The organism is Gymnodinialimonas mytili (assembly GCF_037544085.1).
Lineage (GTDB): Bacteria > Pseudomonadota > Alphaproteobacteria > Rhodobacterales > Rhodobacteraceae > Gymnodinialimonas > Gymnodinialimonas mytili.
Genome location: NZ_JBBIFW010000006.1, coordinates 221,390 through 273,497 on the forward strand (window position 1 = coordinate 221,390; position 52,108 = coordinate 273,497).

Below are 52,108 nucleotides of genomic sequence, written 5' to 3' on the forward strand. Positions count from 1 at the left end.
GCACGGTGGACTAAGGGTTCTGATCTGGCAATCACATCCAGTTCGGACTGGGCCTCGCGGCGGACCGCTATATGATGCTGCATATTCTGCAAGGTCACCCCCGCCGCGGTTCCTGCCGCAGCCCCGCCCCGGCGCAGCAATTGACCCGCTGCCTCCCCCACGGTGAACAGGCCACGCAACACAAAACGGTAGAAGGCACGCATGTTGTCTCGGTCAAAGCCAAGCGCGATCCGCAGCACAAACAATGTCCCGATCAATGTCCCAAGCGCTGCGATCTTGATCGCAACGGCAGGCGCCAGCGGCATCACGTTGATCAGAAAGCCCAGGCCGATATCACCGAAATGTCCACCGCTGCCATAAAGGTCGGACCAACTGGCAGGCGGTGGATAGCTGGAGGCGAAAAACGCCGCCAAAACCACGCCGATGGGCAAGAATAGCGCCGACCAGACGCGGTTTGATCCGCGATGGGTCAGAAACCGCACACCCCAGACAAACGCCGCCAATGGCAAAACCCAGGCGCCCAGACCCACCATCATCATCAAGACAATGGCGATCGTCGCCCCGGTCCGGCCCAACAGGTTTTGCGGCGCAACATCTGTCGCGGCGAGAAAATTCGGATCCTCGGGTACAAAGCTGTAAAGGATCGCCGCCAACGCCACTGCCACACCCAACAGGGCAATCCCGATCACCTCTCGGCTCCGGCGCAACAGGGCGTTGCGCATCCGTTGGTCCAAAAGCGGCTCACGCCCGCGGGTCTGATACGCCATCCCTTACCTCCTCACACGTCATAGAGCGCCCGGCGGAGCGTCATAAGCCCGCGGCGCATCTCTTGTTGTTCTGCCACCATGGCCACGCGAATGCGGTCGTGGCCGGGGGTCACCCCATCGACCTCGCGCGCCAGATAAGCGCCGGGCAGGACCCGCACACCCGTTTCGCGCCACAGCTTCAAGGTGGCGGCTTCGCCATCCGGCACCGGCAGCCATAGGAAAAACCCAGCCTCCGGCCCAGCATATCCAGAAACATCGGCAAAAATTTGATCTGCAATCTCGTACTTTGCTCGATAAAGATCTCGGTTTTCGACGACGTGGTCCTCGTCCGCCCAAACACGTTCGGCCACCGCTTGCAGCGGCATCGGCAACGGAGATCCGGAATAGGCGCGAAGTTGCTTCATCCGTGCGATGCTCTCCGGTCCACCGGCACAGAAACCCGACCGCAAGCCCGGCAGATTCGACCGCTTGCTGAGGGAATGAAACACCATCACCCGTTCCGGATCGGCGCCCAGACGATGCGCCACCTGCAAAGCGCCCGGCGGCGGCGCGTCGCGATAGATCTCGCAATAGCATTCATCGGCGAAGATCTTGAAATCATGCTGCTCGGCCAGGGTGATCAACGTCTCCCAGTAGGCTTCGGAGGCGACAGCGCCCTGCGGATTGGCGGGAGAGCAGATATAGGCAATCGCGGTCCGATCCAGGATCGCTGGATCAATGGCGGTAAAATCAGGCAATTCACCTGTCTCGGCGGTTGCAGGCAGATAGACCGCCTCCGCCCCCACCGACAGAGCAGCCACCGCATAGACCTGATAGAAGGGATTGGGCGTCAAAACGATGGGCTGCTGACCGTTCTTGCGCTCAGGGCATAAGGCCATGCACGCATTGTAGAGTCCTTCCCGCGTCCCATTTAGCGCTAGAATATTGCGATCAGGCGCCAGAGACACACCGTAGCGCCGCGCCAGCCAGTCGGCCTGGGCGGTTAGAAGGCTCAGCTTACCGTCATTTTCGGGGTATTTCCCAAAGCCAGAGAGGTTTTCTGCGATCATGTCCCCGATCCAATCGGGAAAGGCATGGCGGGGTTCGCCGATGGTCATCGCAATGGGATCGCCGCCGGGCTCATGAACGTCCAGCAGCTTCCGCAAACGCGGAAATGCGTAATCAGGGAGGTTCGAAAACCGCTCCGGAAAGGTCATTGACCTGCTCTTTTTCTGCCTCAAGGTAAGGGTCGTATCGCCCTTCTTGCGGAAGAGTCTAACGAAGCCCGTTCGCGGGGTCCAGAAAAAGGCGGCAGCGCAGGGCCGGGTGTGGCCGATGAGTCGCCGCGCGCACTATCCCAAAGTGCGTTCGGCGGCGGCGGCCAAGCGCAATAGGCGCAGATCTTCGCCGGGAGCACCCATCATCATGATCCCACAAGACGGCGTACCTGTTGGCAAGGTGATCGCACAAAGGCCCATCAGATTGCCGACCCGGGTGTTGCGCAGGGTCAACAAGTTCTCGGTGACGAAATAATCATCATCGCTGTCCAGCCGCGCCACGTTCGGCGGAAGGTTTGCCGCACTCGGGATCAACACCGCGTCATAACCCGCGATTTGCGCGTAGAACTGAACCCGCAACGCGCGCAACCGACGCCAGAGCGCGACGAATTCAGCAGCTTTCACATCAGCGCCTTGGCGGAAACGATCCCGAATGCGATGGAACATCTTGTCAGGCGCAGCCTCAATCTCCTTACCCCACGTCCCGTAGGCCTCTGCAGTATAAAGCGACAGGGTCGTTTCCATCGCCTCGTTGGCGGCGGCGCTGTCGGCGCGATCTATCTGCGCACGGGCCTCTCCAAACTTTTTGACAGCGCCTTCAAAAGCTGCGCCGGGCCCTTCACGCACATCGCTGGAGTAGGGCTCCAGCACCAAAAACCGTGCCCCGGTCAGGCGCGCGGCAGAAAGGTCAGGGGCCTTTGTGTGGCCCATCACGGCAAACAGTTCTGCGCAATCTTCAACTGTCCGACAAAGTGGGCCGACCGTATCGAAGCTTTCCACCAGGGGCACAACACCCTTAAGCGACAGGGCATTGTGGGTTGGCTTGAAGCCCACTAAATCATTCCAAGCCGACGGCAGACGCACCGACCCGCCCGTGTCTGACCCGATCGCCGCCGCCGCCAAGCCAAAGCCGACGGAGGTCGCCGCCCCAGAGGACGAGCCTCCGGGCGCCAATTCCGGATCATTGGTGTTCGGTGGCGTCGCGGTGGATGGATTCACACCAAGGCCAGAAAAGGCCAGTTCAGTCATGTGGGTCTTACCCAAGCAGACCAATCCGGCCTGCGTTGCTTGGGCCAAAACCTCGGCATCCCGCTGGGGCACACGACCATCCAACAGTTTTGAGCCGGCCTCGGTCGCGATATGCGCCGTATCAAACAGATCCTTCCACGAGATTGGGACGCCGTCCAGCAAACCGCGACGAACGCCTTGGCGGGTGCGATCGTGGGCGGCGATGGCCTCCCCCAATGCTCGGTCCCGTGTCGTGCGCGCATAGATCCGCGCGCCATGTTCATGGGCGGCAATGGCATCCAAATAAGCCTCGGTCAGTTCGACCGGATCCACCTTACCTGCCGCGATCCCGCGCCCGATATCGCTGGCGCTTTTCCACATCCATTCCATGAACCTGCCCCTGTTTGTCGCAGGATGACGCTAACGACGACAGGTCCCATGGACAATCCTTCATCCTGCGCCATAGTCACAGACATGGACCACATCGATGCGGATATTGTCATTGTTGGCGGGGGGTTAAATGGCCCTTGCCTGGCGCTGGCCTGCGCTCAAGCAGGGCTAAGCAGTATCGTGTTGGACGCGCTGCCCGCGGAAATACGGGCCGAGGCGAGCTTTGACGGACGCGCCTATGCGCTGGCCCTGGCATCTGTACGGATGCTCGATGCATTGGGGATCTGGGACGCGGTCGCAGATAACGCCCAACCGATGCTTGAGATCAAAGCCTCGGACGGGCGTGCGGGCGAAGGGGCAGCTCCTTTTTTCCTGCATTTCGACCATGCCGAAATCGAAGAAGGCCCGATGGGTCACATGCTGGAAGATCGCTATTTGCGCCGCGCGCTCCTGTCCGCGATGGAAGCCGACCCGCATATCACGCATCGGCCCGGCGCTCGGGTGATTTCGCAAGACACCGATGATTTGGCGCGCGTTACCTTGGATGACGGCGCGACTATAACAGGGCGCCTCCTAATTGGGGCCGACGGCCGACGGTCCGGCGTGGCTGAGCGTGCGGGCATAAAACGAACCGGGTGGAGCTATGGTCAAACCGCGCTGGTCTGTGCCGTTGCCCATGAGAAACCGCATAACGGTATCGCCCATCAATTCTTCATGCCCGGTGGACCTTTGGCGATCTTGCCGCTGCCTGGGAATCGATCCTCGATTGTATGGTCAGAAGCCGAACCGCGGGCCAGTGCGCTCGTGGCATTGGACGATGGCGCATTCCTCGACGCCCTGCGCCCTGCCTTTGGCAGCTTTCTCGGCGAAATTTCGCTTGCCGGCGGACGGCACAATTATCCGCTGAGCCTGTCCTTGGCCAATGCATTCATCGCGAACCGATTGGCATTGATTGGCGATGCGGCCCATGGCGTGCACCCGATTGCAGGGCAAGGATTGAACCTGGGACTACGCGATGTCAGCGCGCTTGCCGAGGTTCTGGCAGAAGCCAAACGACGGGGGGAGGATATCGCCGCGGCAGACGTTTTGGCACGATATCAGCAATGGCGGCGCTTCGATACGGCCGGATTGGCATTGGCGACAGACACATTCAACCGCATGTTCTCGAACGACAATCCCGCCCTTCGCGCTGCGCGCCAGGTGGGAATGGGTGTCATCGGCGCCATGCCAGGTTTACGGCGCGCCTTCATCCGCCAAGCCGCCGGTTTGACCGGAGATCTACCGCGCCTGTTGAAAGGCCACCCGCTCTAGTTCACGTGTGACAGATTAATTCATCTTAGTACGGGTCCGACGTAGGGCAGGTCCAACCTACTCCCGCGAAACCACGGCAATTGGAGACACATCCGGCTTCAAAAACGTGAGAATTCACCTTGCTGGTTTCCCAGACTTGGCGGACGACCATTTGCAGGTACACTCACCGTGTTCTGAGTACATCGTAAAGGGTCGTGTTATGACCGGACCGAAGTTCATCGCGCTTGTTCTGTTTCCCATCCTAAGTTTGGCAAGCGTCGGATTTCTGGCCGCGGGAATGCTGGGCATAACCGCCGGCCTGGGTCTGGGAATTGCGGCCGCAGTTGCAGTGGGCATCTGGGTGAGCCTCGCGCAGACAAACAAAGGGGCATTTAAACGGGGATGCCTCAGCCTCGGCGCCGTCCTGCTGGGTATCCCATTGGTAATGCTAGCATTGCTTGGACCCGACCTCTTTTCAGCGCTCACGCCGACCAGTCAAGACGGCGATTATGCAGATCTGACAGTGGCGATCGCCGTTTTCATGATCGGATCAATCGTCCTGGCGATGCTGGTCGGGGTCTTCTTGGTGGTGATCGGCGCTTTGCTACGGAGGAGCCAAGCGCAGAACGCACCCTACGATCCGTGATGCCCCCGGCAGAATGCATCAGTCGATCTTGCGCGCTTCTTCCTCCAACATGATCGGGATGCCACCGCGGATCGGGTAGGCCAAGTGCGCGGCTTTCGAGATCAGCTCTTGCGCCTCGGCATCGTAGCTCAGAGGTGCCTGCGTCACGGGACAAACCAACGCCTCTAACATACGGCGATCGACCGGGCCCGGCTCAGGCGCATCCGTGTCAGTCATTGCAGACGTTCCTCATCCGATGTGCCAGCGCGCATCGCAAATTCCAAAAGGGTGACCAGCGTTTCACGACGGGTGGTCAGCGAAGGCGCCTCAAGCAAAGCCTGCTTTTCTTCTGGATCGAAGGGGCACAGCATCGATAAAGAGTTAATCAACAACTCATCGTCCGCCTCTTTCAAGCTTTCCCAATCGGTCGACAAAGACATCGCATCAAAATAGCGACCGAGCGAATTCAGAAAAGTTTCGCGATCAAAGCTTTTGTCTTCCTCGGTCGGGCCCAGATCCGCATCGAAGCCATCCCAGTTCACATCGCAACGGCGATAGGGGGTGAATCCCTGCACCTCTTGCGTAACACGGAACCGGGACATCCCCGACAGTGTGATCATATAGCGACCATCTTCCGTTTCCGAGAACTGTGTCACACGACCTGCGCATCCAATTGTGTGCAAACGCTTTTCCTGGCTGCCCGGCACTTCATAAGGTTGGATCATCCCGATCAGCCTGTGCGACGATTTCAACGTGTCGTCCAGCATCTGAAGATAGCGCGGCTCGAACAGGTGCAGGGGTAGCCGGGCGCGGGGCAACAAGAGCGCCCCGGGCAATGGAAATACGGGTATGGTTCCCGGCAGGTCGGCTTTGTGAAGCATGATACGCTAGCTAGCCTGATCCGAGGATCAGGCAAATATCATCGAGCTAAGTTTCCGACGCCCGTTCAACGCCACCGGATCCTGCGGGGTCAGTGCTTCGAAAATCGTGAATAGCTGTGCCTTCGCGGCGGCATCGTTCCACTCTCGGTCGCGGCGGAACAGTTCCAGTAGATGATCGACGGCGTCCTGCACATCGCCATTTGCATGCAGCGCCTGGGCAAGGTCAAAGCGCGCCTGGTGATCATCGGGATTGGCCTCAACCTGGGCCGTCAGATCAGCGACAGGCCCAGCATTGGCGGCCTGACGCGCCAATTCGATCTGGGCCCGCACGGCCTCAATTTCCGGAGCGTCGGAGATAGACGCAGGCGCGCCATTTATAACCGCCTCGGCCTGATCAGGCTCATCCAGGGCTAGATGAGATCGCGCAAGGCCCGCAAAAGCGGCGGCATTTTCAGGCTCCTCGCCAAGAATTGCCGCAAAGGTCTGCGCGGCATCGGCAACGGCGCCTTGGGTCAACATCTCTTCTGCCGCTTCCAACGCAGCACCCAAACCGCCATCATCACCTGACAGATCTGTCAGCTTCTTGATGAAATCCTTGATCTGGCTCTCCGGAACCGCGCCTTGGAACATGTCCACGGGACGTCCCTGAAAGAATGCGACCACAGTCGGGATCGATTGCAGCGGCAGACCTTGTTGTGCCAAGGCACCGGCAAGACGTTGCTCGGCATCGACGTCAATCTTGACCATTTTGACCTTGCCCTTGGCCTCGGTCACCGCCTTTTCCAGCATTGGACCCAAGGTTTTGCACGGTCCGCACCAAGTCGCCCAGAAATCGACGATCACTGGCACTTCGGCACTGGCCTCAACAACATCAGCCATAAAGCTGGCCTCGGTCCCGTCTTTGATCAGATCAGCGGCGGGTTGGGCATCGGTTCCGAATTCAAGCATGGCGGAGGCCTCCTGGCGGTGTGCGTCGCGCTGTATATGCGGGCCTCCGGCCGGTTCGCCAAGGGCTATAGGTCAAATGTTGCAAAAACGGGCGCATGGTCGGATGGTTTTTCCCAACCGCGCACATCACGCAACACGCGCGATGCATGTGCGGCGTTCGAAATGTCAGGCGTCGCCCAAATATGGTCAAGCCTGCGGCCCTTATCGGCGACATCCCAATTGGGCGACCGATAGGACCACCAGCTATAAAGATTGCCTTCGGGAATATCCTGACGCGTGATGTCGACCCATTTACCTGCATCCTGAGCCTCGGCCAGATGCTCGACTTCAATCGGCGTGTGGGACACTACTTTCAGAAGCTGCTTGTGGGACCACACATCATCTTCACGTGGCGCGATATTTAGGTCGCCGACCAGGATGGATTTCTTCGGAGCATCCACTTTGGCCCAATCCCGCATATCCGTCAGGTAGTCGAGCTTTTGCCCGAATTTGATATTCGCCTCTCGGTCGGGCACGTCACCCCCGGCAGGCACGTAGAAATTGTGGATCGTCACGCCGTTTTCCAGCCGCCCGGCAATGTGACGGGCATGGTCGAGCCCAGCAAATTCATGCGCGCCGGCCTCTTCCATCGGCAGTTTGGAAAAGATCGCGACGCCGTTATACCCCTTCTGGCCGCGCGCAACCATGTGAGTGTAGCCAAGAGTGTGAAAGACCTCGACCGGGATCTTGTCGACCGGCGATTTACATTCCTGCAGGCACAGCACATCCGGCGCTTCCTCCTGCATTAGCCGCGAGACGATGTCCTGGCGAAGCCGGACAGAATTGATGTTCCAAGTGGCAAGGGTGAAGGGCATGAACAGCTCCGCGGCGATGTGATCAGAGGGGGAGGATACGGGCTTGGTCAAGAAGGTCCAGAGCCTTCCATTCCGGTTTGCACACCGAGTTTGCCAATCGGCAAGCGCCTTGCCCACATCTTGCGCCATTCGCCACGGGGCACAGTTAGCACAGCGACCCCGCACCGATGCGCGCAGCGCGAGGTGCCGGGTCCGCCGACGCGTTTGGCATTGCCAAACAAGAAGGCGGAGACGCGGAATCGACCGTTGCAGCGCGAACCGGCATCTGTGCATCCTTCCTCCAAAGGAGCCACCCAATGCCCGCATTGATCCGTGAAAACCGCAATTTCCGCTTGCTGATCTCCGGCGCAGGTCTGTCGAACCTGTCCGACGGCATCGGCGTGTTGGCCTTCCCGTGGCTCGCCACATTGATCACCACCGATCCCCGCGCTCTGGCGCTCGTGGCCTTTGCGACGCGGGTTCCATGGCTGCTGTGGTCACTACCCGTGGGCGTCATCACTGATCGGGCGGATCGGCAACAATTAATGGTGCGCGCCGATATCGCGCGCATGGCTTTGGCGACGGCCGTGGTGGCCCTGATCGTCGCCGGACCGCGGGAGGCCAGCGGAGCCGAGGTCATCTGGATGATCGGCGCGCTCTCGGCTCTGGCGTTTCTGATGGGTACGGCGGAAGTCTTTCGCGACAATGCCGCCCAAACCGCCCTGCCCTCAGTGGTCGATAAGACCCGGCTGGAGGAAGCCAATGGTCAGATCTGGTCCGTTGAACAGGTGATGGGTCAGTTTATCGGGCCACCGCTGGCGGGCCTCTTGATCGCACTGGCGGTCCCGGCCCCCTTCGTATTCGAGGCGCTTGGATTTGCCCTGGCCGCCTGGGCTGTCTGGGCGATTGCGTTCCCAGCGCGACAGATTGCGGCACAGCGCGCAGGGTTCTGGCGCGAAATGCGTGAAGGGTGGAATTGGTTGCGTGATCACCGGGTGATCCTGCAATTGGCGCTGATGCTTGGCGGGCTTAACGCGGCCCACATGGCGGGCTTTACGTTGTTGGTTCTTTACAGCCAGGAAATCCTCGGCCTCGACGCATTCGGATATGGTCTTCTCCTGACCGCCGGTGCGGCGGGCGGTGTGTTGGGCGGCCTTGCCAATCCATGGATCGCCGCGCGTCTCGGCGCATCGCGTAGCCTATGGATCGCACTCGCCTTAATGCCACTTCCTTTCGTTGGATTGTACATGACAAGCTCGATCTGGGTCGCGGCACCACTTCTATTCCTAGAAACATTTGTGGCCGTGCTCTGGAATGTCGTCACCGTCTCTTATCGACAGCGCATGATCCCCGATGGCCTGTTGGGCCGTGTGAACTCGATCTACCGCTTCTTCGGCTGGGGGATGATCCCCCTGGGTGCTTTGGCAGGCGGCTGGATCATGGCCCTGGCCGAACCCAGTTTGGGTCGTGAGGCGGCTTTGCGCTTGGTCTTCCTTGTCAGCGCGGGGGCATTCACCGCGCTTTTCATCTATGGCGCGGCACGACTGCGATTGCCCAAATCGGCCTGACGCTTGGTAGGACGCCAAGATATGCGTGACGCAGATCTTAAAAAGAAACCCGGCTTTCGCCGGGCAAGTCCAACAGGGAGGTATGCTCCAATAAATACTTCGCGGCCTCAAATTCCGACTTGATCCATGTCAAAGTTTTTATAGCAGAATAAAAAAGACCCGGGCGCGATGCCCGGGCCAAGTCCAACAGGGAGGTGATGCCATAACCCGGGCATCGTCGGGATCATGTCAGGCGACCAAGCGATAGCCGCCGGATTCAGTCACTAAAAGTCGTGCATTCGAGGGATCAGGCTCGATCTTTTGGCGCAGTCGGTAAATATGTGTTTCAAGCGTATGGGTGGTTACACCAGCATTATAGCCCCAAACCTCGTGTAGAAGAACATCGCGGGCCACGACGCTATCCTGCGCGCGGTAAAGGAATTTGAGGATGTTGGTTTCTTTCTCCGTTAGACGGATCTTCTTGTCGTCATCAGTCACGAGCATCTTGACGGACGGCTTGAAGGTATAGGGCCCAAGCTGGAATACGGCATCTTCGCTTTGCTCGTGCTGACGCAACTGCGCACGGATCCTGGCGAGCAGGACGGGAAAGCGGAAGGGTTTGGTTACGTAATCGTTGGCGCCTGCATCAAGGCCTAGGATCGTATCGGCATCGCTGTCATGGCCCGTCAGCATCAAGACTGGGCATTTCACCCCCTGCTTGCGCATCAGGCGGCACAGCTCGCGCCCATCGGTATCGGGCAGGCCAACATCCAGGATCACGAGATCGTAGATGCTTTCCTTGGCACGCTCCATGGCTTCAGCCCCATTAGCGGCCTCAAACACATCGAAATCTTCGGTCATGACAAGCTGTTCGCTCAGCGCCTCGCGCAGATCGTCTTCATCGTCGACCAGCAGGATTCTCTTCAGGTTTGCCATGTCTGTCACCCTCGTTTCGTGTCTCGTTATGGTGACATGACCCGCAGATGCCCGCTTTGGCAACGGGTGTAACCAAGGTTCACGGGTGTGTGTCAGCCTGTGAGGGATTGTTTCAATTCCGCCGTGGAAGACGATAAGGATAGCTGATGAGCCTCTTGCCATCCCTTCGTGAGATCGTGGCCCGCGCACGCAGCGACCTGCGTGTTGGTCTGCCTGTTGTCTTGCAGGATGATGATACCGCTTTGCTGGTGATGGCTGCGGAAACCACGCGGGAGGCACGGCTTGCAGCGATGCGCGCAGCCGGATCCGTCGCAATAGCAATTACGGGTTGGCGGGCGGCAACACTCAAAATACGTGTGTATGACGGAGATATTGCCCGGATTACCCTACCGGCTGATGTCGGTGCGACTTGGGTGCAAGATCTGGCCGATCCGGCCAGGGATCTGAGCGCGCCCATGAAAGGCCCGTTTCAAGAAGTCCGAGACGACGCAGCAGGATTGCATCGATTGGCCTTGGATTTAGTCAAATCGGCACAATTGCTACCCGCAGTTTTGACGGTTCCTGTGCAAGATTGGCCGGACGACCTGACGGCGTTGCCAGCCAAAGGCACTGCAACGGATCTCGCCACAGCGCGCGATCTGAGCAATATCGCCGCCGCGCGATTGCCGATGGATGCTGCAGAAGCAGGCCGCCTGCACATCTTCCGGCCCGACAATGGCGAGATCGAGCATTATGCGGTCGAGATCGGTCGCCCGGATCGCGGGAGACCGGTCTTGGCGCGCCTGCATTCCGCCTGTTTCACCGGCGATGTGCTGGGCTCGTTGAAATGTGATTGTGGTCCACAGCTCAGAAGCGCTTTGGCCGAGATGGGCAAAGCTGGCGACGGCATTCTGCTCTATCTCAACCAAGAAGGGCGTGGCATCGGGTTGGCCAACAAGATGCGCGCTTACGCGTTGCAGGACCAGGGATTCGATACGGTCGAGGCCAATCATCGCTTGGGGTTTGAAGATGATGAACGGGATTTCCGCGTCGGTGCGGATATCCTGCGGCGCATGGGCTTTGGCTCTGTTCGGCTGATGACGAACAACCCGCGAAAAGTAACCCAGATGGAAGCGAGCGGGATCGAAGTGGCAGAACGTGTTCCGCTGGTGGTCGGCAGCAACCGGTTCAATTCTGCCTATCTGGACGTGAAACAGCGCAAATCCGGGCATCTGTTGTGATCGGACCTGAAGATCTGATTCTGACGCCATCTGGCCTGCGCTTCTGGGGCGCGCGATTGCCCTTCGTGGTCGGCCGCGGCGGTATCGTCTGTAACAAGCGTGAAGGGGATGGCGGGACACCTGTTGGGACACACCGTATCGTTGGGTGCCTCTATCGCGCGGATCGATTGGCGCCACCCTGCGATTGGGCGGTGCCGATTGGGCCTGGCGATCTTTGGTCGGATGCCGCCGATGATGCCCATTACAACCATATGGTGCGCGCGCCGTATGGACCATCGGCGGAGCGGCTGGCCCGTGGGGATCATTTATACGATATCGTGCTGGTGACCGACTGGAACTGGCCTCAGGCCGTGCCCGGGCGGGGATCGGCAATCTTCATCCATCAATGGCGTGGCCCTGGACGACCGACGGAAGGGTGTGTGGGTCTTGATCCCGTACATCTCCGTTGGATTGTGCCGCAGATCAGCTACGCGAGCCGATTAGTGGTCCCGGAGCGTTTGGGATCTTAACCGTAGTCGCGCGCGCCGAAAATAGCTGAGCCAACGCGAATATGCGTGGCCCCGAGCGCAATTGCTGTCTCAAAATCCGAAGACATACCCATCGACAGACCGGTTAGTCCGTTGCGCTCTGCGATCTTCGCCAACAATGCAAAATGCAAGCTTGGCTCCTCATCCACCGGTGGAATGCACATCAGGCCTTTCAGCGGTAAGTCGAGTCCGCGGATCTCAGACACGAAAGCGTCGGTTTCCGAGGGGAGACATCCGGCCTTTTGAGGCTCTTCCCCGGTATTGACCTGAACAAAGACATCCGGGCTCTCCCCCCGTTCCTGCGCCAGATCAGCGAGGCGTTTGCCGAGCTTTGGTCGATCCAACGTGTGGATTGTGCCAAACATCTCGACGGCGGTTCGTGCTTTGTTGGTCTGAAGCGGGCCGATCAAATGAAGGTGGAGACCGTCGTATTGGATCTGAAAGTCAGGCCAGCGGCCCTGCGCCTCCTGAACGCGATTCTCGCCGAATATGCGGTGACCCTGCTCGAGTACGGCTTGAACACGCTCCGCAGGCTGAACCTTGGAAACGGCAATTAGCGTGATGTCGTCAGATTTGCGGCCCTTGGCTTGGGCAACGGCGGCGATACGGGCGTTGATTTCTGATAGGGACATACCTCGTTCCACCAAAAGAAAAGAGCGGGCGCAAGGCCCGCTCTTCCCAATTCACTCTAATCCAAGATGGATTAGAAGGACATTGCCAGACCCAGCGAGAAGGTGTTCGAGTCGCCTTCAGCTGTGGTCGATGCGTTGGAAGCAGTCACGTCCGACCAGCCATAGCCGAGGTGTGCGGACAGACCGCCGCCCAGGTCGTAAGCAGCTGCCAGACCGAAACCTTCGGAGTCAGCAACAGTCGCGGTCGCATCCCAGTCAAACTGACCGTAGTTGGCGTGCACTGTGATCATGTCGAAGGTGTAGCTTGCACCAATCGCCATGTGCTCACCGTCGCCAAACTGGTCGGTTTCCAGCTGCGAGTAGTTCACAGCGGCCGAGAAGCCTGCATCCAACTCAACACCAGCCGACAGGCCAATGATGCTGCCTTCGTCGTCACCGGTGACTGCATCAGCAATCGTAGTGTCGTTTGCATACTGGTAACCAGCACCGATCACGACCGAACCGCCGGAGAAACCGAAGCTGTAGTTCGCGCCCAGAGCAATGACGTAATCGCCTTCGAGGCCATCATCGTCGTCAACTTCGGCCGACAATGCGACGCCGAAATCGCCGATCGAGTAATCGTAGCGCAGGACTTGACCGTCGAAATCGCCGAAGCCGTCGCCGAAGCTGTTACCGAAGTAACCAGCGTGCGCGGTTTCGTCATCGTTGATCGAGCCGGGGCTGCCCAGGTTAACTTCCTGCAGGGCCCAGTCGAGAGCGCCATCGGTGTCACCCATGGTCAACGTGCCGAAGTCACCCGAAATGAAGACGGTGAAGTCAGCGAAATCGCCTTGAACGTCCACTGGGTCAGCGCCTGTGTCGACCAGGTCGTCCAGGTCAATCTGAGCGCCAAACTGCAGGCCGCCATCGGCTTCACCCGACATGGTGAAACGAACGTCGACGGACTGGTGGAAGGTCGTGTTGACCTCGCTACCACCTGCAACACCCATTTCGGCGCCACCGGTGATCGCAACGTCTGCTGCTGCTACGCCTGCGGTCGCAACGAGCGCGGTTGTAGCGAAGAGAACCTTTTTCATGGTTTATCCCTCGTGTTTACTTAGAAGGTGCACCCCAAAACGGAACACCCGAATTGAGTATGCAACGTTCATCGCGCCAGACCCCTTAACATGCAAGGAACAGCGGGGGTGTGTAGCGATCTTGGTCCGGGGCTGGTGCAGACATGCCACACCGCAGCAAGGTGGGGTGCATTTGCCGGTCCATACGGTCAAAGCTTCGCCAGGTTGCCCTGTTCTTCAAGAACCGATAGGACGGCCTCGGCTATGTATTAAGGTGTTAAACACGATGATGGTTCCTGCTCGTTTCGCCCCTAAGCGCACCATGTCCCTGGTGATCGCACTAGGTATGAGCCTGACTTTGGCAGCGTGCGGCGGCACCGGTGAAGGCCGGTTTGCGAATGATCGCGAGGCATCGAATGAACGGCTGCGTGAAGAAGGCCTGTTGCGCGACCCGAATCGCGAAAGCATCTTCGACCTTTTTGGAGGTGGGGCCGATCCGTCGGTCACCGTCGAGGTAAATCGCTATCTTTGGCGCGCCTCGCTGGAGATCCTGGACTTCATGCCGTTGGAAGCAGCCGATCCCTTCACCGGAATCATGGCCTTTGGATTCGGCACCCCGCCGGGCGGCAGCCGCGCCTACCGCGCCACCGTCCAAATCACGGACCCCGCGCTTGAGGCGCGCAGCCTGCGCATTGCCTTGCAGGGCCGCAATGGTGCTGCCGTGAGCCGCGAGACCGCCCGTCAGGTGGAAGACGCCATCCTGACTCGTGCCCGCCAGCTAAGGGTCGCGGACGGGCGGCTATAGACCAGCCGCATTCGTCCGCTTAAACACTCCGCCGGGCCCTTTGCCCGGCGTTTTCATGTCCGCCTATTCAAGGAATTGACCGATGTCCCGCTACGACCCGTCCACAATCGAGCCCAAATGGCAAAAAGCCTGGAACGAGGCCGGGACGTTTCTTGCCAAGATGTCGCCCGACAAACCGAAGTATTATGTGCTGGAAATGTTTCCATATCCATCGGGTAATCTGCATATCGGCCACGTAAGGAACTATACGCTGGGCGATGTGGTCGCTCGGTATAAAAAGGCTACCGGCCACGCAGTTCTGCACCCGATGGGCTGGGATGCCTTTGGGCTGCCCGCCGAAAACGCGGCGATTAAACGGGGCATTCACCCCGACACCTGGACGCGTCAGAATATCGCCAACATGAAGGCGCAATTTGCGACGTTAGGCCTGAGCCTGGATTGGACACGCGAATTCGCAAGCTGCGACGTCGCATACTACGGTCGTCAACAGTCACTGTTTCTGGATTTCCTGGAAAAGGGCCTGATCTACCGTAAGAATGCTGTGGTTAATTGGGACCCGGTCGACATGACGGTTCTGGCCAATGAACAGGTGATCGATGGGAAGGGCTGGCGATCCGGCGCGGAGGTTGAGCGCCGTGAACTAACGCAATGGTTCTTCAAAATCAGTGATTTCTCAGAAGAGTTGCTGTCCGCCCTGGACGGGCTGGACGATTGGCCAGCTAAGGTGAAGCTGATGCAGGCCAATTGGATCGGCAAGTCCCGCGGCCTGCAAATGTCGTGGAAGCTGACTGCGCCCACCCATGGGTTTGACGCGATCGACGTCTATACCACTCGGCCCGACACACTGATGGGCGCATCCTTCCTGGGTCTGTCGCCGGACCACCCGTTGACCAAAGCGCTAGAGGCCGAGAACCCGGATCTGGCCGCTGCTGTCGCCGAGATGCGCAAGGGCGGCACAAGCGAAGAGGCCCTGGAGACCGGTGAAAAGCTGGGCTTTGACACCGGCCTTCGCGTCACCCATCCGCTGAACCCAGACTGGGAAATCCCCGTCTGGATCGCGAATTTCATCCTGATGGATTACGGGACTGGCGCTATTTTCGCTTGCCCGGCCCATGATCAGCGCGATTTGGATTTTTGCCTGAAATACGATCTGCCGGTCATCGACACATTCGAAGCGCTGGACGGCCCCGAATCGGTCGATGGCGACGCTTTTGTGCCGCCAAAAAGCGAGAAAGTGCGCTGGTTGAACCATTTCGCCGGTCTGACCGAGGCCACCGGTGAAGAGGCCATTGAAGCCACGATCGATTTCATGGAGAGCCAAGGGCTGGGCCAGGCGACGACCCAGTTCCGTCTGCGCGATTGGGGGCTGAGCCGCCAGCGCTATTGGGGCGCGCCGATCCCGGTGATCCATTGCGACACTTGCGGCGTGGTGCCGGAGAAAAAGGAAAACCTGCCGGTCGAATTGCCGATGGATGTGACCTTCGATATTCCAGGCAACCCATTGGATCACCATCCGAGCTGGCGGAATGTGGATTGTCCTGCTTGCGGCACGCCGGCGCTGCGCGAAACCGACACGATGGACACGTTCGTCGATTCGAGCTGGTACTACGCCCGCTACACCTCCCCGAATGCCGAGGGCCCGGTTGACCGCGAAGAGGCCGAATACTGGATGAACGTCGATCAATATATCGGCGGCATCGAGCATGCGATCCTGCATCTGCTGTATTCACGGTTCTTCGCCCGCGCGATGCATCTGACTGGCCACCTGCCCCGCGACGCTCAGGAGCCATTCAATGCGCTGTTTACCCAGGGCATGGTCACTCATGCAATCTATCAGACGCGCGACGACGCGGGGCGGCTGGTCTATCACTATCCGAGTGATGTCGAGCTGCGCGATGGCAAAGGCTATCTGGCCGATGGCACCGAGGTGGAAATCATCCCATCCGCCAAGATGTCGAAATCCAAGAACAACGTCGTGGATCCGCTGGCAATTGTCGATCAATTCGGCGCCGACACGGCACGGTGGTTCGTGCTGTCCGATTCGCCCCCTGAGCGGGATGTGGAATGGACAGCGGCGGGCGCAGAGGCAGCCTTTAAGCACCTCAACCGCGTCTGGATGCTGTGCGACCGGATTGGTGAGATGGACCGAAACGCTCAAGGCGACGGCGATGAGTTCTTGCTGCGCGAGATGCACAAAACGATCCGCGACGTCACCAGCGGCATCGAAAGCTTTGGCTACAATGCAGCCATTGCCAAGCTCTACGCCTTCACAAATGTCTTGCAGAAATCCAAGGCGAGCTATGCCACGCAACGCGAGGCGGTGATGATTCTGGCCCAGTTGATGGCGCCGATGACCCCACATCTGGCCGAAGACATCTGGGCCCACCAAGGCGGAAAGGGACTGATCGCTGAAGCCCCATGGCCGAAGGCAGACGCGGCCATGCTGGTCGAAAACACGGTAACGTTGCCGATCCAAATCAATGGCAAACGCAAATCGGAGATCGTGGTCGCCAAGGACGCGAGCAAGGAAGAGGTTGAAAAGATCGCGCTTGCAGACGAGTCTGTGATCAAGGCATTGGCCGGAGCCGCGCCGAAAAAGCTGATCGTTGTACCCGGACGGATCGTGAATGTTGTTATCTAGCCGACGCCTTACCCTTTTCCTGCTGCTCGCACCGCTGGCGGCGTGCAACTTCCAACCGGTCTATGGACCAGGCGGGTCAGGCGAAGCGGTCCGCAATCAGATCACCGTCGCCGAACCAAATACCCGCGAGGAATTCGAGCTTGTGGCGCGCTTGGAAGATCGCCTAGGCGTCGGCTCAAGATATGCGCTCGATTATCAATTCGGGATTGGCGAGGCGAGTATCGCTGTCGACGGTGCTGACAATATCAACCGGGTGAATGTGAACGGCACCGTTAGCTATACATTGCGTGATGCCCTTAGCGGCGCAGTAATCCATTCAGGAAGTGTTCGAACATTCACATCTTTTGCCACGACGTCCTCGCCCGTTGCGACCTCTGCGGCGCGGCGGGATGCGCGGGACCGTTTGGCGGTGGCCCTAGCCGATCAATTGGTCACCGATCTGATTTTGACAGCGCCGCGCTGGTCGTCACCCGGCAATGAAGCTTAGCCCCCGCGACGCGACCGCTTACTTCAAACGCCCGGATCCAAAGGCCGCCGGTTGCCTGATCTTTGGCGATGACGCGATGCGGGTCGCGTTGAAACGGCAGGACCTGATGGCCGCCCTCCTGGGGACCAACGCTGAAGAAGAAATGCGGCTGACCCGGATGACGGGTGCTGAGTTGCGCTCGGACAATGCGATGCTGCTGGATACCGTCAAGGCGGTAGGATTTTTCCCGGGCCCGCGTGCCGTTTTGGTGGATGGCGCGACAGATGGCTTGTCGAAGGTCTTCGCCGCCGCCTTGACCGAATGGGCCGAGGGTGACGCACAGATCATTGCCACGGCAGGGCGACTGACCGCGAAATCGGCGCTGCGCAAAGTATTCGAGAGCGTCAAAACCGCCTATGCAGCGGCAATTTACGATGATCCGCCGGGGCGCGCGGAGATCGAAGATTGGATGAAAGAGGCCGGATTGGCTGCGCCCGATGGCAATGCGATGGCGGATTTGGAAGCGTTGTCGCGAGCAATCTCTCCCGGCGATTTCCGCCAGACTATCGAGAAGCTTGGCCTCTACAAACGTGGCGATTCCAGCGCCATCAGCGCCGCCGATATCGAAGCCGTGGCTCCCATGACCCGCGAAGCGGAGTTGGACGATATCCTGCACGCCACCGCCGAGGCAGAAACCGGCGCGATCGGACCGATCCTGCAGCGTCTTTCGCAGCAGGGCGTGGCGCCGGTGACGCTCTGCATCTCGGCCATGCGGCATTTCAAAGCGCTGCACGCCGCGTCTTGTCATCCCAATGGACCGGTTGCGGGGCTACAGGCGCAGCGACCGCCCGTCTTTGGTCCGCGCCGCGACCGCATGGCACGGCAAGCCGGACGATGGGGCCGCAAAACGTTGGAATCTGCACTCTCCATGCTGGTGGAAACCGACCTAACCCTGCGTTCTGCGACAAACGCACCCCAAATGGCGGTGATGGAAAGAACGTTGATCCGATTGGCAATGTTGCCGAACCGTCGCGGAGGAGGACGCAGATGACACGGTATCAGGTGGTCGGCGGGGTCCGGACGCGAACCATGCGAGTGCTGTGGACGCTAGAAGAGCTTGGGCTGTCCTACGACCACATCGATGCTGCGCCACGTTCTGACGAAGTGCGCGCATTGAACCCAAGCGGTAAGGTGCCGGTTTTGGTCACCAATGGTGTGGCGATTCCCGACTCCGTGGCCATCATCACGTATTTGGCTGATGCCCATGACGCCCTGACCTATCCGGCGGGAACGGTGGACCGCGCACGCCAGGATGCGTTTGTTCAGATGGTAAACGACGAAGTTGACGGGGTGCTTTGGGCTGCGGCGCGGCATAGCTTTATCTTGCCGGAAGCGCACCGCGTGCCGCAGGTGAAAGACAGCCTGCGTTGGGAATTCGCGCAAAACCAGCAACGGATCGCGGAACGGATGACACCCGATGGACCGTTTGTGATGGGCGAAGTGATGACGATTGCGGACATTCTTCTGTCGCACTGCATGGGATGGGCCGGAAGCGCCAAGTTTGACGTCACTGAGGATCGCCTTCTGGCACATGACGTAATGATGAAGGCCCGACCAAGCTTCAAACGCGCCCTGGCAGCGGGAAAGTCAACATCCTGAGCCGGAACTTGCTGCGTCAGGCGAGTACCGCGCCGCATGTTGACCCGCCCAGCGACCTGTGGCGAAACAAGCAGTGATCAGGTAGCCCCCCGTTGGCGCCTCCCAATCCAGCATTTCCCCGGCAACGAAGACACCAGGGATCTCTTTCAGCATTAAGCCAGGTGTCACGGCCTCTCGCATGACCCCGCCAGCGGTGGAAATCGCCTCATCCAGCGGACGAGGACCGTCATGGCGGATGGGCAGCGCCTTGATCAGGCCCGCCAGCGCTTTCGAATCGTCGGGAAGCGGACGACCAAATTCTTGTAGAAGAGAGCGCTTCGCAGAATCTAGACCGAGCTTCGTCAGTGCCTTGGTCAAAGTCTGTTTGCGCGGGCGCTTGGCCAGCATCACCGCCAGGGCGGCGGTGTCACGATCCGGCATGAGATCAAGGCGCAGCGATTTTCCTTCCCGCATCGCAGCAGAAACAGCGTAGAGACCCCCACCTTCCAACCCAGGCTGAGAAATCACGATCTCGCCACGGTAAGTTTTACCGCCTGCACTCAGGCCAATATTTTTCACAGGAGATCCGAAAAACGGCGCCATATGATCACTCCATGTGACCTGGAAGCCCATATTCGAAGGTTGAAACGGCGCCAGTTTCACGCCCTTCTCAGCCAACCAGGTTGCCCACGCGCCATCCGACCCAAGCCGCGCCCAGCTTGCGCCGCCCAACGCCAAAACCGTAACCGCGGGAAGAAGACACCGTGATCCGTTGGGCGTGTCGAAGGACAAAGCCTCGCCTTCAAACCCAGTCCACCGCCAGCATAGACGCAACTCCGCCTCGATACGCCGCAGCCAAGCGCGCAGAAGCGGCGAGGCCTTCATGGCTTTTGGAAAGACTCGCCCAGTAGATCCGGTGAAAATCGGTTGGTCCAAATCTTCGGCAAAAGCCATCACCTCGATGGGATCCAATTGTTCAAGCATGGGGCCCAACCAATCGGACGCCGCACCGTAGGCTTTGATAAAACGAGCGGTGGGCTCATCCTTTGTCAGGTTCAGGCCGGACTTGCCCGCCATGAGAAATTTACGCCCGGCCGAAGGCTTGGCGTCCACCAATGTCACTCGACGTCCAGCTTGCGCCAGAGTTTCGGCAGCCATCAGGCCCGCAGGACCGGTGCCCAGCACCAGCGCATCGATCTTGTCATCCTGCGGCGCGGCGCCAATTTGCTCGATCATGGATGAAACTCCCATATGCCCCCTTTGTGAGCGGCCCATACCGCCCCATGCCCGGCAAAGTCTGCACCACTTGATCCCGAAACTGCGCGGAGGCAAGGGTGGGCCAACCGTTCTGCTTCACCAGATCTGCCATAACGAGATCCACGCAACCCTGTCCGAAGCCGAATTGGCCAGGGTTTACAACACTCCGGATGCGCTTCGCACACATCCAAGGATCGAGAAATTCGTGATCTGGGTGCGAAAACGGCCCAACGATTTCCATTCGAAAACACCTGGGGCCCGGCGCGGGTGGAAACGGCGTTAGCAAGGCACCCTGTCACAGGGTGCGACTTGCCGCGATGGCGACAGGCCCGGTTAGCACAGCGACCCCGCACCGATGCGCGGAGCGCGAGGTGCCGGATCCGTCGACACGTTTGGCATAACCAAACACGGAGACCGACACCGTAGCCTAAACGAGGCTCTACGGGACCATCGACTTAATCTTATGCAAGATATCGGGCGTTCCGTCGGCGGCATCAGCACAATGCGCGCGGGCGGTCTGCATCAGATCGCCGGGCGAGACGACGCGATCAATCAAACCATAGGCATGGGCCTCGTCAGAACTCAGCCTTTGCCCCGCCAGAAGGATCATCTTAGTACGTGCCGGGCCAATCAGCGCCGCAAGGCGAACTGGGTCTGACGGCTGCGGTAGAAAGCCAAGCTTTGCGACGGGATAAAAGAACCGAGCGTTTGGCACCGCGATCCGAAGATCACAAGCCAGCGCCATGCCGAATGCCCCGCCTGCAAGCGTTCCGTTCAGCGCCGCGATCGTCAGACACGGCAGCGCAGCCACGGCGCCCGATACCTGCTCCCATACGGGAGAGGTTGCAAGACCAGCCCGGGCCTCATCCAGATCGGCGCCAGCCGAGAACACCTTGTCACCGGCCCCTGTCAGGATCACGGCACGCGCGCCTTCCGCATCACGCAGGGCGGCGGCCATGTCCGACAGCATCGCGCCCGTCAGAGAATTCGCCTTATCCGGGCGATCCAGTGTAATTGTGACAACCCCATCTTCGCCGCCGTCAACACGGATCATGACAATTCCAACCGCGCGCGCAGGGCTTCATCCCGCAAAGAGATATCGCCGCCCAGATATGCATCGGCATCTGGCGTACACATCCAAGCCAGTGCTTTCGCCGGCCATTCCGGCGGGATGTGATCGGACCAGTCCAGATCGCTGACTGGATTCACCCCGCTAGACTTGATCTCACGCTGCATCTGCGTGGCCACCGTCCCCGGTGATAGCCCTAAAGCCCGAATGCCCTTGTCGCCCATCTCGCGGTGGAGACACTGCGTCAGCATTAGAGCTGCGGCTTTCGAGCTACAATAATGTGACCAACCTTCCAACGCGCTTGTCGCCGCGCCAGACGAAATGCCGATAATCGTTCCACCAGCGCGCATATGGGGCAGTGCAGCGCGTATGCAGTTAAACACGCCCTTCAGATTGATATCGAAGGCCTGGGACCAGGCATCGGGATCGGCCTCTTCCAGGCGGGCCACAGGCTCGATCACGCCAGCATTGTTGATCACCACATCCAGCGCACCGAACGTGTCTACAGCAGCCTGAAAGGCAGCTTCGACCTCCCAATAGCGGGCAACATCACACGGCACGGCCAGGGCGGTCTGACCTAGTTCGCCCGACAGGGTCGCGATAGCATCCCGACTGCGTGCCAGCAGAACCACATTGGCACCAAGCGCCGCAAACTCGCGCGCGGTGGCGGCGCCGATTCCACGGCTCGCACCGGTGATTGCAACGGTTTTTCCGTTCAGAATATGGGTCATGGCCCTTGCCCTCTTCCTTGATCTCGGTGTCCGACTCCTACGCGCCTGCGGCTGTCAGAACCAGTCCAATCGATTGCAATGGCGGAAGAACGCCCCTTGACGGCCGACCCGCCCCCCATGGACGATGCGCGCAGAATTCAACGCTGACGGAGCTATCCTGCGATGTTTCAAATCTCCTATCGTCTTTCCGGGATGGCATGCGCCGTTCTCTGCGCAACACCTTTGGCCGCTGACACGATCGCAACCGAGGTCTGGGCGGAATGGCAGCAGCAAGCCACGCAGATGGGCCAAACGCTGAGCGCCGATGTCACCGAAACCGACACCGGCCTTGAGCTGGCCAATCTGACCACGGTCTTTGAAGAAGAGGGCGTCCGCACGCGCGGCCGGGTCGACAGCGTCGTGATGACGGAAAATGCCGATGGTACGCTGAGCGTGACGTTCTCGAACCCCTATTCCATGTCGGTTAACTTTGACGTCGACACCGATGCACCCCCGGCCAATATCGAGTTCTTGGTCAGCCATGAGAACCTGCAAATGGGTGTCTCGGGCGACGCTGGTGCGCGTGTTTACACTTACACGGCCGATGTGATCACCCTGACCGAGGGGAATATCTCCGGCGGTGATGGCCTGCCGCCAGATATCGACATCGATATGACGGTGTCGGATCTGGATGTGACCTATCGACTGATCGGCACCGATCCCGATGACATGCGATTTGCAAGCTCCTACAGCTTTACCGAAGCGCTTGGATTATTCGAAATTACTGGCCCACCCGATGATCCGGGCCGCGTCAAAGTCGGCTTGCTCTACAGCGATTTGTCCGGCAGCAGCGCGGGTTCAGTGTTGCCGCCCGCAGCGTTTAGTCAACCGAACGGAGAGTTCCCGGAAGGCTTGGAATTCGCCGGGCAATCCAACCATGCGGGTTTGGATCTTGAGATCTCTGTCGATATCCCCTTGAACCGTTTCGATCTGGTTATGGGATCAGGTACCACCGCGTCCAATTTCTCGATTTCGGAAAATGGATTTGCATTTGGGACAGATGCTGAAGATTTGCTCTTGCGCATGGCCTCACCGGATCTGCCAGTGCCGATTGATGGCAGCCTGGGTGGCTTGACCATGGCGATGGATGTACCGCTAAGCGCGGCGGACGATCCTCAGGACGTTACCACGCGCTTGGCTATTGAAGATCTGGAACTGGCAGACGGGATCTGGGGCTTGTTTGACCCGGGCGCCGCGATCCCGCGCAACCCGGCAACTGCCATTCTGGACATCACGGGTCAGGTCCTGATCTCGACCGATTTGATGGGCATAAATCCAGAAGAGTTAATCGCACCGCCCGGTGAACTGCGCAGCATGAATGTGAACGAGTTGCGCTTATCTGTAGGCGGTGCGGAGTTAACGGGGGACGCCGCCATGGTCTTTGCCCCCGACCAGATTGAGCCCGTCCCAGAGGGCACCGCCAACTTGGAATTGAGCGGGGGCAATGCGCTTTTGGATGCATTGATTAATGCGGGCCTGGTCCCTGCCGAGCAAGGCGCCTTCGTACGGGGTATGGCGAATGTCTTTGCACGCCCCGGCGCGGCGGCGGACACATTGGAAAGCACGATCGAATTCGGCGCCGACGGATCGATCACCGCCAACGGCGTTCCGATCCAGTAAAGCCATGCCTGCCGACGGAGGGCTCTGGCACTTGCCCGGGCCCTTCGAGCTTGCACCCCTCACCTACGCGCCCTAGGTCCGTGCAGTGATCTGCGCCGCCAAACGGGGCGCGAGCCGGAGGATTTTATGACGGATACCGCCCTTTCCCCAATCGCCGATGCGCTGTTGCACGCCGCCAAGACCGCCGGGGCAGATGCCGCCGATGCATTGATCCTGGATGGTACTTCGTTAAGCATCGAAGTCCTGAACAAGCGGTTGGAGCAAGCCGAACGCTCGGAAGGGGTCGATGTGGGTCTGCGCGTTTTGGTGGGTCTGCGGCAAGCCTGCGTATCTGCCTCGGACACCTCGCCCGATACATTGCGGGAAATGGCAGAGCGGGCCGTGGCCATGGCACGGATGGCGCCGGAAGACCCATATGTCGGGCTGGCGGAAACCTCTCAACTCAGCACGTTGCGAGATGGTGACGCGCTGGATCTAAAAGATCCAAACGGCGACCCCGACCCCGCACATTTAGAGGCGATGGCGTTAGAGGCCGAAGCCTCAGCGGCGCAAGTTGACGGCATCAGCCAGGTGTCCAATGCGGGCGCCTCCTATTCGCGACGCCGCATTCATCTTGCGGCCAGCAACGGCTTTTCCGGTGGCTATGCGCGTTCGGATTACGGGGTGCATTGCCTCGCAATCACCGGCGAAGGCACGGCGATGGAGCGAGACTATTTCGCGGATGTCCGAAACCATTTCGCCGATCTTATGCCACCCAGCGAGATTGGTCGGATCGCAGCCGAACGAACCGTCGCGCGGGCTGGCGCCCGCAAACCGCCCACCGGCGCCTACCCAGTTGTCTATGACGAGCGGATTTCCAGCGCGCTTATCGGGCATCTTTTGGCAGCGACCAATGGCATGTCGATAGCGCGCGGATCATCCTGGGCGCGGGATCTGCTCGGCGAGCAAGTGCTACCCAAAGGCCTTGATCTGATCGAGCAGCCACGTCGTCCGCGTACGTCTGGATCTCGTCCATTCGATGCAGAAGGCCTGCCAACGGCGGACCGATCGATTGTGGCGGACGGCGTCTTACAAGGCTGGACGCTGGATCTGGCAACCGCACGCAAACTGGGTCTGGCCTCAACTGCGAATGCGTCGCGCGGCATCGGCGGCCCGCCCAGCCCATCGAACGGCAATATGTGGCTGACGGCAGGCCAACTGGATCGCGGCGGATTGCTGGCAGAGATGGGCACGGGCTTGTTGATCACCTCGATGATCGGATCATCCATCAACGCAACCACCGGAGATTATTCTCGCGGCGCATCGGGTTTCTGGGTGGAAAACGGTGAGATCACTTATCCGGTGAACGAATGCACCGTTGCTGGCAATCTGCGCGATATGCTGCGCGTCATTGTCCCGGCCAATGACGCTCGTCCGCATCTAAGCCGCGTGGTCCCGTCGCTGTTGGTCGAGGGGATGACGATTGCCGGGGCCTGAACATGACGATCTTGCCCTTCTGATCGACGCTGCGCACAGCGCTGGTGAGATTGCCCGCCATTATTTCCGGCGCGACCCTCAGGTCTGGGACAAAGGCGTGGATGATCCGGTAACCGAGGCGGATCTGGCTATCGATACCATGTTGCGCGAGACCCTGCTGGCCGCGCGGCCCAATTACGGCTGGCTTTCGGAAGAGACCGAGGACAGCACCGCGCGGCTCTCGTCCGAATATGTGTTCATCTGCGACCCGATTGATGGCACCCGCGCCTTCATCGAAGGCGGCAAAAGCTTTGCCCATTCGCTGGCGGTCGCACGGGGGGGACAGGTTACCGCAGCGGCGATTTATCTGCCGGTTCGCGAGAAATTGTATGCCGCTGCGCTTGGCCATGGTGCGGAGCTAAACGGCATGCCGGTGTCTGTCCGCCCCGCCGTCGCCCTGGATCAATCCGAGGTTTTGACAACGAAACCCAACATGGATCCACGCCACTGGCCCCACGGAACACCACCGGTCAAACGCGCATATCGGCCCTCACTCGCCTACCGGATGTCTCTGGTCGGTGAAGGGCGTTTTGATGCAATGATGACGTTTCGACCAACTTGGGAGTGGGACATCGCCGCCGGTGCGCTGATTATTGCCGAGGCGGGCGGCGCAGTCAGCGATGGAACGGGCAAAGCGCTGCGGTTCAATAACGCCACACCTCAGGTGGATGGCTTGATCGCCGGAGCGACAGATGTTCATCGAGACCTTGTGCGCCTGCGCGGCAGCGCCTGAAGGTCGCAATCAGCGCTGCGAAACCTCGGATACGACAATATTCAAAGGACCCGTCGAGAGCATATCGGTGGCGGTGACCGCCTGATCCCCAATCTGGTCGACAGCATAGGCGTGCGCTGCGGAGGACAACGCGGCAAGCACGGTGATGAGCAGCAAAGCCGCCAAGGCTAAAATCGAAATACGAATAGTCATCGCAACATATACTCGTCCAAAAACAAGGTCAGGCAAAAAAACCCCACCACACATACCGTGCTTACCTTGCTACCTTAGAGCTAAGGCAGAATTTGGGCGAGTAAGGACTTCCTTACCAGAAGGTTAACACATTACTAATAATGGATTTTTCGAGATTCTTTGCTGGTAATATCTGGAAGTTGACGGGGCGGCGCCGCTGCGGAGAAAACGGGGGAGAGAGAGCAGAGCCGCCCCGCTTTTCCAACCAAGTCCTGGCCGGATCGGGGACCCGCTCCGACCTCTGCAGCTTGAAACGGCGGAAATTGCCAGCGCACAGGGTCGGACGGGTAAAACTTAGGTCACAAAGGATTTCGTCGTGTCTATGTCCTCAATGTGCAGCACAAATCAGCCACCCGCTATGGAGGGAAACCTGACCTTTCGGCCTGCGCGCTGCTTGACGCCCCTGTCCGGGGCCTTAAGGGTGCCCGCGCGCAGCCCTTTGCGGCCAACCCAAACCTGACCGGAGGTTTTTCCATGACCCAACGCCTGCACCTGGTTTTCGGCGGTGAGCTGACCGACCCGCAGAAGACCGAGTTCGAAAATGTCGACGACATCCATGTCGTGGGGATGTTCCCCAACTACGAGACCGCCTACAACGCTTGGAAATCCGAGGCGCAGCGCACTGTAGACAATGCCCATATGCGCTACTTCATTGCGCATATTCACAGATTGCGGGACGAGGCCAGCGAAGCCTCGCCAACCGAAGAACTTGGGGGTTAGGCCAATTCCCGTCGGACAATCGATCCTCTTGAATCTGTACCTCGCCTGGTCCGCACGTGGGGCGCGGGCCTTTGCCGAACGCAAATTGCGTGAACGGCTGGAAGCCGGGAAAGAGGACCCCGACCGTATCAATGAACGGCGCGGCATTGCCAGCGTTGCGCGACCTGATGGCCCACTGATTTGGTTTCACGCCGCCAGCGTGGGCGAGTCTGTTGCCATTCTGGAGCTGATCCGGCGCCTTCTGGAAGAGCGCGACGATCTCAACGTGTTGGTGACGACCGGCACGGTGACATCGGCCGCCGTCATGGCCGAACGGCTGGAACCACGGGCAATCCATCAATTCATTCCGCTCGATGCGCAGCCTTTCATTCTGCAGTTCCTGGATCATTGGCAGCCCGATGTCGCGGTTTGGACCGAAAGTGAGCTATGGCCGACCTTGGTCGTGGAAACGCACGCCCGTAATATCCCGATGCTCTTGCTGAATGCGCGCATGTCAAAGGCAAGCCATGACAAATGGCGCTTTGCCCGGGGCATGGCGCAAGCCTTGCTGAGCCGCTTTGATCAAGCGATGGTGCAAGACACGCTGACCATGACCTATCTACGCCGTTTGGGTATGCCTGCCGAGCGCATGAAGGTGATGGGCACGTTGAAAGAAGGCTCTGCCACATTGCCCTGCGATGAGAACGAGCGCAGCGCGCTGGCCGCAGATCTGGCGGGCCGACCCGTTTGGCTGGCGGCGTCCACCCACGAGGGTGAAGATCGCATGGCGCTTGAGGCACATCGGATTGCGATGCGGTCCTCGCCCCGCCTGCTGCTGATCCTGGTGCCGCGTCATCCGCAACGGGCCGATGAACTGGCCACCATGATGCAGGCCGATGGGTGGCGCTTTACCCGGCGCACCGCGGATGAATTGCCTGAGCCCGAAACCCAGGTCTATTTGGCCGACACAGTGGGTGAGATGGGCCTATGGTATCGCCTGGCCCCAATCAGCTTTGTGGGCGGGTCCATGGTACCTGTTGGCGGCCATAATCCATTCGAACCAGCCGGGCTGGGCTCCGCCATTCTGCACGGCCCTTATGTGAGCAATTTCGTCGATATCTATCAGCGCCTGACCGAGGCGGGCGCAGCGCGACTGGTATCAGCGCCGGACCGGCTGGCGAATGAAGTTGCCGATCTGTTGAACCCCGACACGGCCGCGAGCATGGCCGCGGCGGCGTGGGGGGTGATCTCAGACGGCGCGGCAGTGACAGATAAAGCCGTGACTTTGCTGATGGAAACGCTCGACGAGGCGGAGACCCCCTGATGCGTGCGCCCGGGTTCTGGCACGAAAAGCCGGGCCTGATCTCGGCGCTATTGGCGCCCTTGGGGGCACTCTACGCGTTGGGCACCAGACGACGGCTGGCAAAGGGTCCCCGTATACGGGCCGACGTTCCAGTTATCTGCGTTGGCAACATCAATGCAGGCGGTACAGGTAAGACACCCACCGCCATAGCGCTGGCCCAACGGCTCATCGCACGCGGGCTGAAGCCCCATGCCGTCACACGCGGCTATGGGGGATCTTTGGCAGGACCCGTCCAGGTCGACCCGCAAACCCATAGCGCTGTCGAGGTGGGAGACGAAGCGCTTTTATTGGCCGCTTTTCTTCCGGTTTGGGTGGCCGCAGATCGCGCCAAAGGAGCCAACGCCGCCGTTGCCGCAGAGGCTGACGTCATCCTTTTGGACGATGGATTTCAGAACCCCGCGCTTGCCTACGATCTATCCCTGATCGTCGTGGACGCCTGGCGCGGCTTCGGCAATGGCTGTGTAATACCCGCCGGTCCGTTGCGGGAGCCTGTCCGTGCAGGTCTAAGCCGTGCGGATCTGCTGCTGTCCATCGGCTCTCAGCAAGCACAAACGCGTTTCCACGAATCTTGGGGCGCAGCGATCAACGGCATGCCGCATGCGACCGGCACGCTCGTGCCGTTGCCGACAGGCTTGCCCATGCAAAATCTACGTGTCTTAGCGTTTGCGGGGATCGGTCACCCCGAGAAATTCTTTCAGACACTGAAGGGCATGGGGGCAGAGATCCTGGCGACCCATGCCTTAGCCGATCACCAGCCGCTGAGCGATGCGCTGATGCACCGGTTATTGCGAGAGGCACGCGAGAAAGGCGCGCAGGTCGTCACAACCGAAAAAGACGCCGTGCGTCTCTCCGCCAGCCTAAGGCCACAAGTGATGACTATTCCGGTGCGCTTGGAGTTGGACGATTGGACGCCTCTGGATGAGGCGCTGGACCGGGTTCTGCCGCAGATATCTCCTGCGCCGTCGGCATAAGGCCATAGCGTGCCGCCACCTCCCAAACATGGCGCGGAACCATGTTTTTCATCCGTGCAGGATGAACTCGGCGAAGATGCAGGATCGTCTCAATCGCTTTCATTTCGACCCGAGCCCGCGCAAACTCCAGGCCGCGCGGTCCGATCCTTGGTTGCAGAAACGATACAATCGGGCGCAGCCAATCCGGCATCGAGCGGAGCGGAAGGCCACCCGCCGCACGCTCGGTATTGGCCAGGAACCCTTTCACCGCACCCTCACGCCTACCCTTGTCTGTCAACGGGCGCTGCTGCAGGCGATCACCCAAGGCGGCCAGCATCTCAGCCCCTCGGGCATTTCGGGCGATCACCCATTGATCTCCGTCGCCGCCCATATAGCCCACCGTCACATCCGCCAGCCGATTGGTGTAATCAACGCAGGTCTTACACGTCATCGGAAAGAAGTCGGCGGGCAACTTTGAAATCGGCAACTTCAAGAACGGGATCACACGATCAGGCCGACCATCACTGAACCGCAATTCGACCCGGTAATCGGCGCGGAACTCCAGATAGGTGATTGTGTCAGGCGCATCATCCAACAAGCCAAGAAACTGATGGAAGTTTTCCGTCGTCGTATTGTCTGAACAAGGCGTGCCAATAACGTATAAACGGTCAAGCCCCAGTTCCGCCTCGATCTGACGTAAGGCATAAATCTGGCACGGAATGCCGATCACCGCGATACGGCGGTGCCCGGCCCGCATCGCCGGGTCTAGGGCGGCCAGCGTTGGCGCATATCCCATCCGCATCCCGCGGCACTGGGCAAGGGCGTCGGGATCCGTAACCACCACGGGTACGGGCTTCCAGCGGTCGGTTGGGTCCGGCGCCACCGTCAGCACGGCTGTGACTGCGCCTGACCGCAAAAGCTCAGCGGCAAGTTCGGTGGTGATCCCGGTCCACTGCGCGTCCGGTGCCGGTGGCGCCAGCCGCGCCCGTACCATCGTCTGGATAACACCGAAAAATGCTTCATCGCCCAAGGTTGGATCGGCGACACGTCCGTGAACACGATGCTCAGCGCTGGCGTAGTCCGGTTGGATGAATTGGCACGCGCGACCACATGCCTTACCATCGCCCATGCGAGAAATGCCGCAATCCGTACACAGGCCGGGCCTCGCGGCGCCAGCAATATGCGGCACTGTCAGACCCGGCAGGCTGGCATCTTTCGGCATGGGCTCGCTTCCCAGTTTACAGCCGCAACTATCGAGACAGACACTTCTGGCGTCAACTCTGATTGACAGATCCAATAGACATGACCGACGCAACCAATCGCATAGTACCACGATGCTCACCAATACATGGCGATCATACCCATCGGCAGAGCCTCGCCGACGACCATACTTCCCGCTATGCAAAAATGACGGTTTGCTCTACCGGTCAGGCATCGCAAACACCCGAACTATAAAGAGAATTTCTATGGGACTTTTTGCACTCTCTCGCCGTGTGATCGTTGCGCCACTTTTGGTCCTCCCGGCCATTTCCATGGCAGAAACTCAGGCAAATCCGGCCGAACGCTACCTGAATGCGCACGAAGCTTATTCGAATGCGACCTGCCCTATCGCGCTCGACGATATCCGGCATTTTGTGTATTTCGCCCGGGACCGTGCAGCGATTAGAGATCACACGTTTCTCGCATCGGACCGCTTTTCCGGCGCGCAAATCATGTATGCCTGGCGCGATCTTGAGCCGCGCGAAGGGGTTTATGATTTCTCGGTCATCCACGAAGACATCGCTTATCTCGCCGGTTTCGGAAAGCAGCTATTCGTCCAAGTGCAAGATGCGACCTTCTCGCCAGAGAACATCCCGGTTCCGGATTATCTGATGTCAGCGGCCTATGACGGCGGAGTTACGGAACAATATCTTGAGACCGGCGAAGTCGAGGGCTGGGTTGCAAGACGTTGGTCACCCGCCGTGCAAGCGCGGTTTGCCGCTCTGCTCTCCGCCTTGGGTGACGCATTTGACGGTCAGATCGCCGGGCTCAATCTGCAAGAAAGCGCGATTGGCGTTTCCAACGAGACCGATCCGAGCTTTTCTCCCGAACTCTACGCGGCAGGGCTACAGCAAAACATGCGCGCGCTTGGTACTGCCTTTCCCAACACGACCACGATGCAATACGCCAACTTCATGCCGGGCGAATGGTTGCCATGGGAGGACGAGGGATATCTTCGCGGACTCTACGCTCTGGGCGAAGAAATCGGCGTAGGACTTGGCGCGCCGGATCTGCTTATGGAACGTAGAGGCCATTTGAACCATGCACTGGCCTTGATGCATGAGCATGACTTCTCCGCTCCGATCGGCATCGCAATCCAAGACGGTAATTATGTAGGTGAAACCAACTCACTTCGCCTGGTCAATGACCGCAACAATATCGTGCCCAAGCTGCACGCCTTTGCCAGCGACTTCCTTGACGTTGACTACCTGTTTTGGCGCAATCAGCAGCCCTATTTCGATGAAGACGTTTTGACCTGCTTCGAAAACGGTTAACCAGAAAATGGCGACGCCGGCAGGATTCGAACCTGCAACCTGCCCCTTAGGAGGGAACCGTTCATAGCGTTATTCCTTCTTTGATTTCTGTTGTTTGGGTGTTTGTACAGGGTCTTCCTGTACGTGGTTTGTACGAAAACGGGCCCTGACATCGGCCTCATCCGTCTCTGCGTGGGCATAGATACGCATGGGCAGATTGGGGTCGGACCACCGGCCAGCCTTGGCTGCGGTGACCGGATCGACACCTTGGCGAACGACCAATTCGGTGAAGAAACCGTGTCGTCCTGCCGGGTGCGCCGAAAGGTATGGAATGTCCGCGCTCTTGCAGATCGTCTTCCAACGCGTGTTGTAGCCTGTCGAGCTGCCATAGCCGAACACACGCGGTTTCATGAACTTACCGGTCTTGCGGTTCTTCGGGCGCTTGGGTGGCAACGCCAGCAACTCATCCATCATTTGAGGTGAAACGATGATCCAACTTTCTGGGTGGCCCTTCTGTGCTTTGACCCTGACCTTGTTCTCAGCGGGTCGCAGATCGTCAGGCTCAATCGAGACAGCCTGATCGATCCGCGCCGCCGTCTCGAACATGAACCGGACCAAAGCCGCATTGTAAGGATCAGCGGCGCGGCAGAAGGCCTCGATCCACTCCTTATCCGCGGGCTTGCGTTCAACTCGGCTGAGCTTTCCTCGCCGCTTGTCCTGCGCGATACGCTCGAATTTATCGTAAGGCTTCACACGGATGAGCGGCGTGCCTTCCAGCTCGTGCGCGTTGTTGATGACCGCACTCGCTGGCGTCACGATCTCGCGCCACCACGTATCGGTGGAGGCTTTCGGTTTCAGTTTCGGGCCAAGACCTTTCAATAGCGCACCAGAGATCGCGCCCAAAGGCATGTCGCCAATCTCTTCGACTATCGGGATCAGCTGTTTCGCGGTCTTGGGGGAGGCGTTGTAGAGCATAATCGCATCCGAGAACGTCTTGCTCGGCTCGTCGCCAACGACATGGCGACGTATCTGGAGCTCGGTCTCGCGGTTTATCCAGTCCCGTGCGCCTGCTTCTGTAGATGCCTTAGTGCTTCGCCGGTATGGGCCTGCGATTGGCCTGCCGTTGTACTCGACCCAGCCCTTAGCCCAGTAGAAGCGACCCCTCTTGTAGATTTGGAGCGGCATGCCTGGCCTCCTTCAAATATCTTGTCGATCTGTGCGGGTGTGATCAGCATGGTCCGCCCAAGGCGGTAGAAAGCGCCCGTGTCATTGGCGCGCTCGCGTAGAGTGCGCTCAGAGATGTCGATTCCCATCCCGGACATGACTTCGACCCATTGCGCAGGAGTCTTGCCGAGGCCAAGGATTTGAGAACCATCTGCGGCGTCGTGGTTAGACATCGCTCAGCCCTCCCTGCGCGAGTTCGCCGCTCTCGGTTCGGCTTTTACTGTGAACTGCGCCACATACTTCTCCCAAGCGCCGTTGGGGATTTTCGGGTTACGTTTCCCGGGCGCGGTGAAGATGTGATCCAGCATGTCCTCGCGGATCAGGTAGCGAACGTTGGTCACGGGAATACCGACGCGCTCAGCAAGTTCTTTCGGCGTTTCTAGAAGTTTGGTCATGCGTCACCTCTGGCTGTCTCAACCACGAAGCGAGGCAGATAATTCTCTTTTGCCTTCAGAATGAAACAAAAGTACGCTCAGGTTGAGAGAATCGAGCGCATAGCCACGTTTCATGGTTACATTTTAAATATGTGACCATAATCGTGGTCAATGCAACTAATTTTAAGGTTGCACATGACTGTTGAGGGCCTGGGACACCGTTTGTCGGCAATAAGACGCCAAGAAAAACTGTCTCAAGAAGAGATGGCTGAGCGTCTACACGTCAGCCGAAGCGCCTATCAGTACTATGAAAGGGGAGAACGCGATCTGCCCGGATCGCTGTTGCTGAAGGTGTTCCAAGAGTTCGCAGCCGATCCGCTGTGGGTGCTGGAAGGCGAAGTTGAACCGGGGCTGACCCGGCGCGAACGTGAATTGGCGCATGCTTATCGCAAGGTCGGTATGGCTGTAGAGCATCGGATCAAAGAACGCGGCTTGTCAGTCCCAGATGAGAAGAAGTGGAACGCAATTGATTTCCTCTTTGCTGAGTTCCTCAATCAGGACCCATTGAACACGACCGAAAATGCGCCCGACACGCAAAGAGTAGATCGCATCTTGGGGCTGGTCGCGTGATGTCCGAAAGTCAGTTGCCATCAAACGTCCACGTGCTCAAGCCGCGAACAATGTCGCTATCGGATCGGCTTGATCAATTTCTTGAGCAACACGCTCTCGCTCCAGACGAAACGCCAATCCGGCGCGATCCAACGCGTCCCAAAGCGCCTGGAGTCAACGCGATTAGGTGTGCTTCTTGTGGGCAGATGGAATACCTCACGAGGGATCATTGCCGCTGCGGTCACTTCCTTCGAGGGCAGTTGGAAGACGAGTTTCTGGCCTGTGCGGACCGGATCGCTGATCGGCATGATGAATTGTTAAGGTCTCTGATGCCGAAGCTGAAGAAGCTTCGCTATCTCAATTTGTTGGGCCTGCCGTTCGTTGTTGCGCCATTCATCAAACTGGCGTTTATAGCGGAAGGTGTTTCCATGGGCGCGTTGCTTTTGATCGCACTAGGTTTTGCTCTATTGGGTTTAGTTGCTTTTGTGGAACGACGGATGCTCAGGCCCGCTGCAGAAAGCCAAATCTCTCTGGAAAACTTTTCGTTTGAAGAATTTCTTGAACAACGAAGCGTTAATTCCAAAGAATCTGGGCTACCTATCTGGGAAGTAACGCCATAATTTCTCCGAACGAAATCCAATCGTTAGGCGAGGCTCAAAGGAATTTGCCAATGAAGAAGCCAGATGGTCACGATGTTTTCCGCGAGATCGAATACTTGCAACAGGCCCTTTCACAGAGCGGGAAGCCCTTGGGCTTTATGATAAGTGCGGGTTGCCCCCTCTCGATCCGAGTGAATATTAGAGATGAGACGGGAGATAATGGCGAGACATGGACTGCCAGCGATCCCCTTATTCAAGATATTGCCGGATTGACAAGAAAGATCGGGGAAGACTTGAGATCACAGGATACTGCAAAGCCATCGGTTTGGGACAGAATAATATCTACATTTGAGGAAGACGGAGTAGTTGACCCAAACATCGAAGTCATTCTGTCGACAGTCCGAGGTTTGCGAAGTGTGGCAGGCAACGGGGAAGTAAGAGGCCTGTCCAAGACAGAGCTGGAAACTGTCGAGCTCGACATTTGCAAGATCATCTCAAAGGAAGTGAACCGAGAACTCCCTGACTCAAACTCCCCGTACCACAACTTGGCGATTTGGGTCAGGTCGATCACCCGTGAAACCCCAGTCCACCTCTTTACCACGAACTACGACCTTCTTACTGAGCAAGCACTTGAAGAAGAAGGGGCTCCTTACTTCGACGGCTTTATCGGTTCGAGGAAAGCGTTCTTTGACTTGGCTGCCGTAGAGGACGAAAAGTTGATCCCAGCAAGGTGGACACGATTATGGAAAATGCATGGGTCAATAAATTGGCGATTGGGTGATCATGGGACGGTCACTCGCGGACTGCAGGCTGAATCGAACAGGAACTATCTGATCTATCCCTCTCATCTGAAGTACGATGAAAGCAGGAAAATGCCGTTCTTGGCGATGATGGACCGTTTCAAAAGCTTCATCTTGCAACAGTCTTCGGTGCTTTTCATGTCTGGGTACTCTTTCGGCGACGAGCACATCAATAATTTGCTGCTTGAGGGGCTGCGGAGCAATCCATCTGCCATGGTTTACGGTTTGCTCTTTGGAAATATGTTGGACAAGGACGGCAATCCCGATCCCAAGTATCAGAACGCTCGAACCCTTGCCCTCAAGACGCCGAACCTAGCGCTCTTCTCTTCGGATGCCGGCATAATCAGTCGTCGCGAGAAGCGTTGGGTTGCTCATGATGACAACAGGGGGAGCCTCCCAGTTGGAATTGTTCAGGTTCCGGAAGCCGAGGAGGATGGCGATCAGTTTTGCGAGTGTAGGATCGGTGATTTCCTGATGTTTACCGACATGCTCAAGAACATATCGGGACCGAGGGATACCGATGTCGAATAACGCTGAAACATCGCTTGGAACGATCCAAGACGTTAGTGGCGTGTCGATCAGCGTCACGATGAATTCGAAGAGGCTTTCCGGGCTAACGTTTGTGCATGGACACGCCCATCGCATCGGACAACTAGGCAGTTTTGTAAAGATTCCGATCGGCTATATCGACTTGTTTGGCATCGTTTCCCAGGTTGGAGCCAGCGCCATTCCAAATGCACTTAAAGATGAAGACACAACATCTCACAGATGGCTGACTGTACAACTGATCGGAGAAGGATCACGGCAGGGGAAATTCCAACGTGGCATATCGCAATACCCAACGATTGATGACGAAGTTCATCTTGTCACAGAAGCAGATTTAGCCAAAATTTATGGCAACAAGGGTGAGCAGAATCATCTTGTTAAGATCGGGCATATCGCCGGCTCCGAGTCGATTGATGCATTGGTTGACGTCAACAGACTGGTGACGAGACACTCAGCCATTGTGGGCACAACTGGCTCAGGAAAATCAACGACCGTAGCCGGTTTACTGGACGCGCTATCTGAACCGGAAAGCTTCCCCTCCTCACGTATCGTTGTTGTCGATATCCACGGCGAGTACGGCAAAGCTTTCAAAGAGAAAGCGAATGTCTTCAAAATTAGCCCTGATGAACGCAACTCTTGGGAAAGGGGCTTATTTCTACCGTATTGGGCGATGAGTTTTGATGAGTTCTTAGCCGTAACTTTTGGAAACCTGCCCCCTAGTGCTAGGAATGTGATCCTCGAAAAGGTGATCGAATTCAAAGCCTCAACTCTAGATTCATATCCCGTACTGGGCGTCACGAGAGAGACTGTTGGCGCGGATAGTCCGGTCCCGTTCAGTCTGCATCAACTATGGTACGACCTATATTGCCACGAGTTTGGCACCTATTACTCTGGCGGCGGCAAGTTGCCAGAGCAAGAAAACTGGGCGTTCGAGCTAGATGCAGATGGCAATGAGAAACGCGGAGACCCCTCGAAGGGGATTCCACCAAAGTTTAGAAAAAACAAGAACGTAGCGGGTGACGACGAGAAGATTACAAAGCTACCAAATCCATTGAATATTCAAGGGCCGTTGGAAAATCTCGGTGCGAGGCTAAGAGTAGCACGCTATGATTTTCTCTTGAATCCAGGTGACTGGAAGCCAGACACTGTGGGCAAAGTCGAAGCTGACCTGCCTGCCTTATTGCAGAGCTGGATCGGCAGCGGCAAACCGATCTCTGTTTTGGATCTATCTGGAGTGCCCACTTCCATCCTTAATGATGTTGTGGGGATTTTTCTGCGAGTTCTCTACGACGCAATGTTTTGGGCTCGGAACCTTTCTCAGGGAGCTAGGGAGCGCCCATTGCTCGTGGTGATGGAAGAGGCTCACCTCTATCTCAATGACGAACTTCAAGGCTTAGCTTCATCCATCGTAAAACGTATCGTCAAAGAAGGTCGGAAATACGGAATAGGAGCGATGATCGTAAGCCAAAGACCTTCTGAGATTAGCTCTACAATCCTTTCGCAGTGTGGAACTTTCTTTGCGTTGAGGCTGAGCAATTCAAGTGATCGATCCCACATAACTGGCGCTTTGTCAGACAACTTGGAAGGCCTTACCAATATGTTGCCCGTTCTTCGTACCGGTGAGGCGATTGTGCTAGGTGAAGCTGTAAGCCTTCCGATGCGAACTCTAATCTCGGCTCCACCTGAAGGGGCGCGACCGGACAGCCAAGACCCCTTGGTTTGTGACGTTTTGCCGCCAGAACTATCTAAGAATCCCGGAGGGTGGGGCGTTAAAGACAACTCCGACCTGGAGAAAGCATTTGAAGACGTAAGCCAAGTCTGGCGGCGGCAAAATCCTGTTCTACCGGCACCCCAAAAGAAGGAAGATTAGAATGGCTTGGGAGACTTTCGACAATTTTCAGTCATCGAACATCGCTCAACTGAAGTACGATGACGAGACGTGGACACTTGAGGTGACCTTTCACGGTGGAAGCACATACCACTATTTTGACGTTCCCGAACACCTGTGGGACGGCATCAAGAACGCTGACTCAAAAGGTGTCTACCTAAATGCCGAGATCAAAGGGCACTATCGGTATTCCAAGGTCTGAAGATGCCAATTGTTAAGTTAAATCAGCAGTCTAATCGGGTTGGGATTGACAAGTTCGAAGTTGAGAACCCCGTTGTTTTTGGGTTTTTTGACAAGCTACCTGCCGCCGAGAGAGACAATGCGCTCCTCAAAGCGATAAACATCGGCGTACTTGCTCTAATGGAAGATCGGCTTTCGTCTTTTTTGGCAAAGACATCAAATCACTTGGGGACCGAGCTTGAGAGCCTAAAGATGATCTTCGACATGAAGCAGGAGATTTTCTTACGCTCGGCCGCCAAAGGCCTCATCGCCGAAGAGGAAATCGCCGAGTTTCTAGGAAACTTCTTCAAGGAACAAAGGTTGGCAGACACTATTTCGCTTACAGGGGCTACAAAGGGCAAGCTGGGAAACAACAAAACAGGTGACATTGTCTGTGAGGTCGATGGCAAAGACGACAAGAGAATTGTGATTGAGTCAAAATTCGACAAGAGCCTTTCCCTCGGCGACATTGGCTCGAGAGACGTCTTTGCAAGCGGTGCGGATACGGCTTGGAGCCAACTGATCGAAGCTCAAGCAAATCGAGACGGCAAGACTGCGATTATCGTTTTTGATGTCGCTTCAGTTAGTAACTCGGTGTCCAAAGCGGTACAGAATGTCAGGTTTGTTCCTGAAATTGGGTTTTGCGTAATCGTCGATAGTGGCAAGGGAGATTACACCAACCTTGTTATTGCCTACATGCTTGCTCGCGACCTAGTCAAAAACGCAACTCGGATAGAGTTGGACAAAGATTTCCTTGCACTGTTCGTCAACCGAATGATCAAAGATGTCAGTGAAGTTAGACAAATCGAGAAACTCGTACGTAGCAACATCCAGAACAACAAAAAGATTTTGGAACAACTAGAGAGAAGCATGCTCGCGTTGGAGTTTACACAGGAGTATTTGATGAAATTTTTAGCCGATGGAACGCTCAGCAAAGAAGACCTCTTGGATTATTATTCAGGTGACGAAGTGAGGGCAAAATTCAAGGAAATAGATGTACTTGGCTGACGGCGTGCAGCTTTAGCGATGCAGAGCAGATGGTCATTTTGATGCAAGCTAGCATGTATCATTCCTTGACGCATGTATCAATATCTGATACGCACCTTCTGTGATCCAAAGCACCAAGGGCAAACTCGCTGCCAACGCCGTGAAGGGCAAGTACGGCAAAGGCTTCCCCGGTGACTTGGTGAAGCGCACGCGGGCGATGCTTTCGGCGCTGGATGCTGCGGTGGTTGTTGAGGATTTGCGGTTCCCCCCTGGCAACCACCTGGAAGAACTGAAAGGGGATCGGGCCGGGCAACACTCCGTGCGGATCAACGGGCAATGGCGCATCTGCTTTGTCTGGACGCCGAACGGCCCCGCCGACGTAGAGATTGTGGACTACCATTGAGAGGATACGCTGATGAGCTTGCTTGAAGACCCGATGCACCCCGGTGAAGTCCTGAAAGAGCTTTACCTCGATCCCTTGGAGATGGGGGCTATCGCGTTTGCGCGGCGTCTGGGCGTACCTCGGACGCGGATCGAACGGTTGATCAAGGGCACGACCGGGATCACGCCGGACACGGCGCTACGCCTTGCCCGTGTGTTCAACACGACCCCGGCCTACTGGATGAACTTGCAGACTAGTTACGATATGGTATTGGCTGCTAAAGAAGTTGATGTGTCTGACATTAAACCACTTGTCGCTGCTTGACCGAGATAACACTGCGCCGTATCCGCCTGATGCTATCTACATCACTAATGAAGCAAAAGACTGAATGTCTGAGCCGTGGTGCTTCTGAATAAGAACATCTACTTCGCCAAGCAATTCGGTCCTCTGCGCAGTTTGCAGCAGATCTTTTCGAAAATGAGACGACCAAGTTGCCATCGGTGACTCGTCCTTATGTAGAATAAGAGCTTCCGTCACTAGCTCAAAAAACACTTCCTTCCACCCAGCAAAAGAAAGAAAAGCTACGCAATCTGCCATCTTACCAACTAGGTAGGAAGGGACCGTTCGGCCGGCTTGGTCTGCCCAATTGAAGTCCTTGAACGCCTCAATGTCATCCGTTGAAAGTGGTAGCCAATTTGGCAAGTCCTCCGCCACTCTCGCACATTTCGAGGCTGTAAGTACGGCAAGCAACTGTTCCAAAGCGTCAAACTCTCTTAGCTGCTGACTGATATTCCATGCTTGGGAATATGCAATCTCACACTGGGCGATCCTGGCATCGCCCGCGAGAGTTAGTGCTTCTTCAAAAGCTTGTAAGGAAATTTTCTGTGGAAGATCGGCCGTTCGACTAAAGGTAAGCTTCCCGTTATCTTCATCAACAGAGTAGCTAGATCCAGTTTCTGCGCGCTTATGCAGCATAGCCAGACGATGAGAGGGAGTGGGTTGGAAGTATTCAGCAAGCGTAAAAAGCTTGAGCGCTATCACGTCCATGTCCAGTCTTGATGCCTCCACTGCCGAGTTGAAAGCTAAGTTTGAGGGAACATCCCTCTTCAAACCCTGCAAGATCAATTCATTCAAATAGTTAGATGCAGAGCTTCTCAGTTTGGCACGTTCGCTTTGAGACAGTTCGGCCTCGGCGAATTGAGAAACAATGTGCGACACTGCATCGTACAAACTTTGCGGATCGTTAGAGGCGTTCAAAACAGGGTCTAAGTCATGTCGACGGAGCTCATCCAACTCGCTTTCCAACTCATGAATTTTCTCGCGGGCCTCCAAGGAAATCGCCTTGTCAGCCCTGATCCACCCGACAGCTTTGCTAGCAGTACGCCCAATCTCCTTATTTAGAGCGTTGCCAGACTTATTTACGAGCTCCGGCAAAGTTTCCCATTCGTCGCGAATCCGCTTCGCGCCGCTCGCAGCAAGGATAAATGCGTCTAGTTTACTGATTTTTTCTCCATCAGTATCACGTTGTTCAACCGGCAAGTCGTGCCTATTTTTCCGAAGGAATACCAAAACGGGAATGCCAATTTCAGAGGCAAATTCATACTCCAACTGAGTATAACTTTTGCCAGTTTTTGGATCAACGGAGCCGTATTTCCCACCAATGATAAGAACATAGTAGTCACTGTTTCTTATCTCGTCCTTGATAAATTCCATTTGCTCTTGATCAGCAGCACCAAAGAACTCCATGCCGACTGGAATATGATTGAGTTCCAGTATGTTTTGAGAAACCGCCTGCCGTTCTTCTTTTAAATCCAAAAATGTTGAGCTAACGAAAACTTGATATTTTTTCACTGTGTTCCTCGACAATTCGCTTGGTGCCAAGGGCACTCAACTCATTCAAGACACCTTACGAAACCGTTTCTCGAATTAATACTCAAAAAGAACATCTCTGCCTTTGATGCGAGAAACATCTGTGATCACGATGAAGCAAAGCCAAGAACAAGAATTCAGTGTTGATAGAACAAAGGGTTCTTTAATGCCTCAACCCCCTTTCCGCATGCGCTTCCTGGCTGTCTAGCTGTCCCTCAATCTCTCGGCGGCGGCCCTCGCTAAGGTCAAGCTCTGCTGCAAGGTCTCGTCCAGCGTCTTGTAGCTCGCTTCGTCGTTCAGCAATCCGTTCAAGGCCTTCATGGATGCGGCCTGAGACCGAATGAGCAAGGTCACGCAGTCTTTCAAGCCAGCCAGCTCCCTCTCGATCCTGCCGGTCGAGCGTGTTTCCAAGGCGGTCAAATCCTTCGCGGAGGCCTCTGAGGCCGTCACCAACCGCTCGACGCAGGCGAGCAAGTCTCGTTCCAAGGCTGTCAGTTGGGTCATCTAGTCCTCCTCGATCCGAATGCAGGTGACGTGCCTCTCGCCCATCGTGCAGGTTCTGAGCTGCGTCTTCGATGGGTCCAGGATCAGCCAGGTCCCCTCGGGTCGCTCGATCCGCGTCAGGCCCAGTTCCGCAAGCTCCGAGCGCGTCAGATGCAGTGTCCAAAAAAAGCTCGCGGCCATCATCAAGGCGATCCCCGTCAGCAGCATCCCCGCGATCAGCAAGGGTGAGATCGTCAGCCAAAGGCGGATCGACCTCAGCCGCGTCTCGAACATGCTCGCTGTTTCGGTTTGAAAGCGGTGCGTATCGGTCGCGATGGTATGCTGCGCGGCGCCCACAATGTCCTTCAAATCGATCCTGAAGCTCTTGAGCTGGGACGAGATCGAGGCGACGTGTTCGGCCCGGATCGTGTCGAGTTCCGCGTTCAGCTTCTCGCTCAACCGGGTCGGCTTGCCAGTCTTCATGGAAAATCTCTCCTTTCAGCCGCCAGCGCTCGCCGGTCTCTGGATCGCGGGCAGCAATGTAGGCCTTGCCGGTGCGTGGCAGGTCGAATCCTGCCTCCGTCAACGCGTCGACCATGCTGGCGCGATCAGAGATCAACCCGAGGTCGATCTGGTCCTGCAGCCACGCGTGCAGCTCGTCCCGGCCTTGAGCGCGGGTTGGCGCTTCGACGATGTCGCGGACCTCTTGTGCGCGGTCCACATCCATCGGATCGGCCCAACCGTGGCGCTGGTTCATCACGTCCCGCAGGCTGTCATAGGCGTCCTGGTAGCCCGGAGGCGCGATGTTGAGACTCTTGCCCGTGGTCAGCTCCAGACGCGGTGTGCAGAAGTGAAGCTCGACCCGGCCTTCGTGGCGATGGCGGACCCAGAGCACCTCATATTGCTCAGGGTCCAGCCCCGCGAAGGCCAGCCGCTCGAACTGGTCCATGACCTCCGCCTGCTGGTCGTCGGTCGGGTCGTCGCTGTCCGCAAAGCTGATCACGCCCGCGCGGTAGGTCCACTGGTGGCGGCTGGCGTCGATCAGGGCTTCGGTGCGCTCAGGGTTGCCGCGCAGGACCTCAGGCAGCGGGTCGCGGGTGACGGTCATCGGCTGGCCCTCCGCATCGCGGATCAGGTCGCGGTTGCCGTCATAGGCCAGCACGCGCTCGGCGACGAGGTACCCGACCGGCCCCGCGCCCGCGCCTTTGCCGTTGGGGAAGAACTTGATCAGCACCGCCGCGCCTCATCAAGGAGCGCGGCAAGCTGGCGTTCAATCACCACAAGACGGCGCGCGACGGTCAACGTGTCGAGGTCGGTGCGCCCGACCTTCATGGCGTGGTTCAGCCAGCGGGCGATCTGGTTGAGATTGCCGCCGATGCGCCCCACGGCCAGCACAAGGGCTGGATCAACGCGGGGGATCAGCTTGCGGCGACGGGCCTCGGTGAGGCCAAGCGCTTCGCGCAGAAGCGTCGAGGCAGGCAGGCCAGCCGCTTCGGCCTTGGCGCGCAGCTGGGCCTTCTCGGACGCGGTACAGCGGAAGACGAAGGTCTCGCTCAGCGGCTCTTTGGCGGGGGCTTTGCCCGCGCCGGTGGGGTTCGAAGGGGAGGCGTGCCGCCCCTCGCAAGGTCCCGTGTCATCGGCGCAGCCGTATGACATGGGTCGCCTTGCTGTTTGCGCTTCAGTGGGATCGGCAGCGCTCATGATCTGAGGCCCGCCGCCTGGATTTGCGCCTGCGTGACCAGCTCTGCAGCCAGCAGCGCATCTACCTGGCCGGGGGTAATGTGGCGACAAAGCGGATGGCGGTCTGTGACCCAGTTCGCCAAGCCTGCCAGCATCTCGGCTTCCTTGGCCGTCTTCTCTTCTCGGCTTTGCGCAATGTCCTCGACGTAGCTGCGCCACCGTCCAGACTTGAACCAGTTGTCGGAGAAACAGACCTTGGAGCGTGTGAAGCCCGCGCTCTCGGTCGCGTAGGCCTTAAGGGCCTGTAAGAGGTCCTCGAACTCTATCCCTGCATCCAAGGCTTCTCTGATCCGCCTCAGGCACTCCGCCTTCCCGCGCCGCCGGTCGGGCGGATAGCAAGCCAAAATCTTCTCAGCTTCTTCATCCACCGCCGCCAAGCGCTCGCGCGTAGGAGGTTTATGGATGGTTTTAGGATGGTTTGGGGGCCGTGGTGGCCCCGGTACCCCGGCCACTGTGGCCCCCGTTCCGGGGCCAGTCTGGACGGGGTCCACTGTGGCCCCCGTCTCGACATCAGGCTCGGCGGTCAGTTCCAGCGCCTCGATCCGAGTGAGATCGATCCGGTAAACAACCGTGAATCCGTTCTTGCACCCGCGCGCGCCGGTCTCGACCAGGATACCTTCCTTCAGGAAATCCCGAATGGTTCGCTTGACCGTTGTCTCACCTAACTCTGTGTGCCGCTGGATCGTCCCCTTCGAACACCAGATGCCGGAACCATCATCCGAAGCCTTGTCCGCCAAAAACATGATGATCTGCTTGCGCGTCGCACTTCCGAACTTCCGCTCGGCGCAGGCATTTGCCACACGCCAACTCATTGGATGGCCCCAAAAACCGCACAGACGTGCGAATTTTGTACAGGTTTTGTACGAGAATTCGGTCGTTTTCGGAGAATTCGGCGGAAAACGAAACGGGCGTTTCTGCACGCTTCTGCACAAAGCCCTGTAAATAAGTCATATTTTTCAGGCAGTTTTGGCGACCCCGGCAGGATTCGAACCTGCAACCTGCCCCTTAGGAGGGGGCTGCTCTATCCAGTTGAGCCACGGGGCCGTGTTGCTTTGATGCGAGGTTTTGGACCGTCTTGCAACGGGTCGTGAGATGATAAGACATAGAAGCCGCCGCAACCTGGGCGACGGTATCCCTTGCAACCGGACGTTGCGGGCGCGTATCACTCGCTGAGGACAATAGAAAAACGGGCAGGCCATTGCGCGGACGCAATCCATTCGACGGAAAACCGCAAATGACATTGCGGGACGTTGCCGAAGCTGCCGGCGTCAGCGAAATGACTGTCAGCCGGGTTTTACGCAATCGCGGCGACGTTTCGGAACGAACCCGCGCACGGGTTTTCGAGGCGGCTCGCAGCCTAGGATATGTGCCCAACAAAATCGCGGGTGCCTTGGCCTCAAACCGAGTGAACCTGGTTGGTGTTGTGATCCCCTCGCTCAGCAACATGGTGTTCCCAGATGTGCTGCATGGCATCGATGCCGTGCTGGACAGCACCGAGCTTCAGCCCGTTGTGGGCACATCGCAATACGACTTGGGTCGCGAGGAAAAGGTCATCTACGAAATGCTGTCCTGGCGCCCATCGGGCCTGATCGTCGCCGGGCTTGAGCACACCGATGCTGCGCGCGCCATGATGGGCAATGCCGGCGTTCCGGTCGTCGAAGTGATGGATGTCGACGGATCGCCCGTCGCCGCAGCGGTCGGGATCAGCCATGAGGCCGCAGGCCGCGCTATGGCCGAAGAGATCATCGCCCGCGGCTATCGCCGCATCGGATATCTTGGATCGAGTTCCATCGCCGATGCACGCGCCCAAAAACGCTACCGCGGGTTCAAAACCGCCGTCGAAGCGGCTGGCATGAAGCTGGCAGACGAAATTTTCTACGATGGTATGTCGGGGTTCGGCACCGGTCGGGGGATGACCAAAGCTCTACTCGACAGATCACCCGATTTAGATTTTCTATACTACAACACCGATATGAATGCGGCGGGCGGATTGCTATATTGTCTTGAAAAAGGCATGGATATCCCAAACCAGATCGGCATGGCTGGGTTCAATTCCTTTGAAGTATTGGACGGTTTGCCGATGCATATCGCCACAATGGACAGCCGCCGAAGTGAGATCGGTCGCCGCGCTGCGGAACTGATGGTCGCCAATGCGCTCACGCAGGAAATCATCCCGCTTACGCCCGAGTTCTTGCCAGGCGATACGGTCCGGCCACGCTAGATTTGCTGCGCTCTCGCCGCGTAGGTGCGCAACATATGCGCATCGTAAAGCGGCATCGCCATTGCTTCATCTCCGATAACAGTCGTGGCAGGCGATAGATGGCGCACAGCCGCCGCCTTGGTGCGGCATCCCGCGCCCACCTTGAGACCACGACTGATTGGGCAGATCTCGATCAGCCCAGTCGCCAACAACCGCTCGGTCAGCGGATCGTAGCGAGAGGTCGCGCCAGCCCCGGCGCAATTGACGACGAAGCCAGTCTCCACGCAGCTTTCCCCGCCCGCAGCATCGGTGATCGACACGCTTGCCCCACCGGCCCCATGCTCCACCGCATTCACAAAGCCCGGTAGCACGCGGATTTGTCCGTCACCCACAAGACGGCGCATGTCTAGAATCGTATCACGCGTGCCGCCGCGCAACCAAAAGCGTAAGGTGGCCGGGACGCGCAAAGCCTCCTCAGCGTCCAACACATATTGGGTCAGCGGGTTCTCCAGAAAATGCGCGCGGAACCCGGCGCGGATTTCGCGCATCTCATCGCCGTTGCGGCGGGCAAGCTCGATCTCACGCCAGATCTCGGCCAAGAAGCTTTCGGCGGTCGAATGGCCACCAGCTAAATCGGGTCGCGTCAGTTTCCGCGGCAACCGTGGGATCAAGGGTTCAGGGATATCACCGTCGGGCGCACAGACCGCAAAACGCAACTGATCCTCTGGGATCAAGCTCTGACACAAGCGCAACACATCCAGCATGGAAGCATTGCCGCCGATGCAGAAGATCTCGGCGCCCGCCTGGATATGTTCGGCAATGCGGGCCTCATGCCCAAAGACTGACGGCGCCGCGAAAGGGCCGTCATCCCCCTCGAGCCGTAAGGTCGCAGGTCCACCAGGGGCGATATCGACCGTATCAGCCGACAGACGCGCGCCAGTGCCCGTCGTTAACACCACGCCGGCGGCGGTGAGCTCAAGATCAATGGCGATATCATCGATGAACCGGACGTTAACGCCGCGACGCGTCAAATCCGCGACAATGGCCTCCGCCTTCTCACGCATGAAATCGCCATAAAACTCGCGCGGCGCATTCACACCATAGATGTCACCGGTCGCCACCAAAGGCTGAGCCGCCTCCAACCAATTCGGGGATCGGCCCGCCATGATCTCGGCGACGTCCTCCCATCGATCCGACAACCAAGCGGCAAAAGCAGGATCAATGTCATCTGCCGGAGAGTTCAGCAAATAGGCATAGCGCCAGGGCGTGCTGCTTTCGCCTTTGGCATAGGCCACACCGCGTCCAAGTTCAGACGCATTCTGCCCGAGCACAACAAGCTCGCTGCCCGGCGGTAGCGCACAGCCTTCGACAAAGGCGAGGGCGGTTATGCCATCGCCGACAACGACATGGGTCTTGGCGGGCGTCTCTTGGAGGGAGGACACGGTCATGTTTACGTCAGATTATGAGTGGCTTAACGCAGTAGCGCCACATCCCCGCCCGGGTCAACCAAGCGGCCTTTAGCATTCTGGCAAATTCACCGCCAAACCACCCTGGCTGGTTTCCTTGTAGCGGCTGTTCATGTCGATCCCGGTCTGGCGCATCGCCTCGATGCAATTGTCGAGCGGCATGAAATGCGACCCATCCCCGCGCAAGGCAAGCGAGGCTGCGGACACCGCCTTGATCGCGCCCAGCCCGTTGCGTTCGATGCATGGTACCTGGACCAGCCCACCAACCGGATCGCAGGTCATGCCAAGATGATGCTCTAGAGCGATCTCGGCCGCATTTTCAGTTTGTTCATTGGTGCCGCCCAGCGCTGCACATAGACCCGCCGCGGCCATGGATGAGGCGCTGCCGACCTCCCCCTGACAACCCACTTCAGCCCCGGAAATACTGGCATTGTGCTTGATTAGCCCGCCGATGGCCGCCGCGGTCATTAAAAACGTGCGCCGCCCCTCCTCGGTCGCACCGACGCAATGATCGCGGTAGTAGCGTAGTACCGCTGGAACGACACCGGCCGCGCCATTGGTTGGAGAGGTCACAACCCGCCCGCCCGCGGCGTTCTCTTCGTTCACCGCCATCGCATAGACGCTAAGCCAGTCATTCACGACATGGGGCTGCGCAATGTTGCGGCCCGCCTCGGCGCGCAACTGATCGTGGATCGCTTTCGCGCGGCGCCTCACGGCAAGCCCGCCGGGCAACTCGCCCTCCATACGCAGACCACGATCGATACAATCATCCATTGCCGTCCAGATTGCATCGAGACGCGTCTGGACCTGGTCGCGCGGCGCCAAAGCCTGTTCGTTCTCCCACTTCATCTGGGCAATGGTTTTTCCGGTTGCCCGCCCCATGGCGAGCATTTCCTGCGCAGATCCAAATGGATGCGCAAAGCCCTCGGCTGCCTTTTCGGCGTGCAGCGCGTCTGCACCGCCCTGCTTCTGAGCCTCTAGCTCCCGTGCTGTCAGAACAAAACCACCACCGACCGAATAATAGGTTTCCTCCATGTAAAGGTTACCTGCGCCATCGAAGGCGCGCAGCACCATGCCATTGGCGTGGCCGGGCAGCGTTTCCTCATAATCAAAAATGAGATCGGTATCCGGATTGAATACCAGACTGGGTAAATCAGCTGGGGTGACACGGCCCTTGGCACGCACCTCGGCCTCCAACGCTTCGGCGCGGTCCGGATCCAAGCTCGCAGGTTCAAAGCCACTTAGCCCAAGAATCACTGCACGATCTGTGGCGTGTCCTTTGCCCGTAAAGGCCAAAGATCCGTGCAACGAGCACCCCAAGGCGGCCAAAGTCCCGGCGCCAGGTTCTTTTTCGCGTCCACCACGCAGAGCCTCCAAAAACCGGGCCGCGGCGCTCATCGGACCCATCGTATGCGAAGACGAAGGCCCGACACCCACTTTGAAAATATCGAAGATGCTCAGAAACACAGCGATCCACCCTTATTGAGGTGCCACCTTCCTAGCCGAACAGACAATCATGCCAAGGCATTAAACAACATAAGCGAGCTACCAGCGGCGCCCGCACATTTTTGATCCATCTCGCATGCCGTTTACGGGATCGTAGGACCTATCGGCGAAACTGGAGGTGGTTGGGACACTACCCGCCTTATGTGCGTTATGAGTATCGCGTTTCTTTTGTTCAAAGAACACAGATATGGCCGTTGCGGTCCGTCCAATGCGATGCAAGGCAACTAAAGCGCCGCGCCTCCAACGGGCGACAGTTTCGGCCATATCGATCCATTCGCGGTTTCCGGATAACGTCAAAACTTGCATGTGACGAATCACTATTGTTGACCGTTGCAGATCGCTAACCCATTGAAAAATATACGTCGGAATCGTGCAAGACTCACCGCCGACGTCATTCGACTCTTCAACTATGGTCGCTTGCCAAACAAAAGAAAACCGGCTGCGCCGGTTCTCTGGTCTTGCGTTGTGAGAGATTAAAGAAACTCATTGGGAAGATCGCGCCTTCGGTAGATAACGCTCATGTTTCGCTCGACCGCCAGTAGTTTCAAACCCTTGTGCTTCAGTTGCTTAACGACATACGGTGGTTTTGTCGCCAATCGATGACTCAGGCGGCCTACGGTCTCATATTCAGCAAGAAATCTGTCGATCTCATCGTATCGAAACAATCGGATCGACTTTCGTGTCCGGGGGTGAAGAGCCACTTCAGATTTCAGAAATCCATTTGAGACCAACCATGGCGTGGTCACGCAATTGATGCACAGATGCTTGCGGAGTTCATTACTACTGAGGCCTGGAAGTGGTGGCCGTTCCAATAAATCAAGCACCTCCTCCCTTGCAACAAATAAGCCGCTGATCCCGCATCGACCTTCGAGCTTGCCGACTGTCTTGAGACGTTGATCCAATAGAAGCTGCAGCATCGTGCCAACCCGAGCGCGGCGCGCGACGCGGCGCTTGCAACCTGGAACGAAAACGTCGCCCGCATCTGGACGCAGTGGAACACACTTCCCCAACGCTTCACACCGCAGCGCCAAGTGATGGAGGAAACGCTCCTGCGCCGCTTCGCAAGTATCCTCAACCAAACCCGCCAGGCGGAATTGGGCATCGATCAATAGATCTTGACAACGGCGGGTGATAACAAAGTCCGCTCCAGCCATGCCTCCCGCGATGGCCAGACCTTCAACTGGGACACTGGCGCCACTCACCCCGGCTCTGAACCCAATTGCCGCTGCATCGCTGTGCCCGTGCTGCGAGGCATCCCAAATGTCGTTTTAACTGCAACCGCAACGCCCCGCGCCCTGCAAATCCAATCGGTGCACTTCTGTCCTTGCTCGCGAACCTCCTCGCCACAGGGCTCGGCCCACAGAACCGTGCCATCGCCGAGACTGAAATCGCCGCACTCTATGGCCTGGAGCTTAACACGGACCGTGGGCGGCTTGCGGCCGAACTGTATTTCAACGCCATAGAGGCGAACCGCGGCGGCTTCTCGTAAATCCCGATGAGGCTCGCATCGCCGCTGAAGCCGCCGCGCTCTATGCGCTGACCTATGGAGAGATGCCGCCCGCCACAGCCCTTAACGCGAATGCGTTCATCGACGATGCCATCTATGCCTATCGCCAAGGTAACCTAACCCTTCAGGATGATACCTTCGCCGACGGCTGGACCGAAGTCCTCCCCGTCCTCACCGATGGCGAACGCCGCCTCGGCCAACTCGAAGGCTTCACGACAGAACAGTTGGACGAATTTATCGAATTCTATCCGCTTGAAGACCTGAGCTTGATCCCAAGCACCACCGGTGGCGATGCACCATCTGCCTTGGATGACAGCGTGGTCGGCACTCCGATCCCTGAGCTGGACTTGGGCATCTTCTTCAATGTCCCCAACCCGCATCAGGGTGCTGATGTCACGATCTCCGAGGAACGTGTGCGGCATACTCTCGACGGCGATCCAGGTAACATTCGCGGAGGCGGTCACCGGTATGGAACTGGCCGCCCACGGAAGACTGAGTTTCCTGAGAGTTGGACAGATCAGAAGATACTGGACGCGATCCGAGACATTGCCACCGGTACAGACGTTGCTCTCGAAGGCTCCCGGGAGCCAGGCCAAGTCTACATAGAAGGGTTTGTGGACGGTGTCGAAATCCGTGTTGTGGTAAGTCCTGAAGGACATGTACTTTCGGCCTATCCCCTCGAAGGGCCCTTAGTTGTGCGAAATCCTAGGTAGATATGGACGACGCTGATTACGATCTAAACCTTCTCGAAAAGCAGCTAGAGATATTGCAGAATCGAGAGTTTGACATGGCTCTTGAGTTAAAGCTGTTTCACTCTGAGGGTTGGACTGAAGCTTTTGTCGGTGTGCATTATGAACATCTCCGTAATCCCAGGTTCCTAAAACAATCGGACATCGACTTCTTAATGCCGATCTTTGGGTACTTGCTTCCCAAAGCATAAAAGCCACTTCGCTACAGAAGACGCCGCATATGCGCATGCTAACCGAGCTATCTGAATTCAGACCATCAATCACGCGTAATGCTGGGTAGATATAAGCAATCTCGATTATGATACTAACTTACTTTTGGAGCAGCTCCGTCACCTGAAGGATCACGGATTCGACATGTCGCAAGAGCTGGAGCTTTATCATATCGGTGACTGGTCCAATGCATTTGGGGGTGTGTACTACGAGCACGTCCGCAACCCTGGGCTGCTCAAACAATCGGATATAGACTACCCGATCCCGATTTTTGGCGAACGTCTATCCGATTTGGAGCCAAAAGACCCTGCCTAGCGTAGCGATACAAGCGCGTGTTTGTTCTACTAGATGATATACGAACTCATCATGACTCCTGTTCTGTGCAGCCGAATCGCACTTAGGTACAATCACCAACGAGATCAGGCGTTGACCGGGGCCTAGTGAATGACTTGTTTGGATGGCGCCCGCAGAGCAAGACTTAAATGGGATTGCGTGTACCTATTCAGAAGCGGTCTTGTGTCCGGCCTGTTTGCGCGGCTCTGGCCGCTGGCCCTGATGGGATCTG

General features: G+C 57.8%; 54 protein-coding genes and 1 tRNA gene (1 of these 55 only partly in view). 30 read left to right on the forward strand and 25 right to left on the reverse strand.

What is annotated here, in order from left to right:
• The 3 genes from V8J82_RS21035 to V8J82_RS21045 form a co-directional block, all read right to left on the reverse strand.
• A protein-coding gene (locus V8J82_RS21035) for a DNA translocase FtsK 4TM domain-containing protein (RefSeq protein ID WP_339978458.1) crosses the window boundary here: on the reverse strand, positions 1-767 show its 5' end (the start). Its footprint begins 2,077 nt before the window's first position; only the first 767 of its 2,844 coding nucleotides appear in the window; its start codon is at positions 765-767; the stop codon falls past the left edge of the window.
• 11 nt (positions 768-778) lie between these two features.
• Entirely contained in the window at positions 779-1,963 is a 1,185-nt protein-coding gene (locus tag V8J82_RS21040) for an aminotransferase class I/II-fold pyridoxal phosphate-dependent enzyme (protein WP_339978461.1), read from the reverse strand.
• Between the two features lie 135 nt (positions 1,964-2,098).
• Positions 2,099-3,421, reverse strand: a complete 1,323-nt coding sequence (locus tag V8J82_RS21045) for an amidase (RefSeq protein WP_339978463.1) — start codon at positions 3,419-3,421, stop codon at positions 2,099-2,101.
• A 48-nt stretch (positions 3,422-3,469) separates the two neighbouring features.
• Between V8J82_RS21045 and V8J82_RS21050 the strand changes: the two genes are divergently transcribed.
• Complete coding sequence (locus V8J82_RS21050) at positions 3,470-4,732, forward strand: FAD-dependent monooxygenase (protein WP_339978465.1); 1,263 nt, start codon at positions 3,470-3,472, stop codon at positions 4,730-4,732.
• A gap of 199 nt (positions 4,733-4,931) precedes the next feature.
• A complete protein-coding gene (locus tag V8J82_RS21055; protein ID WP_339978467.1) occupies positions 4,932-5,357 on the forward strand; it encodes a hypothetical protein in 426 nt (141 codons plus the stop codon).
• Between the two features lie 18 nt (positions 5,358-5,375).
• On the opposite strand, the gene V8J82_RS21060 is transcribed toward V8J82_RS21055, so the two are convergent.
• The 4 genes from V8J82_RS21060 to V8J82_RS21075 all read right to left on the reverse strand — a co-directional run bounded on the left by V8J82_RS21060 (position 5,376) and on the right by V8J82_RS21075 (position 8,019).
• The gene (locus V8J82_RS21060) at positions 5,376-5,573 is read right to left on the reverse strand and encodes a Trm112 family protein (RefSeq protein ID WP_339978469.1); all 198 of its coding nucleotides are present in this window, start codon (positions 5,571-5,573) and stop codon (positions 5,376-5,378) included.
• Positions 5,570-6,217 (reverse strand): LON peptidase substrate-binding domain-containing protein, encoded by a 648-nt coding sequence (locus tag V8J82_RS21065; RefSeq protein WP_339978471.1) that lies wholly within the window; start codon positions 6,215-6,217, stop codon positions 5,570-5,572. Before V8J82_RS21065 ends, V8J82_RS21060 begins: the two co-directional genes overlap by 4 nt.
• Before the next feature lie 27 nt (positions 6,218-6,244).
• On the reverse strand, positions 6,245-7,165 hold the full coding sequence (locus V8J82_RS21070) for a tetratricopeptide repeat protein (RefSeq protein WP_339978473.1): 921 nt from the start codon (positions 7,163-7,165) through the stop codon (positions 6,245-6,247).
• A 65-nt stretch (positions 7,166-7,230) separates the two neighbouring features.
• Positions 7,231-8,019, reverse strand: a complete 789-nt coding sequence (locus V8J82_RS21075; RefSeq protein ID WP_339978475.1) for an exodeoxyribonuclease III — start codon at positions 8,017-8,019, stop codon at positions 7,231-7,233.
• 296 nt (positions 8,020-8,315) lie between these two features.
• On the opposite strand from V8J82_RS21075, the gene V8J82_RS21080 reads away from it, so the two are divergent.
• Entirely contained in the window at positions 8,316-9,566 is a 1,251-nt protein-coding gene (locus V8J82_RS21080) for an MFS transporter (RefSeq protein ID WP_339978477.1), read from the forward strand.
• A 228-nt stretch (positions 9,567-9,794) separates the two neighbouring features.
• On the opposite strand, the gene V8J82_RS21085 is transcribed toward V8J82_RS21080, so the two are convergent.
• Positions 9,795-10,481, reverse strand: coding sequence for a response regulator transcription factor (locus V8J82_RS21085; protein ID WP_339978479.1), 687 nt, complete (start codon positions 10,479-10,481; stop codon positions 9,795-9,797).
• Positions 10,482-10,627: 146 nt separating this feature from the next.
• On the opposite strand from V8J82_RS21085, the gene ribA reads away from it, so the two are divergent.
• Both ribA and V8J82_RS21095 read left to right on the forward strand, forming a co-directional pair.
• The gene (gene ribA, locus V8J82_RS21090; RefSeq protein WP_339978481.1) at positions 10,628-11,701 is read left to right on the forward strand and encodes a GTP cyclohydrolase II; all 1,074 of its coding nucleotides are present in this window, start codon (positions 10,628-10,630) and stop codon (positions 11,699-11,701) included.
• Positions 11,701-12,210, forward strand: a complete 510-nt coding sequence (locus tag V8J82_RS21095) for a L,D-transpeptidase family protein (protein WP_339978560.1) — start codon at positions 11,701-11,703, stop codon at positions 12,208-12,210. The genes ribA and V8J82_RS21095 overlap by 1 nt, the downstream gene beginning before the upstream one ends.
• On the opposite strand, the gene V8J82_RS21100 is transcribed toward V8J82_RS21095, so the two are convergent.
• Both V8J82_RS21100 and V8J82_RS21105 read right to left on the reverse strand, forming a co-directional pair.
• Positions 12,207-12,860 carry a YggS family pyridoxal phosphate-dependent enzyme gene (locus V8J82_RS21100; protein ID WP_339978483.1) on the reverse strand — a complete coding sequence of 218 codons (654 nt, stop codon included), beginning with the start codon at positions 12,858-12,860 and terminating at the stop codon, positions 12,207-12,209. The genes V8J82_RS21095 and V8J82_RS21100 overlap by 4 nt on opposite strands.
• A 71-nt stretch (positions 12,861-12,931) precedes the next feature.
• The gene (locus tag V8J82_RS21105) at positions 12,932-13,936 is read right to left on the reverse strand and encodes a porin (RefSeq protein WP_339978485.1); all 1,005 of its coding nucleotides are present in this window, start codon (positions 13,934-13,936) and stop codon (positions 12,932-12,934) included.
• Positions 13,937-14,201: 265 nt separating this feature from the next.
• Here V8J82_RS21105 and V8J82_RS21110 point away from each other — a divergent pair, with 265 nt between their 5' ends.
• From V8J82_RS21110 to V8J82_RS21130, 5 genes are all read left to right on the forward strand, one after another.
• Positions 14,202-14,720 (forward strand): DUF3576 domain-containing protein, encoded by a 519-nt coding sequence (locus V8J82_RS21110; RefSeq protein ID WP_339978487.1) that lies wholly within the window; start codon positions 14,202-14,204, stop codon positions 14,718-14,720.
• 82 nt (positions 14,721-14,802) lie between these two features.
• Positions 14,803-17,361, forward strand: coding sequence for a leucine--tRNA ligase (gene leuS / locus V8J82_RS21115; protein WP_339978489.1), 2,559 nt, complete (start codon positions 14,803-14,805; stop codon positions 17,359-17,361).
• Complete coding sequence (gene lptE / locus V8J82_RS21120; RefSeq protein ID WP_339978491.1) at positions 17,348-17,848, forward strand: LPS assembly lipoprotein LptE; 501 nt, start codon at positions 17,348-17,350, stop codon at positions 17,846-17,848. Before leuS ends, lptE begins: the two co-directional genes overlap by 14 nt.
• Positions 17,838-18,878: a DNA polymerase III subunit delta gene (gene holA, locus V8J82_RS21125; protein WP_339978493.1), complete on the forward strand. Its 1,041-nt coding sequence runs from the start codon at positions 17,838-17,840 to the stop codon at positions 18,876-18,878. Before lptE ends, holA begins: the two co-directional genes overlap by 11 nt.
• Positions 18,875-19,486 (forward strand): glutathione S-transferase family protein, encoded by a 612-nt coding sequence (locus V8J82_RS21130; RefSeq protein ID WP_339978495.1) that lies wholly within the window; start codon positions 18,875-18,877, stop codon positions 19,484-19,486. The genes holA and V8J82_RS21130 overlap by 4 nt, the downstream gene beginning before the upstream one ends.
• Here the strand turns inward: V8J82_RS21130 and V8J82_RS21135 are convergent.
• Positions 19,475-20,701, reverse strand: a complete 1,227-nt coding sequence (locus V8J82_RS21135) for a TIGR03862 family flavoprotein (RefSeq protein ID WP_339978497.1) — start codon at positions 20,699-20,701, stop codon at positions 19,475-19,477. The two genes, V8J82_RS21130 and V8J82_RS21135, sit on opposite strands and share 12 nt — an antisense overlap.
• Here V8J82_RS21135 and V8J82_RS21140 point away from each other — a divergent pair.
• Positions 20,700-21,005 carry an HNH endonuclease family protein gene (locus V8J82_RS21140; RefSeq protein WP_339978499.1) on the forward strand — a complete coding sequence of 102 codons (306 nt, stop codon included), beginning with the start codon at positions 20,700-20,702 and terminating at the stop codon, positions 21,003-21,005. The two genes, V8J82_RS21135 and V8J82_RS21140, sit on opposite strands and share 2 nt — an antisense overlap.
• 156 nt (positions 21,006-21,161) lie before the next feature.
• On the opposite strand, the gene V8J82_RS21145 is transcribed toward V8J82_RS21140, so the two are convergent.
• Positions 21,162-21,776, reverse strand: coding sequence for an enoyl-CoA hydratase/isomerase family protein (locus tag V8J82_RS21145; RefSeq protein WP_339978501.1), 615 nt, complete (start codon positions 21,774-21,776; stop codon positions 21,162-21,164).
• A complete protein-coding gene (locus V8J82_RS21150; protein ID WP_339978503.1) occupies positions 21,773-22,522 on the reverse strand; it encodes an SDR family oxidoreductase in 750 nt (249 codons plus the stop codon). Before V8J82_RS21150 ends, V8J82_RS21145 begins: the two co-directional genes overlap by 4 nt.
• A 162-nt stretch (positions 22,523-22,684) precedes the next feature.
• On the opposite strand from V8J82_RS21150, the gene V8J82_RS21155 reads away from it, so the two are divergent.
• From V8J82_RS21155 to V8J82_RS21165, 3 genes are all read left to right on the forward strand, one after another.
• A complete protein-coding gene (locus V8J82_RS21155) occupies positions 22,685-24,181 on the forward strand; it encodes a DUF2125 domain-containing protein (protein WP_339978505.1) in 1,497 nt (498 codons plus the stop codon).
• Positions 24,182-24,307: 126 nt separating this feature from the next.
• On the forward strand, positions 24,308-25,657 hold the full coding sequence (locus V8J82_RS21160; RefSeq protein WP_339978507.1) for a TldD/PmbA family protein: 1,350 nt from the start codon (positions 24,308-24,310) through the stop codon (positions 25,655-25,657).
• Positions 25,644-26,429 (forward strand): inositol monophosphatase family protein, encoded by a 786-nt coding sequence (locus V8J82_RS21165; protein WP_339978509.1) that lies wholly within the window; start codon positions 25,644-25,646, stop codon positions 26,427-26,429. The genes V8J82_RS21160 and V8J82_RS21165 overlap by 14 nt, the downstream gene beginning before the upstream one ends.
• 9 nt (positions 26,430-26,438) lie before the next feature.
• On the opposite strand, the gene V8J82_RS21170 is transcribed toward V8J82_RS21165, so the two are convergent.
• A complete protein-coding gene (locus V8J82_RS21170) occupies positions 26,439-26,621 on the reverse strand; it encodes a hypothetical protein (RefSeq protein ID WP_339978511.1) in 183 nt (60 codons plus the stop codon).
• A 513-nt stretch (positions 26,622-27,134) separates the two neighbouring features.
• Between V8J82_RS21170 and V8J82_RS21175 the strand changes: the two genes are divergently transcribed.
• The 3 genes from V8J82_RS21175 to lpxK are packed head-to-tail and all read left to right on the forward strand — an operon-like array spanning position 27,135 to position 29,693.
• Positions 27,135-27,380 carry a DUF4170 domain-containing protein gene (locus V8J82_RS21175; protein ID WP_339978513.1) on the forward strand — a complete coding sequence of 82 codons (246 nt, stop codon included), beginning with the start codon at positions 27,135-27,137 and terminating at the stop codon, positions 27,378-27,380.
• 28 nt (positions 27,381-27,408) lie between these two features.
• Entirely contained in the window at positions 27,409-28,683 is a 1,275-nt protein-coding gene (locus V8J82_RS21180; RefSeq protein WP_339978515.1) for a 3-deoxy-D-manno-octulosonic acid transferase, read from the forward strand.
• Entirely contained in the window at positions 28,683-29,693 is a 1,011-nt protein-coding gene (gene lpxK / locus V8J82_RS21185) for a tetraacyldisaccharide 4'-kinase (RefSeq protein WP_339978517.1), read from the forward strand. Before V8J82_RS21180 ends, lpxK begins: the two co-directional genes overlap by 1 nt.
• Here the strand turns inward: lpxK and V8J82_RS21190 are convergent.
• Positions 29,599-30,894 (reverse strand): Coenzyme F420 hydrogenase/dehydrogenase, beta subunit C-terminal domain, encoded by a 1,296-nt coding sequence (locus V8J82_RS21190; protein ID WP_339978519.1) that lies wholly within the window; start codon positions 30,892-30,894, stop codon positions 29,599-29,601. The genes lpxK and V8J82_RS21190 overlap by 95 nt on opposite strands.
• A 244-nt stretch (positions 30,895-31,138) precedes the next feature.
• Between V8J82_RS21190 and V8J82_RS21195 the strand changes: the two genes are divergently transcribed.
• Positions 31,139-32,206, forward strand: coding sequence for a hypothetical protein (locus V8J82_RS21195; RefSeq protein WP_339978521.1), 1,068 nt, complete (start codon positions 31,139-31,141; stop codon positions 32,204-32,206).
• Positions 32,207-32,275: 69 nt separating this feature from the next.
• Here V8J82_RS21195 and V8J82_RS21200 read toward each other — a convergent pair whose 3' ends face one another.
• Entirely contained in the window at positions 32,276-33,370 is a 1,095-nt protein-coding gene (locus V8J82_RS21200) for a tyrosine-type recombinase/integrase (RefSeq protein ID WP_339978523.1), read from the reverse strand.
• Positions 33,371-33,585: 215 nt separating this feature from the next.
• On the reverse strand, positions 33,586-33,804 hold the full coding sequence (locus V8J82_RS21205; protein ID WP_282052131.1) for a hypothetical protein: 219 nt from the start codon (positions 33,802-33,804) through the stop codon (positions 33,586-33,588).
• Positions 33,805-33,978: 174 nt separating this feature from the next.
• Here V8J82_RS21205 and V8J82_RS21210 point away from each other — a divergent pair, with 174 nt between their 5' ends.
• The 8 genes from V8J82_RS21210 to V8J82_RS21245 all read left to right on the forward strand — a co-directional run bounded on the left by V8J82_RS21210 (position 33,979) and on the right by V8J82_RS21245 (position 40,137).
• Positions 33,979-34,413: a helix-turn-helix domain-containing protein gene (locus V8J82_RS21210; RefSeq protein ID WP_282052130.1), complete on the forward strand. Its 435-nt coding sequence runs from the start codon at positions 33,979-33,981 to the stop codon at positions 34,411-34,413.
• A 50-nt stretch (positions 34,414-34,463) separates the two neighbouring features.
• Positions 34,464-35,012, forward strand: coding sequence for a hypothetical protein (locus V8J82_RS21215; protein WP_339978529.1), 549 nt, complete (start codon positions 34,464-34,466; stop codon positions 35,010-35,012).
• 50 nt (positions 35,013-35,062) lie between these two features.
• Positions 35,063-36,322, forward strand: a complete 1,260-nt coding sequence (locus tag V8J82_RS21220) for an SIR2 family NAD-dependent protein deacylase (protein WP_339978531.1) — start codon at positions 35,063-35,065, stop codon at positions 36,320-36,322.
• On the forward strand, positions 36,312-38,207 hold the full coding sequence (locus V8J82_RS21225; RefSeq protein ID WP_282052127.1) for an ATP-binding protein: 1,896 nt from the start codon (positions 36,312-36,314) through the stop codon (positions 38,205-38,207). Before V8J82_RS21220 ends, V8J82_RS21225 begins: the two co-directional genes overlap by 11 nt.
• Position 38,208: 1 nt before the next feature.
• Positions 38,209-38,427: a KTSC domain-containing protein gene (locus tag V8J82_RS21230; protein ID WP_282052126.1), complete on the forward strand. Its 219-nt coding sequence runs from the start codon at positions 38,209-38,211 to the stop codon at positions 38,425-38,427.
• A gap of 2 nt (positions 38,428-38,429) precedes the next feature.
• Complete coding sequence (locus tag V8J82_RS21235; RefSeq protein WP_282052125.1) at positions 38,430-39,452, forward strand: hypothetical protein; 1,023 nt, start codon at positions 38,430-38,432, stop codon at positions 39,450-39,452.
• Between the two features lie 100 nt (positions 39,453-39,552).
• Positions 39,553-39,834, forward strand: a complete 282-nt coding sequence (locus tag V8J82_RS21240) for a type II toxin-antitoxin system RelE/ParE family toxin (protein WP_072780005.1) — start codon at positions 39,553-39,555, stop codon at positions 39,832-39,834.
• A gap of 12 nt (positions 39,835-39,846) precedes the next feature.
• Complete coding sequence (locus tag V8J82_RS21245; RefSeq protein ID WP_282052124.1) at positions 39,847-40,137, forward strand: HigA family addiction module antitoxin; 291 nt, start codon at positions 39,847-39,849, stop codon at positions 40,135-40,137.
• A gap of 36 nt (positions 40,138-40,173) precedes the next feature.
• Here the strand turns inward: V8J82_RS21245 and V8J82_RS21250 are convergent, their stop codons facing one another.
• The 5 genes from V8J82_RS21250 to V8J82_RS21270 form a co-directional block, all read right to left on the reverse strand.
• Positions 40,174-41,664 carry a DUF4062 domain-containing protein gene (locus V8J82_RS21250; RefSeq protein WP_282052123.1) on the reverse strand — a complete coding sequence of 497 codons (1,491 nt, stop codon included), beginning with the start codon at positions 41,662-41,664 and terminating at the stop codon, positions 40,174-40,176.
• 181 nt (positions 41,665-41,845) lie between these two features.
• Positions 41,846-43,399: a relaxase/mobilization nuclease domain-containing protein gene (locus V8J82_RS21255; protein WP_339978535.1), complete on the reverse strand. Its 1,554-nt coding sequence runs from the start codon at positions 43,397-43,399 to the stop codon at positions 41,846-41,848.
• Complete coding sequence (locus V8J82_RS21260; protein WP_282052121.1) at positions 43,393-43,821, reverse strand: plasmid mobilization protein; 429 nt, start codon at positions 43,819-43,821, stop codon at positions 43,393-43,395. The genes V8J82_RS21255 and V8J82_RS21260 overlap by 7 nt, the downstream gene beginning before the upstream one ends.
• A gap of 41 nt (positions 43,822-43,862) precedes the next feature.
• Positions 43,863-44,717, reverse strand: coding sequence for a hypothetical protein (locus V8J82_RS21265; protein WP_282052120.1), 855 nt, complete (start codon positions 44,715-44,717; stop codon positions 43,863-43,865).
• A 155-nt stretch (positions 44,718-44,872) separates the two neighbouring features.
• A tRNA-Arg gene (locus V8J82_RS21270) sits at positions 44,873-44,949 on the reverse strand.
• Between the two features lie 190 nt (positions 44,950-45,139).
• Between V8J82_RS21270 and V8J82_RS21275 the strand changes: the two genes are divergently transcribed.
• Positions 45,140-46,126, forward strand: coding sequence for a LacI family DNA-binding transcriptional regulator (locus tag V8J82_RS21275; protein WP_339978539.1), 987 nt, complete (start codon positions 45,140-45,142; stop codon positions 46,124-46,126).
• On the opposite strand, the gene V8J82_RS21280 is transcribed toward V8J82_RS21275, so the two are convergent.
• The 3 genes from V8J82_RS21280 to V8J82_RS21290 all read right to left on the reverse strand — a co-directional run bounded on the left by V8J82_RS21280 (position 46,123) and on the right by V8J82_RS21290 (position 50,231).
• Positions 46,123-47,553 (reverse strand): FAD/NAD(P)-binding protein, encoded by a 1,431-nt coding sequence (locus tag V8J82_RS21280; protein WP_339978540.1) that lies wholly within the window; start codon positions 47,551-47,553, stop codon positions 46,123-46,125. The genes V8J82_RS21275 and V8J82_RS21280 overlap by 4 nt on opposite strands.
• A 69-nt stretch (positions 47,554-47,622) precedes the next feature.
• Positions 47,623-49,038, reverse strand: coding sequence for an L-serine ammonia-lyase (locus V8J82_RS21285; protein WP_339978544.1), 1,416 nt, complete (start codon positions 49,036-49,038; stop codon positions 47,623-47,625).
• A gap of 512 nt (positions 49,039-49,550) precedes the next feature.
• Positions 49,551-50,231: a hypothetical protein gene (locus V8J82_RS21290; RefSeq protein WP_339978546.1), complete on the reverse strand. Its 681-nt coding sequence runs from the start codon at positions 50,229-50,231 to the stop codon at positions 49,551-49,553.
• Positions 50,232-50,401: 170 nt separating this feature from the next.
• Between V8J82_RS21290 and V8J82_RS21295 the strand changes: the two genes are divergently transcribed.
• The 3 genes from V8J82_RS21295 to V8J82_RS21305 all read left to right on the forward strand — a co-directional run bounded on the left by V8J82_RS21295 (position 50,402) and on the right by V8J82_RS21305 (position 51,858).
• Entirely contained in the window at positions 50,402-50,566 is a 165-nt protein-coding gene (locus V8J82_RS21295) for a hypothetical protein (protein ID WP_339978548.1), read from the forward strand.
• Positions 50,567-50,628: 62 nt separating this feature from the next.
• On the forward strand, positions 50,629-51,297 hold the full coding sequence (locus V8J82_RS21300; protein ID WP_339978550.1) for an EndoU domain-containing protein: 669 nt from the start codon (positions 50,629-50,631) through the stop codon (positions 51,295-51,297).
• A 390-nt stretch (positions 51,298-51,687) separates the two neighbouring features.
• Positions 51,688-51,858: a hypothetical protein gene (locus V8J82_RS21305; RefSeq protein ID WP_339978552.1), complete on the forward strand. Its 171-nt coding sequence runs from the start codon at positions 51,688-51,690 to the stop codon at positions 51,856-51,858.
• The last annotated feature ends 250 nt before the right edge of the window (positions 51,859-52,108 follow it).

Bases quoted from the DNA above. Each gene is read 5' to 3' on its own strand.
- V8J82_RS21225 (WP_282052127.1), top strand. From the start codon at position 36,312: ATGTCGAATAACGCTGAAACATCGCTTGGAACGATCCAAGACGTTAGT.
- V8J82_RS21155 (WP_339978505.1), top strand. From the start codon at position 22,685: ATGTTTCAAATCTCCTATCGTCTTTCCGGGATGGCATGCGCCGTTCTC.
- V8J82_RS21055 (WP_339978467.1), top strand. From the start codon at position 4,932: ATGACCGGACCGAAGTTCATCGCGCTTGTTCTGTTTCCCATCCTAAGT.
- V8J82_RS21045 (WP_339978463.1), bottom strand. From the start codon at position 3,421: ATGGAATGGATGTGGAAAAGCGCCAGCGATATCGGGCGCGGGATCGCG.
- V8J82_RS21175 (WP_339978513.1), top strand. From the start codon at position 27,135: ATGACCCAACGCCTGCACCTGGTTTTCGGCGGTGAGCTGACCGACCCG.
- V8J82_RS21275 (WP_339978539.1), top strand. From the start codon at position 45,140: ATGACATTGCGGGACGTTGCCGAAGCTGCCGGCGTCAGCGAAATGACT.
- V8J82_RS21075 (WP_339978475.1), bottom strand. From the start codon at position 8,019: ATGCCCTTCACCCTTGCCACTTGGAACATCAATTCTGTCCGGCTTCGC.
- V8J82_RS21300 (WP_339978550.1), top strand. From the start codon at position 50,629: ATGCCGCCCGCCACAGCCCTTAACGCGAATGCGTTCATCGACGATGCC.
- V8J82_RS21130 (WP_339978495.1), top strand. From the start codon at position 18,875: ATGACACGGTATCAGGTGGTCGGCGGGGTCCGGACGCGAACCATGCGA.
- V8J82_RS21150 (WP_339978503.1), bottom strand. From the start codon at position 22,522: ATGACCCATATTCTGAACGGAAAAACCGTTGCAATCACCGGTGCGAGC.
- ribA (WP_339978481.1), top strand. From the start codon at position 10,628: ATGAGCCTCTTGCCATCCCTTCGTGAGATCGTGGCCCGCGCACGCAGC.
- V8J82_RS21195 (WP_339978521.1), top strand. From the start codon at position 31,139: ATGGGACTTTTTGCACTCTCTCGCCGTGTGATCGTTGCGCCACTTTTG.
- V8J82_RS21190 (WP_339978519.1), bottom strand. From the start codon at position 30,894: ATGCCGAAAGATGCCAGCCTGCCGGGTCTGACAGTGCCGCATATTGCT.
- V8J82_RS21085 (WP_339978479.1), bottom strand. From the start codon at position 10,481: ATGGCAAACCTGAAGAGAATCCTGCTGGTCGACGATGAAGACGATCTG.
- V8J82_RS21290 (WP_339978546.1), bottom strand. From the start codon at position 50,231: ATGGCTGGAGCGGACTTTGTTATCACCCGCCGTTGTCAAGATCTATTG.
- leuS (WP_339978489.1), top strand. From the start codon at position 14,803: ATGTCCCGCTACGACCCGTCCACAATCGAGCCCAAATGGCAAAAAGCC.
- V8J82_RS21220 (WP_339978531.1), top strand. From the start codon at position 35,063: ATGAAGAAGCCAGATGGTCACGATGTTTTCCGCGAGATCGAATACTTG.
- V8J82_RS21080 (WP_339978477.1), top strand. From the start codon at position 8,316: ATGCCCGCATTGATCCGTGAAAACCGCAATTTCCGCTTGCTGATCTCC.
- V8J82_RS21200 (WP_339978523.1), bottom strand. From the start codon at position 33,370: ATGCCGCTCCAAATCTACAAGAGGGGTCGCTTCTACTGGGCTAAGGGC.
- V8J82_RS21050 (WP_339978465.1), top strand. From the start codon at position 3,470: ATGGACAATCCTTCATCCTGCGCCATAGTCACAGACATGGACCACATC.
- V8J82_RS21260 (WP_282052121.1), bottom strand. From the start codon at position 43,821: ATGTCATACGGCTGCGCCGATGACACGGGACCTTGCGAGGGGCGGCAC.
- V8J82_RS21105 (WP_339978485.1), bottom strand. From the start codon at position 13,936: ATGAAAAAGGTTCTCTTCGCTACAACCGCGCTCGTTGCGACCGCAGGC.
- V8J82_RS21160 (WP_339978507.1), top strand. From the start codon at position 24,308: ATGACGGATACCGCCCTTTCCCCAATCGCCGATGCGCTGTTGCACGCC.
- V8J82_RS21060 (WP_339978469.1), bottom strand. From the start codon at position 5,573: ATGACTGACACGGATGCGCCTGAGCCGGGCCCGGTCGATCGCCGTATG.
- V8J82_RS21235 (WP_282052125.1), top strand. From the start codon at position 38,430: ATGCCAATTGTTAAGTTAAATCAGCAGTCTAATCGGGTTGGGATTGAC.
- holA (WP_339978493.1), top strand. From the start codon at position 17,838: ATGAAGCTTAGCCCCCGCGACGCGACCGCTTACTTCAAACGCCCGGAT.
- V8J82_RS21135 (WP_339978497.1), bottom strand. From the start codon at position 20,701: ATGATCGAGCAAATTGGCGCCGCGCCGCAGGATGACAAGATCGATGCG.
- V8J82_RS21210 (WP_282052130.1), top strand. From the start codon at position 33,979: ATGACTGTTGAGGGCCTGGGACACCGTTTGTCGGCAATAAGACGCCAA.
- V8J82_RS21100 (WP_339978483.1), bottom strand. From the start codon at position 12,860: ATGTCCCTATCAGAAATCAACGCCCGTATCGCCGCCGTTGCCCAAGCC.
- V8J82_RS21170 (WP_339978511.1), bottom strand. From the start codon at position 26,621: ATGACTATTCGTATTTCGATTTTAGCCTTGGCGGCTTTGCTGCTCATC.
- V8J82_RS21305 (WP_339978552.1), top strand. From the start codon at position 51,688: ATGTCGCAAGAGCTGGAGCTTTATCATATCGGTGACTGGTCCAATGCA.
- V8J82_RS21215 (WP_339978529.1), top strand. From the start codon at position 34,464: ATGTCGCTATCGGATCGGCTTGATCAATTTCTTGAGCAACACGCTCTC.
- V8J82_RS21265 (WP_282052120.1), bottom strand. From the start codon at position 44,717: ATGAGTTGGCGTGTGGCAAATGCCTGCGCCGAGCGGAAGTTCGGAAGT.
- V8J82_RS21205 (WP_282052131.1), bottom strand. From the start codon at position 33,804: ATGACCAAACTTCTAGAAACGCCGAAAGAACTTGCTGAGCGCGTCGGT.
- V8J82_RS21065 (WP_339978471.1), bottom strand. From the start codon at position 6,217: ATGCTTCACAAAGCCGACCTGCCGGGAACCATACCCGTATTTCCATTG.
- lptE (WP_339978491.1), top strand. From the start codon at position 17,348: ATGTTGTTATCTAGCCGACGCCTTACCCTTTTCCTGCTGCTCGCACCG.
- V8J82_RS21140 (WP_339978499.1), top strand. From the start codon at position 20,700: ATGGATGAAACTCCCATATGCCCCCTTTGTGAGCGGCCCATACCGCCC.
- V8J82_RS21070 (WP_339978473.1), bottom strand. From the start codon at position 7,165: ATGCTTGAATTCGGAACCGATGCCCAACCCGCCGCTGATCTGATCAAA.
- V8J82_RS21110 (WP_339978487.1), top strand. From the start codon at position 14,202: ATGATGGTTCCTGCTCGTTTCGCCCCTAAGCGCACCATGTCCCTGGTG.
- V8J82_RS21230 (WP_282052126.1), top strand. From the start codon at position 38,209: ATGGCTTGGGAGACTTTCGACAATTTTCAGTCATCGAACATCGCTCAA.
- V8J82_RS21145 (WP_339978501.1), bottom strand. From the start codon at position 21,776: ATGATCCGTGTTGACGGCGGCGAAGATGGGGTTGTCACAATTACACTG.
- lpxK (WP_339978517.1), top strand. From the start codon at position 28,683: ATGCGTGCGCCCGGGTTCTGGCACGAAAAGCCGGGCCTGATCTCGGCG.
- V8J82_RS21245 (WP_282052124.1), top strand. From the start codon at position 39,847: ATGAGCTTGCTTGAAGACCCGATGCACCCCGGTGAAGTCCTGAAAGAG.
- V8J82_RS21040 (WP_339978461.1), bottom strand. From the start codon at position 1,963: ATGACCTTTCCGGAGCGGTTTTCGAACCTCCCTGATTACGCATTTCCG.
- V8J82_RS21280 (WP_339978540.1), bottom strand. From the start codon at position 47,553: ATGACCGTGTCCTCCCTCCAAGAGACGCCCGCCAAGACCCATGTCGTT.